50 protein-coding genes are annotated in these 44,283 nt (G+C 36.6%); 34 read left to right on the forward strand and 16 right to left on the reverse strand.

Annotated features, from left to right (window positions below):
* The first annotated feature begins 53 nt into the window (after positions 1 to 53).
* Positions 54 to 296, forward strand: coding sequence for a DUF2552 family protein (locus CN326_RS19625; protein WP_098310654.1), 243 nt, complete (start codon positions 54 to 56; stop codon positions 294 to 296).
* Positions 297 to 583: 287 nt separating this feature from the next.
* The gene (locus CN326_RS19630) at positions 584 to 1,042 is read left to right on the forward strand and encodes a DUF4352 domain-containing protein (protein WP_176524698.1); all 459 of its coding nucleotides are present in this window, start codon (positions 584 to 586) and stop codon (positions 1,040 to 1,042) included.
* Positions 1,043 to 1,139: 97 nt separating this feature from the next.
* Here CN326_RS19630 and CN326_RS19635 read toward each other — a convergent pair whose 3' ends face one another.
* On the reverse strand, positions 1,140 to 2,063 hold the full coding sequence (locus CN326_RS19635; protein WP_098310656.1) for an alpha/beta hydrolase: 924 nt from the start codon (positions 2,061 to 2,063) through the stop codon (positions 1,140 to 1,142).
* A 78-nt stretch (positions 2,064 to 2,141) separates the two neighbouring features.
* On the opposite strand from CN326_RS19635, the gene CN326_RS19640 reads away from it, so the two are divergent.
* From CN326_RS19640 to CN326_RS19650, 3 genes are all read left to right on the forward strand, one after another.
* A complete protein-coding gene (locus CN326_RS19640; RefSeq protein WP_098310657.1) occupies positions 2,142 to 2,633 on the forward strand; it encodes a GNAT family N-acetyltransferase in 492 nt (163 codons plus the stop codon).
* Positions 2,634 to 2,813: 180 nt separating this feature from the next.
* Positions 2,814 to 3,980: a cation:proton antiporter gene (locus CN326_RS19645; RefSeq protein ID WP_098310658.1), complete on the forward strand. Its 1,167-nt coding sequence runs from the start codon at positions 2,814 to 2,816 to the stop codon at positions 3,978 to 3,980.
* Positions 3,981 to 4,094: 114 nt separating this feature from the next.
* Positions 4,095 to 5,039 carry a LacI family DNA-binding transcriptional regulator gene (locus tag CN326_RS19650; RefSeq protein WP_098310659.1) on the forward strand — a complete coding sequence of 315 codons (945 nt, stop codon included), beginning with the start codon at positions 4,095 to 4,097 and terminating at the stop codon, positions 5,037 to 5,039.
* Positions 5,040 to 5,122: 83 nt separating this feature from the next.
* Here CN326_RS19650 and CN326_RS19655 read toward each other — a convergent pair whose 3' ends face one another.
* Positions 5,123 to 6,124, reverse strand: a complete 1,002-nt coding sequence (locus CN326_RS19655; protein WP_098310660.1) for an alpha/beta fold hydrolase — start codon at positions 6,122 to 6,124, stop codon at positions 5,123 to 5,125.
* 182 nt (positions 6,125 to 6,306) lie between these two features.
* On the opposite strand from CN326_RS19655, the gene CN326_RS19660 reads away from it, so the two are divergent.
* Positions 6,307 to 6,762: a ribbon-helix-helix domain-containing protein gene (locus tag CN326_RS19660; RefSeq protein ID WP_098310661.1), complete on the forward strand. Its 456-nt coding sequence runs from the start codon at positions 6,307 to 6,309 to the stop codon at positions 6,760 to 6,762.
* A 114-nt stretch (positions 6,763 to 6,876) separates the two neighbouring features.
* Here CN326_RS19660 and CN326_RS19665 read toward each other — a convergent pair whose 3' ends face one another.
* A complete protein-coding gene (locus tag CN326_RS19665; protein WP_098310662.1) occupies positions 6,877 to 8,466 on the reverse strand; it encodes a bifunctional metallophosphatase/5'-nucleotidase in 1,590 nt (529 codons plus the stop codon).
* Positions 8,467 to 8,761: 295 nt separating this feature from the next.
* Between CN326_RS19665 and CN326_RS19670 the strand changes: the two genes are divergently transcribed.
* The gene (locus tag CN326_RS19670) at positions 8,762 to 9,022 is read left to right on the forward strand and encodes a DUF3886 domain-containing protein (RefSeq protein ID WP_098310663.1); all 261 of its coding nucleotides are present in this window, start codon (positions 8,762 to 8,764) and stop codon (positions 9,020 to 9,022) included.
* Positions 9,023 to 9,099: 77 nt separating this feature from the next.
* On the opposite strand, the gene CN326_RS19675 is transcribed toward CN326_RS19670, so the two are convergent.
* Both CN326_RS19675 and CN326_RS19680 read right to left on the reverse strand, forming a co-directional pair.
* Positions 9,100 to 10,065 carry a quinone oxidoreductase family protein gene (locus CN326_RS19675; protein WP_098310664.1) on the reverse strand — a complete coding sequence of 322 codons (966 nt, stop codon included), beginning with the start codon at positions 10,063 to 10,065 and terminating at the stop codon, positions 9,100 to 9,102.
* 169 nt (positions 10,066 to 10,234) lie between these two features.
* Positions 10,235 to 11,686, reverse strand: coding sequence for an RNA-guided endonuclease InsQ/TnpB family protein (locus CN326_RS19680; protein ID WP_098310665.1), 1,452 nt, complete (start codon positions 11,684 to 11,686; stop codon positions 10,235 to 10,237).
* A 484-nt stretch (positions 11,687 to 12,170) separates the two neighbouring features.
* Between CN326_RS19680 and CN326_RS19690 the strand changes: the two genes are divergently transcribed.
* Positions 12,171 to 12,998: an aldo/keto reductase gene (locus CN326_RS19690; RefSeq protein ID WP_098310667.1), complete on the forward strand. Its 828-nt coding sequence runs from the start codon at positions 12,171 to 12,173 to the stop codon at positions 12,996 to 12,998.
* Positions 12,999 to 13,027: 29 nt separating this feature from the next.
* On the opposite strand, the gene CN326_RS19695 is transcribed toward CN326_RS19690, so the two are convergent.
* The gene (locus tag CN326_RS19695) at positions 13,028 to 13,942 is read right to left on the reverse strand and encodes an aldo/keto reductase (protein WP_098310668.1); all 915 of its coding nucleotides are present in this window, start codon (positions 13,940 to 13,942) and stop codon (positions 13,028 to 13,030) included.
* Between the two features lie 53 nt (positions 13,943 to 13,995).
* On the reverse strand, positions 13,996 to 14,124 hold the full coding sequence (mciZ, locus tag CN326_RS19700) for a Z-ring formation inhibitor MciZ (protein WP_098310669.1): 129 nt from the start codon (positions 14,122 to 14,124) through the stop codon (positions 13,996 to 13,998).
* 74 nt (positions 14,125 to 14,198) lie between these two features.
* Between mciZ and CN326_RS19705 the strand changes: the two genes are divergently transcribed.
* The gene (locus tag CN326_RS19705; protein ID WP_098310670.1) at positions 14,199 to 14,738 is read left to right on the forward strand and encodes an NUDIX hydrolase; all 540 of its coding nucleotides are present in this window, start codon (positions 14,199 to 14,201) and stop codon (positions 14,736 to 14,738) included.
* Positions 14,739 to 14,805: 67 nt separating this feature from the next.
* On the opposite strand, the gene CN326_RS19710 is transcribed toward CN326_RS19705, so the two are convergent.
* Positions 14,806 to 15,357, reverse strand: a complete 552-nt coding sequence (locus CN326_RS19710) for a GNAT family N-acetyltransferase (protein WP_098310671.1) — start codon at positions 15,355 to 15,357, stop codon at positions 14,806 to 14,808.
* Between the two features lie 124 nt (positions 15,358 to 15,481).
* Here CN326_RS19710 and spoIIM point away from each other — a divergent pair, with 124 nt between their 5' ends.
* The 9 genes from spoIIM to corA all read left to right on the forward strand — a co-directional run bounded on the left by spoIIM (position 15,482) and on the right by corA (position 23,680).
* Positions 15,482 to 16,132 carry a stage II sporulation protein M gene (gene spoIIM, locus CN326_RS19715; RefSeq protein WP_098310672.1) on the forward strand — a complete coding sequence of 217 codons (651 nt, stop codon included), beginning with the start codon at positions 15,482 to 15,484 and terminating at the stop codon, positions 16,130 to 16,132.
* Between the two features lie 107 nt (positions 16,133 to 16,239).
* Positions 16,240 to 16,695, forward strand: coding sequence for a ferric iron uptake transcriptional regulator (gene fur / locus CN326_RS19720; protein WP_098310673.1), 456 nt, complete (start codon positions 16,240 to 16,242; stop codon positions 16,693 to 16,695).
* A 159-nt stretch (positions 16,696 to 16,854) separates the two neighbouring features.
* Positions 16,855 to 17,085 carry a YqzK family protein gene (locus tag CN326_RS19725; RefSeq protein WP_098310674.1) on the forward strand — a complete coding sequence of 77 codons (231 nt, stop codon included), beginning with the start codon at positions 16,855 to 16,857 and terminating at the stop codon, positions 17,083 to 17,085.
* A gap of 6 nt (positions 17,086 to 17,091) precedes the next feature.
* On the forward strand, positions 17,092 to 17,982 hold the full coding sequence (xerD, locus tag CN326_RS19730; RefSeq protein ID WP_098310675.1) for a site-specific tyrosine recombinase XerD: 891 nt from the start codon (positions 17,092 to 17,094) through the stop codon (positions 17,980 to 17,982).
* A gap of 287 nt (positions 17,983 to 18,269) precedes the next feature.
* Positions 18,270 to 19,007 (forward strand): FixH family protein, encoded by a 738-nt coding sequence (locus CN326_RS19735; RefSeq protein WP_176524700.1) that lies wholly within the window; start codon positions 18,270 to 18,272, stop codon positions 19,005 to 19,007.
* 302 nt (positions 19,008 to 19,309) lie between these two features.
* Complete coding sequence (deoB, locus tag CN326_RS19740; protein ID WP_098310677.1) at positions 19,310 to 20,494, forward strand: phosphopentomutase; 1,185 nt, start codon at positions 19,310 to 19,312, stop codon at positions 20,492 to 20,494.
* Between the two features lie 12 nt (positions 20,495 to 20,506).
* Complete coding sequence (locus tag CN326_RS19745) at positions 20,507 to 21,328, forward strand: purine-nucleoside phosphorylase (protein WP_098310678.1); 822 nt, start codon at positions 20,507 to 20,509, stop codon at positions 21,326 to 21,328.
* 7 nt (positions 21,329 to 21,335) lie between these two features.
* Complete coding sequence (locus CN326_RS19750; protein ID WP_098310679.1) at positions 21,336 to 22,640, forward strand: pyrimidine-nucleoside phosphorylase; 1,305 nt, start codon at positions 21,336 to 21,338, stop codon at positions 22,638 to 22,640.
* A gap of 77 nt (positions 22,641 to 22,717) precedes the next feature.
* A complete protein-coding gene (gene corA / locus CN326_RS19755) occupies positions 22,718 to 23,680 on the forward strand; it encodes a magnesium/cobalt transporter CorA (protein ID WP_141525086.1) in 963 nt (320 codons plus the stop codon).
* A gap of 34 nt (positions 23,681 to 23,714) precedes the next feature.
* Here corA and CN326_RS19760 read toward each other — a convergent pair whose 3' ends face one another.
* Positions 23,715 to 25,004 (reverse strand): NCS2 family permease, encoded by a 1,290-nt coding sequence (locus CN326_RS19760; protein ID WP_098310680.1) that lies wholly within the window; start codon positions 25,002 to 25,004, stop codon positions 23,715 to 23,717.
* 134 nt (positions 25,005 to 25,138) lie between these two features.
* Positions 25,139 to 25,798, reverse strand: coding sequence for an SIMPL domain-containing protein (locus CN326_RS19765; protein ID WP_098310681.1), 660 nt, complete (start codon positions 25,796 to 25,798; stop codon positions 25,139 to 25,141).
* 161 nt (positions 25,799 to 25,959) lie between these two features.
* On the opposite strand from CN326_RS19765, the gene CN326_RS19770 reads away from it, so the two are divergent.
* Positions 25,960 to 26,379 (forward strand): MarR family winged helix-turn-helix transcriptional regulator, encoded by a 420-nt coding sequence (locus tag CN326_RS19770; RefSeq protein WP_141525087.1) that lies wholly within the window; start codon positions 25,960 to 25,962, stop codon positions 26,377 to 26,379.
* Between the two features lie 123 nt (positions 26,380 to 26,502).
* Positions 26,503 to 27,048 (forward strand): hypothetical protein, encoded by a 546-nt coding sequence (locus tag CN326_RS19775; protein ID WP_098310683.1) that lies wholly within the window; start codon positions 26,503 to 26,505, stop codon positions 27,046 to 27,048.
* Between the two features lie 183 nt (positions 27,049 to 27,231).
* On the opposite strand, the gene CN326_RS19780 is transcribed toward CN326_RS19775, so the two are convergent.
* The 5 genes from CN326_RS19780 to CN326_RS19800 form a co-directional block, all read right to left on the reverse strand.
* Positions 27,232 to 29,007, reverse strand: a complete 1,776-nt coding sequence (locus tag CN326_RS19780) for an adenine deaminase C-terminal domain-containing protein (protein ID WP_098310684.1) — start codon at positions 29,005 to 29,007, stop codon at positions 27,232 to 27,234.
* A gap of 325 nt (positions 29,008 to 29,332) precedes the next feature.
* Positions 29,333 to 30,400: an ABC transporter permease gene (locus tag CN326_RS19785; RefSeq protein ID WP_098310685.1), complete on the reverse strand. Its 1,068-nt coding sequence runs from the start codon at positions 30,398 to 30,400 to the stop codon at positions 29,333 to 29,335.
* 50 nt (positions 30,401 to 30,450) lie between these two features.
* A complete protein-coding gene (locus CN326_RS19790) occupies positions 30,451 to 31,536 on the reverse strand; it encodes an ABC transporter permease subunit (protein ID WP_098310686.1) in 1,086 nt (361 codons plus the stop codon).
* A complete protein-coding gene (locus CN326_RS19795) occupies positions 31,526 to 32,407 on the reverse strand; it encodes an ABC transporter ATP-binding protein (RefSeq protein ID WP_098310687.1) in 882 nt (293 codons plus the stop codon). Before CN326_RS19795 ends, CN326_RS19790 begins: the two co-directional genes overlap by 11 nt.
* The gene (locus CN326_RS19800) at positions 32,373 to 32,792 is read right to left on the reverse strand and encodes a GntR family transcriptional regulator (RefSeq protein ID WP_141525088.1); all 420 of its coding nucleotides are present in this window, start codon (positions 32,790 to 32,792) and stop codon (positions 32,373 to 32,375) included. Before CN326_RS19800 ends, CN326_RS19795 begins: the two co-directional genes overlap by 35 nt.
* A gap of 165 nt (positions 32,793 to 32,957) precedes the next feature.
* Between CN326_RS19800 and CN326_RS19805 the strand changes: the two genes are divergently transcribed.
* The 12 genes from CN326_RS19805 (at position 32,958) to CN326_RS19860 (ending at position 41,893) form a co-directional block, all read left to right on the forward strand.
* Entirely contained in the window at positions 32,958 to 34,136 is a 1,179-nt protein-coding gene (locus CN326_RS19805; RefSeq protein WP_098310689.1) for a D-alanyl-D-alanine carboxypeptidase family protein, read from the forward strand.
* A 193-nt stretch (positions 34,137 to 34,329) separates the two neighbouring features.
* Positions 34,330 to 34,680 (forward strand): anti-sigma F factor antagonist, encoded by a 351-nt coding sequence (gene spoIIAA, locus CN326_RS19810; protein WP_098310690.1) that lies wholly within the window; start codon positions 34,330 to 34,332, stop codon positions 34,678 to 34,680.
* Positions 34,681 to 35,121, forward strand: a complete 441-nt coding sequence (gene spoIIAB / locus CN326_RS19815; RefSeq protein ID WP_098310691.1) for an anti-sigma F factor — start codon at positions 34,681 to 34,683, stop codon at positions 35,119 to 35,121.
* Between the two features lie 12 nt (positions 35,122 to 35,133).
* Positions 35,134 to 35,898 carry an RNA polymerase sporulation sigma factor SigF gene (gene sigF, locus CN326_RS19820; protein ID WP_098310692.1) on the forward strand — a complete coding sequence of 255 codons (765 nt, stop codon included), beginning with the start codon at positions 35,134 to 35,136 and terminating at the stop codon, positions 35,896 to 35,898.
* 92 nt (positions 35,899 to 35,990) lie between these two features.
* Positions 35,991 to 36,611 carry a stage V sporulation protein AA gene (locus CN326_RS19825; protein ID WP_098310693.1) on the forward strand — a complete coding sequence of 207 codons (621 nt, stop codon included), beginning with the start codon at positions 35,991 to 35,993 and terminating at the stop codon, positions 36,609 to 36,611.
* Complete coding sequence (locus tag CN326_RS19830) at positions 36,604 to 37,020, forward strand: stage V sporulation protein AB (RefSeq protein WP_098310694.1); 417 nt, start codon at positions 36,604 to 36,606, stop codon at positions 37,018 to 37,020. Before CN326_RS19825 ends, CN326_RS19830 begins: the two co-directional genes overlap by 8 nt.
* A gap of 11 nt (positions 37,021 to 37,031) precedes the next feature.
* The gene (spoVAC, locus tag CN326_RS19835) at positions 37,032 to 37,493 is read left to right on the forward strand and encodes a stage V sporulation protein AC (protein WP_098310695.1); all 462 of its coding nucleotides are present in this window, start codon (positions 37,032 to 37,034) and stop codon (positions 37,491 to 37,493) included.
* Positions 37,494 to 37,597: 104 nt separating this feature from the next.
* Complete coding sequence (gene spoVAD, locus CN326_RS19840; RefSeq protein ID WP_098310696.1) at positions 37,598 to 38,611, forward strand: stage V sporulation protein AD; 1,014 nt, start codon at positions 37,598 to 37,600, stop codon at positions 38,609 to 38,611.
* A 3-nt stretch (positions 38,612 to 38,614) separates the two neighbouring features.
* A complete protein-coding gene (gene spoVAE, locus CN326_RS19845; RefSeq protein ID WP_098310697.1) occupies positions 38,615 to 38,965 on the forward strand; it encodes a stage V sporulation protein AE in 351 nt (116 codons plus the stop codon).
* A 5-nt stretch (positions 38,966 to 38,970) separates the two neighbouring features.
* Positions 38,971 to 39,549, forward strand: a complete 579-nt coding sequence (spoVAEA, locus tag CN326_RS19850; protein WP_098310698.1) for a stage V sporulation protein SpoVABEA — start codon at positions 38,971 to 38,973, stop codon at positions 39,547 to 39,549.
* Complete coding sequence (locus CN326_RS19855) at positions 39,527 to 40,996, forward strand: spore germination protein (protein ID WP_098310699.1); 1,470 nt, start codon at positions 39,527 to 39,529, stop codon at positions 40,994 to 40,996. The genes spoVAEA and CN326_RS19855 overlap by 23 nt, the downstream gene beginning before the upstream one ends.
* Before the next feature lie 111 nt (positions 40,997 to 41,107).
* Complete coding sequence (locus CN326_RS19860; RefSeq protein WP_098310700.1) at positions 41,108 to 41,893, forward strand: Cof-type HAD-IIB family hydrolase; 786 nt, start codon at positions 41,108 to 41,110, stop codon at positions 41,891 to 41,893.
* 27 nt (positions 41,894 to 41,920) lie between these two features.
* Here the strand turns inward: CN326_RS19860 and CN326_RS19865 are convergent, their stop codons facing one another.
* On the reverse strand, positions 41,921 to 42,787 hold the full coding sequence (locus CN326_RS19865) for a DUF1002 domain-containing protein (protein ID WP_098310701.1): 867 nt from the start codon (positions 42,785 to 42,787) through the stop codon (positions 41,921 to 41,923).
* Between the two features lie 421 nt (positions 42,788 to 43,208).
* Between CN326_RS19865 and CN326_RS19870 the strand changes: the two genes are divergently transcribed.
* Together CN326_RS19870 and CN326_RS19875 are read left to right on the forward strand one after the other, a co-directional pair.
* Entirely contained in the window at positions 43,209 to 43,607 is a 399-nt protein-coding gene (locus CN326_RS19870) for an NUDIX domain-containing protein (RefSeq protein ID WP_098310702.1), read from the forward strand.
* Between the two features lie 89 nt (positions 43,608 to 43,696).
* Entirely contained in the window at positions 43,697 to 44,134 is a 438-nt protein-coding gene (locus CN326_RS19875) for a peptidylprolyl isomerase (protein WP_098310703.1), read from the forward strand.
* The last annotated feature ends 149 nt before the right edge of the window (positions 44,135 to 44,283 follow it).

Consider the following 44,283-nt stretch of genomic DNA (forward strand, 5'->3'; position numbering starts at 1 on the left):
TAGAAATGATATAATAAGTGATATACTGAAAAAATATTAAGGTGAACATAAACATGAACAAACAATTACGTACATTACAAAACATTGCAAAAGAGCGAACGTGGGTATCATTTTTAAACAATAATCATCCATACAGCTTACTTCATTGGTCGATTGCTGGTGTGCAGCAAGAAGTGAAGGATGTATGGTTATTACAAGATGAAGTAACATTTCAAACAACAGAATTCCCATCGCTTGATGAAGCGGTAAAATGGATTTCTGAAAATATGGATCAAGTTACAGACGTATTGGCGTAACATAATCTTGCTATTAGTAGGTACTTGATATAATAAGACTTCTGTTGTTGGTTGAAATAGGAAAAAGGCTAATTCATTAAGGGATGAATTAGCCTTTTTTGTATAATTTTACAGGTTTTATCCCGCATTAACGGGCAGTAATACCTTCACCTCAAGATTCAAAGAAGAGCGAAGAAGATAGGTGGGGGATAAAGCCTGATGGAAGCTTCACTTTATTCCATATGTATAAAAACGTACAATGTGTACATCATACAATCGATAGAAACAGCAAAAGAAGGTGGAAGTTGTTGCGGAAACGATTGAGCATAATAAGTATCATCATATGTTTTTGTATTGCCGGATGTAATAGAGAGGAACATGTTAATAAATCAAGTGTCAAAGGGGTTTTATCCGCCGATCAAATCGAATTTGATATTAAAAATATAAGCCGTGTAGCGCATTATGATGTGTGGACTGCGAAACAAAACCACACGCTTCTTGTTATAAACTTTTCTTTAAAAAACAATAGAAACAAAAGTATTGTTGTTAAACCTGCTCAGTTTAATGTTATTTCAACGACTGGAAAAATATACGGGGTCGTTCAAACGAAAAGGAATCCAAGTATATTGCATGATAGAAGGCTAAAATCATACGATTCATTGCAAACGAGCATTATATTTGAAATGCCTAAAGAAGAGATGGAATCTGAATTGTTGTTTGCTCCTGATTTTGCTAAAGATGAACCGATTGTTCTTTCGTTAAAATAAAGTGAAATTTCCATCAGTGGGAGTTTTTTTCCTCCACTGATGGAAAGCTCTCATCAATCGGGTTCTTACTGTCCAAAAGGAGCAGGAAAAAACAGGCTTATGCAAGCCTGTTTTTTGTTTCGTTTACGTATGTTGTTAAAAATTGATCAATTGCCGATTCATATTCTTCTTTATTTTCTGCATAAGAACAAGCGTGAGCGCCTTTTTCTGCAATAAAGAGTTCTTTTGCGCCTTCTTTTGCTTCATGCAATGCTTGTGTCATTTTACATAAAATGTATTCATCGTCTTTACTGTGGATGAACAATACAGGATTTTTAATGTTTTTCACACAATCAATAGGAGAAACTTCCTGAATTGTATAACCATCGCGCACTTTTAAAAATGCATTAGCGAGTGGTAAAAGAGGCCATTTTGGTAGATGAAACTCAGCCTTTAAACGGTAATGAAGCTGTTCGTAAAAATCAGAGAATGGACAGTCGGCAATGTAAAAGTCAGCACCGTCCTCGACCATACCTGCATATTGTAATAATGTTGCTGCTCCCATGGATTCACCATGAATACCAAGTGTAATATTTGAACCGAATCGTTGTTTGAGCCAATCCACTACCGTCTTTAAATCGTGTTTCTCGTAATAGCCGTAACTTGTTGTTTTGCCTCCTGTTTGGCCGTGGCGGCGATGATCATAAATAAACACGTTGAATCCTCTGTTTAAAAATAAATTTGCATACTTTATAGAATTCATTTTATTGACGGTGACGCCGTGGCAAAAAATCATGAACTTATTTGAATTGTTAACAGGAATATAGTAGCCATGAATGTTATAACCAAATTGCGAAGAGAGGTATACTTCTTCTTTCTGTAGAGCTTCAAAATCCTCCAAGCGAAAATGCTGTTTTGTTTCACGTTCTAAAATTTCTTCTTCTGTTTTTTTCTTTAAATACATGACTGCATTTGTGAAGAAAATGCCAATCCCAATAAGAGTACCCAATATCGTTAGTAATGCTGTCCAAAACGCTTTCATACTCCATCCTCCAAGCTACAATACATATGATACAATTATATTGTATCATAACAATCTGTAAAGGTGAGAGAAGTGAGTATGATGAGAATTCAAAATATAACAGCAGAGATGCGAGAAGAAATTGGTCAATTTATGCAAGAAAATTGGGGCAGTACTGTAATGGTTTCAAGAGGACATATCCATCAATTAGATCGATTACCAGGGTTTCTTGTAGTGGAAAATAACGAAATAATAGGAATTATCACATATTATATCATTGATAAAAATTGTGAAATTGTATCACTTGATAGTTTCAAAGAAAAAAGAGGGATTGGTACACAGCTTGTAGAGTGTGTAATAGATGCGGCAAAGAAACAATTTTGTGAAAAAATTTGGCTTATCACGACAAATGATAATGTAAATGCGATGCGATTTTACCAGAAACGAGGATTTACTATGACAAATCTATACATAGATGCTGTACAAGAAGCTCGTAAGTTGAAACGAGAAATTCCGATTATTGGCTATGAGGGAATTCCAATCTTACATGAAATTGAGTTTGAAAAAAAAATATGTCAAATTAAAAGTTAGATAAGCTAAAATATATGCTCTTATTTTATAAATAGGAAGTTTTTTTATTATAGGAATTTATTAGGAGAAAATGAATGTGATAATTACATGAATGTGCTAATTTGATAATTTCACAGACTAGTATACATCATATATAATTATAATGATTCTAATGATTAGGATGAGAAAAGGAGAGATGAGATGATATTTTTCTTTCAATTAGCAGTAATTTTGCTAAGTACAAAGCTTGCGGGTGACTTAAGTGTCAGGCTAGGGCAACCGTCTGTACTTGGAAAACTTATTGTTGGTATTGTGATTGGTCCAGCAGTATTGGGATTAATTGATAATACAGATTTACTGAAGCAATTAAGTGAAGTCGGGGTTATTCTCCTCATGTTTATGGCTGGTTTAGAAACGGATTTAAAGGAACTAAATGAAAATCGCAATTCTTCTTTAGCAGTAGCAGTGGGTGGAATTATTATGCCGTTTCTAGGTGGCTATGTTGCCGGTCTGATTATGGGAATGGAGCAAGCAAATGCAGTTTTTTTAGGCTTACTTCTTTGTGCAACTAGCGTTAGTATCTCTGTGCAAACGCTTCGGGATTTAGGGAAAATGAAAACGCGCGAAAGTACAACAATGCTTGGCGCAGCTGTGTTTGATGATATCCTTGTTGTTATTTTGCTTGCTTTTGCCATGAGTTTCTTAGGTGCAGGTGATGTGAATCTAACAATGATTATTTTGAAAAAGGTTGTCTTCTTTGCAGCAATTATCCTAATCGGATGGAAAGGTGTTCCAATGATTATGCGCTGGCTTTCTCCGCTTCGTGTGTCAGAATCTATTATTAGCGCAGCCCTTATTATTTGTTTCTCCTTCGCTTATTTTGGAGAATTACTAGGAATAGCGGGAATTATCGGAGCGTTTGCGGCAGGGATTGCTATCTCCCAAACAGATTATAAACATGAAGTTGAGAAGAAAGTTGAACCAATTGCCTATGCAATGTTTGTTCCTATTTTCTTTGTAAGTATTGGGATGAATATTACGTTTGCAGGACTTGGAGATAAAGTTTGGTTTATTGCCATTTTAACAGTAATTGCTGTGTTAACGAAATTGATTGGTTGCGGTCTTGGAGCACGTATGACAGGTTTTGATTTACAGTCTTCTACAATCATTGGATCTGGAATGGTTTCACGTGGCGAAGTAGCCTTGATTATTGCAGGACAAGGTTTGGCTTCAGGATTATTAGCGCAAGATTACTTTACAGCGATTGTTATTGTTGTTATTTTGACAACGATGATTACACCGCCGATGTTAAAGAAAACATTTGCGATAAAAGACAAGCAATTGAAAGAGGAAAGAAGTGCAATGTAAGCACTTCTTTTTTTATGTAACAATTTTCAGAAATATATAACAATAACCTTGACGTAGGCTTTATTTTGTTTTACGGTGAGGTTGTAAACTATTTCCATGTTAAGGGGTGAAGATGTGGCAACGATACGCGATGTTGCAAAGTTGGCAGGAGTTTCAGTCGCAACAGTTTCACGAGTATTAAATGAAAAAGGGTATGTACATGAAGATACGGTAAAACAAGTGAAGAAAGCAATTGAAGAGTTGCAATATAGACCAAATGCGGTGGCCAAGGCGCTATTTAAAAAATCTTCTACGATGATTGCTCTGCTTGTACCTGACTTACAAGACCCGGCATCCTTACCATTACTTACAGTTATTGAAGAAGAAGCTTACAAAGAAGGATATCAAATTATTATATGCAATATGAAACATAAGCGTGGTTACATGGATGTATTGGAACAAAATAATATTGCAGGTGTTATTATGACACGTGATGTATATGAAAGCTTGCAAAAAGAAATAGTATCAGTTCCGTTTGTAATTGTAGATTCGGTTGAGGGGTTTTCTTTACATTATTATAATGCGGCGATACAAGCTGTTTCTGTTCTAGAAGAGAAAGGATGTCAGTTTCTTGCCTATATTCATGAAGATACAAATAATGAAGCGATGGAAGAATATTTCACTGGTTTTTTAGACGCGGTTTGGGAGAAGAAGATATCTTACCGAGTTATAGAAACGTATAGGGAAGAGATAGATTCAGAACAAATAGCTGTGGAGGTATTACAAAAATATCCATACATAGATGGTATCATTACTTGTAGCGATATTGTAGGGATTGGCTTTATTCGTGCTGCACAAAAGCTTTATATCTCCATTCCAAAACATTTACAAGTTATTGGTTTAAATGGAATTGTACAAGGGGAGTGGTCTACGCCAGCTTTAACGACAATTGCTCAGCCGATAACAAGTATAGGAGCACTTGCTATTCATAAGTTAATTGCAAAAATAAAAAAGGTGGAATATAACCAAGAGGTAGCTGATTTGGATTTCGTTCTAATTGAGAGAGAATCAACAAAGTAAAAGGTGCGTGAGAACACGCGCCTTTTTTTCTATTTTGTTACTCGTAGGGCCGTAGGAGTCTGATTGATGAAATTTTCACTTAATCAAGGGTGTAGTAAGAAGTGCTCTTGTTTAATATCAAGTAACATTGTTGCAAAACGTGTATGTTCTTCAAAATTTGGAGAATGAGCTGAGTTCGGAAACCAAATCATTTTTTTTATAGGTGCGTTAAGAACATCGCAATATTGTTGTACAAGTGCATAAGGCGTTTGATAGTCATAGCGTCCAGAACAAAAATAGACAGGAAATGAAACGCTCGGCACTTGTGAAAAGAAATCAATCGTTAACATCTCTTTCCATAATTCCCCAGACTTCATATTTCCGCTAAAAAATTTAATCCAATCTATCCATGTGTATTCAGGGGATAGAAACCCTTTTCGAATGAAAGAAAAGAATGTCCCATTTTGAATAGCTCCACCAAAGATACCGAGCCATTTCCTTTGGATAAGTAGTCTCCTTTTATCTAGAAATGGAGGCTTTCCAAGCTTTTTTAAAGAAGCAAGTGCACGGGTATGTCCGCGCTGCTTTGCGGATCGAATTAAATGTTCAAAAAGCAGTTTCTCATTTTGCTTCATATGCACAATTTGGCCCACTCCGATATATGCTTCGATGTATTGAGGAGATTGCTGTGCAGCAAATAATCCAATGATGCTGCCCCAAGAGTGTCCAAGAAGAAATAATTTCCTTTTTTGAAACCTTTTTAGAAGATAATCGATTATTTTATGTGTATCTAAAACGTATTGCTCAATTGTTAGCGATTCTTTGAAATCTCGCCATGAAAAGGATTTTCCTGCTCCGCGCTGATCCCAGTTGACAACAATAAAATGTTTCTCAAGTTCTGTTTGAAAATGGCGTGCAAATCCAATTTGAGCCATTCCTGGTCCACCGTGTAAGCATAATAGAAGAGGTTGATTGAGATCTTGCCCACGAATGAGTAACGATTGTTTTCGATTATTTATAAGAACATTTTCAATTGTAGCAATACTATTTGAGATGTGTTTTTTATTTTTATCGTAAAAAGAGGGGGTGCTGCTGCGGATGAACATGAGGACGACCTCCTTTTGATTGCGATATATTGAACAGTGATGTTTTTTTCATCATATACTAAATATACTAATAAGAAATTATTGTATCATAACATAATAACTTTATCCCGCATTAACAAGCAGTAAGTTCCCAGTGATGGAAGTTTCACGTTAGCCTATGTTTAATAGAGAGGAGGGAGGAGGTGGAAATTGGTGAAATTATTGATCGTTTAAATAATCATGAATCGATAGCAATTGTTGCGAAACGACTGGAAATGAGTCCATATACACTATCAAAAAAATTACGATTACTCGGATATGGATATGATAATGAGCAGAAAAAAAGGGTATTTATTGGAGAAGGGGAGGAGCCTCGTCATTTACAATTAAAAGAAGCTGTAAGTCTACAGCAGGAAAAAATAGATTATCAGCGCCTCATTTATGAGCAATTGCAACATATTTATGAGTTGTTGCAAAAACGCGAATATGGAATACGTATCACGTCTGTGGAGCAAGAAGAGAAAAAAAAACGTACATTTTCTCTTTCTAAACAAGTACTAGAACAATTAGATTGTCTTTCTGTTAGAAATGGTGTGCATAAGTCTAAACTTGTAGAAATTGCACTGAAAGAATATTTAGAAAGATATCGTGAAAGATAATAAAAGCGGGATTTCCCGCTTTTATCCTACTATTTGCAGGCAGTAAGATTTAAAAGAAGAACTGCCTGTAGAAGCTTGATTTCTTCCACTCATGAAAATTGTATGTTATAACGGCTAATTTATTTTTTGAACACGCCCTTCAATTTTTGCTTCGATCGGTGATTTTGCCTGCTTCACATAATCTACTAATGCATCTAAATCATTCGGTCCTGTTTCTGTATTTGTTCCATTTTTAAAGGAAACAAAACCGTCTCCACCAGAAGCTAAAAAGGCATTCGCTACGACAGTATATGTTTGCGAGTCAACAAGAGCTTCGCCGTTTGATAAACGTACATCAATTACTTTTTCACCATCTGCTTTGTTAGCGTCCCATTTGTACGTGATACCAGAGATTTGGAGCATACGTGTTTTATCTTTTTGCCATTGCTGATTTAAAATGTCCCGAATATCTTTTCCAGTCAATGTTGATTTTATTAATTGGTTGCCAAAAGGTTGAATGCCATATAGTTCTCCCCATGTAATATCTCCTGCATCTAAATCGTTGCGAATACCGCCAGGATTCATAAGAGCAATTTGTCCGTTCATCGCACTGCGCTGTGCATCTGCAATTAAGTTACCAAGTGTTGACTCTCCAGCAGGTGATTCTTTTCTGTCTAAAGCAGTTGCAGCTTTACCGACAACTTCATTTACAAGTGGAGCGACTTTTTCAGCATACTGCTCGACTTTTTTCTTAATTTGTGGATCAGGTTGAATGCCATCGTGAAATGTTGTAACAATCTCAGCCTTTTTCTCTACAATATCTTTTGTTTTCTTATCAATTTTTAAGTCAACGTCTGCGAAAGCTGTACCGTACGAATAAGCTTGTACAAGAAGTTTTCCATTTACAGTTCCATTTACATATGCATGGTTATGGCCGCCAAAAATGACATCGACTTCTGGATCGGTATTTTGAGCTAAACGAACGAGATCACCATCTGTAATTCCTTTATCATCCGTTGTACCAGGATTGTGTGCTAATACAACAATTGCTTTTACACCTAATCGTTTTAATTGTTGTGCAGACTTGTTAATTGCCTCTACTTCATCTGTGAACTTTACGTTTTCAACCATTTTAGGCATAACGATGCTTGGTGTTTCTGTTGTGACGACACCAATAAAGCCGACTGGAACTCCTTGTACCATTTTTACTGTAAATGGCGGTAAAAATAAACGACCAGTTGTTTTGTTGTAAACATTGGCTGCAACGTAAGGGAACTGAGCACCTTTAAAGTTGCCAGTCTTTTCATGATAGCCACCATAAATAAGGCGACGCATTTCGTCTACACCTTCATCAAATTCATGGTTTCCAATTGTTCCAACATCAAAGCCAAGGTCGTTGAAAATATCAATTGTTGGTTCATCTTGTAATAAAGCAGAAATTGGTGGACTTGCTCCAACTGCGTCTCCGGCATGAACAAGTAGCGTATTTTTGTTCTGTTTTTCGCGGTCTCGCAAGTATGCAGCTAAGTAATCGACCCCACCGGCTTCCTTATTGTTTATTTTTTTTACTGTGTTTAATTGACCGTGGAAGTCATTAATGCCTAGCATTTGAACATCAATGTAACGATTTTCTTGTGTTGGTGTAGAAGTGGGCTGTGCTGCAAATACGCTTGAAAATGTGACTGTACTTAAAACAGCAACTGCCGGTATAATTTTTTTCCACATGTTTTTTGTTTCTCCCCTTTATATAAATCTGACATCATACGACATCATTTTAATAGATTATAAGAAAACAATCTATATAAAATTCTATATTTTAAGAAAATTTATAAAACAAAATCTCTTTATTTTTATATAGAAAATAAATCATTAATTATGGATGATTAACTGTTTTGCATTTTCATGTGGAATTGGAGCTGGGATTCGGGCAACTTAATAGAGATGCAGATACAGCTCTTGTGGTTGCTGGTAAATTGCACTTTCTACTATAATAAAGAAAAAAGTAAAAGGTGATTTAATTATGGCAAAGAAAAAGCAAAAGCAAGCACAGAAACAAACAGGGATGAAGATGGAAAAAGAAACAGTAACAATTGGAGATCAATTAAACGAAGCATTAATGAAGCAGCTGAAAAGTAAACAAAAAGAGCTAAAAGAGCAAGAAGAGCAGAAAAAAGAAATAGAGTTAGAGAGAAAGCGTAAAGAACAGCGTGAGCGCGAAAAAAATAAATCATTTGAAGAATTATTAAGTGAAAGTAGTTTGTCATGGAAAGATTTTAAATAAGAAACGAATATAAAGGAGAATAGATGAAGAAAAAATAACGTGCCATATATATGCGGCACGTTATTTTTATAATAATTTTATGGAAGTAATAAAATTTTCCCTGTACTTTTTCTACTTTCTAAATAATGATGTGCTTTTGCTCCTTCGTTTAAGGAAAATGTAGTTGGTTTGGATAACTTGATTTTTCCTTGTTGAATCCATGTGAATAGTTCTTTAGAACGAAGAACACGCTCTTTATGAGAAGTGAGTACATTCCATAGATCACCGCCGGTTAACGTCTTAGATGTATCCATAAGCATGCGCGGGTCTACAGGCGCTGGATCGCCTCCTGCCATTCCGTAAAAAACAACGGTTCCTCCAATACGTGTTGCTTCAAAGCTATCCATCAACGTAGAACCAACAGATTCATATACGACATCTACACCTTTTCCGTTAGTCGCATGCATGACTTTCTGTTTCCAGTCATCCTCATACAAAAAGGTCCAGTCTGCGCCAACTTCTTCGGCAGCTTTTGCTTTTTGCATAGAAGAGGTAAGGGCAATCACTTTACCGCCTAATAATTTGATAATTTGTACAAGAAGTTGTCCTACACCACCGGCAGCAGCGTGTACGAGTACAATGTCTCCTTGCTTTACTGCATAGCTATCGCGAGTTAAGTAGTGAGCTGTTAAACCTTGCAGTAAAATAGAAGCAGCTGTTTCATATGAAATATGATTAGGAAGTGGAATTGCTTTCTCTATTGGAACTGCTACAAGCTCTGCATTTGCATATGGAACATCTGCAAATGCAATAGAATCTCCTTGCTTTATGGTCGTAATATTATTTCCTACCATTTCTACAATTCCAGCGCCTTCGTAACCTAAAATATATGGTGGTTGACCAGCGAGGTGATAATTTCCTTTTCTTCTGTAAACATCGGCAAAATTTAAGCCAATTGCTTTCATTTTTACAAGAATGTCATTAGGTCCGATAACAGGATTAGGGATTTCTTTATATTGTAATACTTCTGGTTCTCCAAATGTGTTAAATACAAGAGCTTTCATCTTTTTCCCTCTACTTTGTGTATTTTGTTTTACGCTTACACTGTAAGATAAAAGGATGAAGAAAGCAAGAAATTGCTCTTTGAAAAAAGGGAGAAAAGGTTGTTCATATGAAAACTCCCGCCACTTATCTCCTCCGGATCTTGAAGTGGGGGTTTCTCGTGTATCATCTTCAGGAGGTGCTTAACACGAGTGGAGTTGACACAGCTGCCTGATGGCACAACCCCTCTATTCCATCGGCGAACGCCTTTGGAACTGCTTTTTTTAAGATGTTATAGGAACCATTTACATCTGCATTCAATAGTTTGTTCTCTTTCGTACAATACAAGCCACGTTTGATACGTTTTCCACTGAATACAGGGATGTCTTCCTCACCGTAAGTGGGGATATCATCATTGTCTAGAAAGGATGCCTTGCTTGTATACGATTCTTCCACGACTTGTACAGTAATACCCTGTCGATGCGCCTTATATGTGATCATTTCAATGAGTAGATTATGTGGGATATGGCAGAACGATTGATTTTGTTTTTTTCCCATATCACTGTTTTGTTTCCATAATGTATTTTTCCCTATCACAATCATAGAGATCCCATGTTGAACTGCGAAATGAACAATGTGGTAACTGATTTTGTGAAAAAAGTCTTTGATTTTGAGAAACCGTTTTTCATGAAGCCTCTCTAAACGGTTTGATGTGTGTGGTCCTTCTTTTGGTTCTTTTCCTTGACGAAGAATCCCTAGTAAATGAGCCTTTTGTTTGTTGTAGTATTGATTGATGCTTTTGATTACATTGCCCTTTACTAACACAGGTATGGTTCCTGTATTCGTTGTGATAGTTGCAATGTTATTAATACCTAAATCAATACTCATATAACAAGTATTGTCGACATGCTTAGGCGCTAGCTCAGAGTGTTCGGTCACAATTTCAACTTTAAACTTCCCGTAAGCTGGGGAAACGCGTACCTCTTTTAGATTTTCGATATGCCCGAACAATTTACCGATATTTAACTTTATACTTGTTTTTGGAAAACGAATGTACTTATCTTGGAGTTTACATACTTGATTCGTGAATACAACTTCTCTCATAGATGATTTGATATAGTTTGGAATGCGAGGTCTGCCAGTAAAAGTGAAAGGATGTTTTTTGTATTTTTTCATGGAATCAAAAAATGAATTCCAGTTTTGGTAAAGCTTTCTCATAACTGCTTGATTCACTTGTGATGGTAGTTTTATATAGTCTTGTTGCTTCATTGTTTTAAACAAACAATCTAGGAAGTTATAGGGTAGGAATGATTTCTCTTTTGTCGGTAATGTAAACAAGTTACATTTCATTTCTTTTTGTTCTTTAACAGGTTTTTCTTTCTGTTTTTGTACGCGTTTTTGATACGCACGAAGTTGATTTTCATTCATAGTTTCAATATACGTTTGTAATGTATGGAGAACTTCTTGTTGAAGTGGCTGTAATGGTTTCTCAGTACGTAAGGCCGTATACGCTTGGCGAATATAGAAATTTGTTGTATTGTAGAGATTTTTTGCATTTTGACACATCTCCATGAAGTAAGCGTGCAATTTGCGACCTTTCTTAATCCAAATTTGATAGGTTGCATATTCTTTTTCTTTCGTCATGATTTTCACCTCCTTCTTTTCTTCATGATACTACAAAACAGCCAAAAAGAACATACATTCGCCATGTTGCGGAAATATTTTTACAAATGCAATGGCAATTCATCTCCACCTTAAACTGGGCTATGCCCTGCACGTTTTGAAGATGGAGTTTTCTTTCCAATTTTCCGATAAAATGAAACAACAATATATAAATCCATTTTAATTTTTTAACATATAAGCCGCTGCTATGTAGAAGAAAACATGACCTGCACTTGCTTTCTCCCTTTGTTTTCATTCTTGCATGTGGCAGGAAAAGGCTCTGACCGCTTTTATGCATGGTCAAATGCTCTTGCCACCTAAAAAGAAATAGTTATTTAAGTCGGTTTTCAATTTGTATTTATATACTTTCTTCTAGTTTCTTAACATAACAAGATTATGTAAACAAATCGCTTTTTTTGACTTTTTATTTTTTTCTTGTTGAAATGGAGTAAAGGAGGAGTTTTTTATGCATATTCCAACAACAACACTTCATAACGGTGTGAAAATGCCAATGCTAGGCTTAGGAGTATATAAAGCAAAAGAAGGGGAGGAAGTAAAGCGAGCGGTACAGACTGCGCTAGAAATCGGATACCGTGCGATTGATACGGCTACTATTTATGAAAATGAAAGCGGTGTCGGAGAAGCGATTCGTGAATTTGGAATTGCTCGTGAAGAGCTTTTTATTACAACGAAAGTATGGAACGATGAACAAGGATATGAAACGACGCTTAAAGCATTCGAAACAAGTTTAAAGAAGTTACAGATGGATTACGTGGATTTATATTTAATCCATTGGCCGATACGTGGAAAGTATGTGGATACATATCGCGCTCTTGAAAAATTATATGAAGAAGGAAAAGTACGTGCGATTGGTGTGTCAAATTTCCATACTCATCATTTAAAACATTTATTAGAGAATTGTCATGTTAAACCAATGGTGAATCAAGTCGAGCTTCATCCAATGTTAGCACAATTTGAACTTCGCAATTTTTGTCAGCAAGAACAAATTCAAATGGAGGCATGGAGTCCGCTTATGCGAGGTGGGGAGGTATTTGAACATCCGGTTATCCAAGAGATTGCTAAAAAATATGAGAAAACACCTGCTCAAGTTATTTTGCGCTGGGATATTCAAAGTGGAATTGTAACAATTCCAAAATCTGTTACACCATCTCGCATTGCAGAGAATTTTCATGTTTTCGATTTTTCATTAACGGAAGAAGAAGTGCAACAAATTGATAAACTAGATTGTAATAAGCGTTCAGGAACAAATCCAGAGAAATACGATACGATGTAAAAAAGCTACCGATTTTTCGGTAGCTTTTTTCATCGATGAGATTCATATGTATCTAATTTCGCAATTGCTTGAATGTGTGTGTATTGTTCGTCTGTCAATGAATTTGTAGTGCCGGCTTTTATGTTCTCGCGTAATTGGTCAATTGAGCTTGCACCTGGAATGAGAGCTGCAATTGTCGGAGTATGTAGGCAATATTGAAGCGCGGTTTCTGTTAGAGAACGCTCATTTGTTATTTCTTTCACACGAGATACGATGTGTTTTACTTCATCGTGATTGTAAGAGAGAGAGTCTTTTTCTTTCACTTTAGCTAATTTCTGTGCATTGTTACTAGTTAATAAGCCTTTTGCGAGTGGACCCCGGGCAATGACGCTAATATTGTGTTCTTGTAAGAATGGGAACCATTCTTCTGGGCGGCGATTTAATATGTTATATTCCATTAAAACACTTACGATATTAGAACGCTCTGCATATTGGCGAATGACATTAGGACGGATGGAAGAAATCCCGTAATGACGAATGATTCCTTCTTGTTTTAGTTCTTCAAATGTTTCAATGACTTCGTCGATATTATCTTCAATTGTTCCGCCATGTAGCTGATATAAATCGATATAATCCGTTTTTAATCGGCGCAGGCTTTCTTTTATTTCCTCTTTTATATATGCCTTAGAAGGGTCCCAAGTCCAACCGTTTTTTTCTTCTGTCCAGCGGTTCCCAACTTTTGTAGCAAGTACAACTTGCTCTCGTTTTCCTTGTAACGCTTTTCCGATAAATTCTTCATTTAATCCATAATTGTATAAATCGGCCGTATCTAAAAAATTAATACCTAAATCTAACGCTTCATGAATGATTTGAATGGCTTCTGTTTCATTTGTTCCAAGTGACATACATCCAAGTCCAATTTCACTTACATATAAATCTGAATTTCCTAATTTACGTGTTTTCATCATTACCCTCCTTACTTTTATTGTACGAAAGCGTAAGGAGTTTCACAAACACTTTACCTTTGTGTATTTGTAATCCAGTCATGAACAGTTTTATAACGTTGTTCATATTGTTTTAGCATATAACGAATTTCCCAGGCTTTTCCGACTAACGTTACTCGATTTGGTAAAATATACACTTTCATTTTCGTTTCGCTCCTTTCAATGTGATAGAATGTATGAAGAAAGACTAGGAAATAGAACAGGGAGATGAAGTCTTATGAGTAATCTTGAAGAAAGAACGATTGCGACTGAGCCTATTTTTGATGGAAGAGTGATTAAAGTTCGTGTTGATGAAGTAGTATTGCCAAATGGTGAGACGAGTAAACGTGAAATTGTGAAGCATCCTGGTGCGGTAGCGATTATCGCAATTACAGATGACGAGAAAATTGTGTTAGTTGAACAGTATCGCAAAGCGATGGAAAAAGCGCTTGTAGAAATTCCTGCTGGAAAGTTAGAGCAGGGAGAACAACCTGAAGCAACAGCAATTCGTGAATTAGAGGAAGAAACAGGGTACATATGTGATAACATGAAGCTCATCACGTCATTCTACACATCACCAGGGTTTGCAGATGAAATTGTATATGTATATGAAGCGACTGGTTTGAAGAAGAAGGAAGACAAAGCAGATCTTGATGAGGATGAGTTTGTTGAGTTAATGGAAGTATCATTAGAAGAAGCGCTGCAATTAATAAAAGAGCAACGTATTCATGATGCAAAGACAATGTTTGCAATTCAATATTTACAATTGAAAAAATAAACACTCGCTTTATGCGAGTGTTTATTTTTGTGAAATTTGAAGATGACTAGCTGTAGCGTCTCGATATTTATTGTATTTTTGCATATACACATGTATCACGTAAACTACCATCAGGAGCAAGGAAGTCATTTTCTAGCGTACCTTCTAGAATAAACTCTAGGCGCTCTGCTACTAATCGTGCATTTGTATTATTGGCATCACAGCGAATTTCAAGTCGCTTCGCTCTGAGTTTATCGAACGCGAATTGAATGGCTCCTTTTAATGCTTCTGTCATATACCCCTGTTTTGTGTAAGAGCTATGAAGCCAGAAGCTAATAGAAAACTTTGGAATATCCCAGTTTTCTGGGTGAAGTGTGAGTGCACCGATGAATGTACCTGTTGTTTTATCATATAGATGAAACGGCAATGTTTCTCGAAGTAAAAATTTCCCATGGGCGGCTCTAACTGCTGCTTCTGCCGTTTCTTCAGTTTCATGCGTAATAGACATCCATGGCTGTAGATCCTCTAAAGAAGTTTGAATTGCTTCATAAACTTCTGTACCATCGCCAGGGAACGGTTTACGTACCTGCAGGCGCTCGGTCTGAAATAATGTTGGAAAATCTAATAATAGTTGTTTCAAAAGAAATCCCTCCTATTCTCTACCTTTAAGTTTAGCAAAGTGGCGTGGAATTTCAATGATAATTCGTCATACTTTTTTCTTTCTATCATACATTCTAGTAAGAGGAAGAACGGGGGGACGTAATATGCTAAGGAAATCGTCTTGGCAAGATCGTGTAACATATCATGTACAGGAACACGCCTCATTATATGTATTTGTAGCTGTCCTTTTATTAATGGGGGTTATTTTTGGGGCGATCCTTGTGAATAGTTTACAAATAAGTCAAAAACAAGATTTGTATTTTTATTTAAGTCGTTTTTTTGGACAAGTTTCCAAAGGGCAATTTGCAAATGCAGGTGAGATGTTTCGCGAAAGCTACTTATCGCAACTGAAATATATTGGTTTTATTTGGATTTTAGGTATTTCCATTATTGGTTTGCCTCTTATTTTTATTTTATTATTTTTAAAAGGAGTGGTTGTTGGATTTACAGTAGGTTTCTTAGTAAGTCAACTTGGTTGGAACGGCTTATTATTAGCATTTGTGGCTGTACTTCCACAAAATTTAATTATTATCCCAACATTTCTTATTATGACGACGATCGCCGCTAGCTTTTCCTTGCGCATGATTCGTCATCAATTTATTCGAAAAGTAAATGAGCCTCTATTACCACTTTTTATCCGCTATACTTGCTTTTTTCTTATTATCGGTGCAGCGCTAGCGATTGCTTCAGGGATTGAAGCTTATGCATCGCCAAATTTTATGAAACAAGTCATGGAGACTATTAACAAAAAATAATTATACTTTGATAATTATTATCAAGTAATTTTGATTATTTTTCTTTTGACAGTTTCCCTTCTTCTGATATAATGGGGTAAGAGTGGCGAGGGAGGGAGTAGTACCGAATGGAAGAAAGAATTGATCGAATTAAAAAGCAATTGCATGCAGCGAGTTATAAGTTAACACCACAACGTGAAGCTACGGTTCGCGTACTGCTAGAAAATGAAGAAGACCATTTAAGCGCGGAAGATGTTTACCTCCTTGTAAAAGAAAAGTCGCCAGAGATCGGACTTGCAACCGTCTATCGGACTTTGGAATTATTATCCGAGTTAAAGATTGTCGACAAGATTAATTTCGGTGACGGTGTTTCGCGCTATGACTTAAGACAAGAAGGTGCATCACGTTTTCATCATCATTTAATTTGTACAGAATGTGGTGCAGTAGAAGAAATTCAAGAAGATTTACTTTGTGAAGTAGAAAAAAGAGTAGAAAATGAGTGGCGCTTTAAAGTCAAAGACCATCGTTTAACGTTCCATGGTATTTGTGAGAAGTGTCAAGAAAAATTAACAGAAGAAAGTTAACCTTTTCCTATTTAGTTAGGAAAAGGTTTTTTTTGCAAATGGGTAAGACTCCCCGCCTTAAGATTTTAGAGAGAGAAGTGCGGGAGTTTTCATAATTAGGTATAAATGATGAAAAGCTTGGCATATGTTGTAATAACATAAATTTTGGAGGAATTCACAATGCGCCGAGCAATTAAAGTTCTTTTTGATGGTATGAAAGTATTTTTATTGTTTATTAGTTGTACCATTTTGTTTTATTTCGCTATACTATGGATAAATGAAGAATATGAAAGTTATCATCGTTATGAAAAGCCTAAAGAAGAAACGGTAGAAAAAGTATCTGGAACAGAGGAGCCCGCGAAAGATGCTTTCGTCAACAGAATGATTTTTTTCTATGAAAATGGGGAGTAGAGAAGATTGGAAGATCAATTACAAGACTTTATTCATTATATGGTTGTTGAAAAAGGATTAGCTCAAAATACAGTTGTATCATATGAGCGTGATCTAAAAAGTTATACGAAGTATTTACAAAAAGTAGAACAAATTACATCTTTTCATGATGTAGCGCGCATGCATATTGTGAACTTTTTACATCATCTAAAAGATAATGGGAAATCTTCGAAAACGATGGCACGTCACATTGCATCTGTACGGTCGTTTCATCAATTTTTATTGCGTGAACGTGTTGTGGAACATGACCCGTCTGTACATATTGAAACACCTCAAGGTGAGCGGAAATTACCGAAAGTGTTATCGATTAATGAGGTAGAAGCACTATTGCAAATACCGAAAAGAACGAGTGCATTTGGGATTCGTGATAAGGCTATGTTAGAGTTATTATATGCAACAGGGTTACGTGTTTCTGAATTAATTGAATTAAACTTATCAGATGTACATTTAACAATGGGCTTTGTTCGTTGCGTCGGAAAGGGAAATAAAGAGAGAATTATCCCTCTCGGTAGTTTAGCGACAGAAGCGATTCAGTATTATATTGAAAAAGGAAGACCGGAACTCTTAGGAAAGAAAATGGCCGAAGCACTCTTTTTAAATCATCATGGAAACCGTTTATCTCGCCAAGGGTTTTGGAAGATTTTAAAAAGGCTTGCACAAGAAGCAAATATTCAAAAAGAACTTACACCGCATACATTGCGTCATTCCTTTGCAACGCACTTATTAGAGAATGGAGCAGATTTAAGGGCGGTACAAGAAATGCTTGGCCATGCTGATATTTCGACAACACAAATTTATACACATGTTTCAAAAGCTAGATTAAAAGATGTATATAAACAGTTTCATCCAAGGGCATGAGTGTTCATGCCCTTTTACTTATTATAAAGCGAAACTTCCATCAGTGGGGGGCATTCCTCACTGATAGTTAGTTGAACCAATAGGGCACATGCCAGCAGTTATTCCCCACCTACCTTCCTCGCTTCTCTTTTAATCTTGAGGTGGGGGGTCTTGCTGCCCAAAAATAGCGGGGTAAAATGAAAGCACTTCACAAAAACTTCACAAACATTTCGTACATTGTTTTCAGCAGAAGGCTAGAATATGAACGTATATTTCCTCTATACTAAAATAGGAAGAAGGAGGAAGTTATGATGAAAAAACTTTTAATTACATTATTTATCACAATGCTAGCGTTAGCTGGTTGTAATACGAAATCGGACGAGACAACGAAAAAGAATAAGTCGCTTGAAGAAGTAAAGGTAGAAGTGAAGACAAATCCTGAAGCTTTAAAGCCGAATGAAAAAGCAGAAGTACAAGCAACTGTTACACAAGGTAAAGAAAAAGTAACAGATGCAGATGTAAAGTTTGAAATTTGGAAAGATGGCGAAGAGAAAAAAGAGATGCTAGACGCGAAGAATAAAGGTAACGGTGTTTATGCAATCGATAAAACATTCCCATCTGATGGTGTTTATCATATTATCGCACATACAAATGCACGTGATATGCATGTGATGCCAGAAGTAAAAGTGGCTGTTGGAAATGCAAAAGTTGAGGATACAAAAAAAGAAACAGATGGTCATCATGACGATCATGCTCATGGTGATACAATGATTCATCTGATGGCAGATGGTGTGAAAGCAAATACAGAATCTACAATGAAAGCACATGTAAAACAAAAAGAAGAAGCATTAACTGGTGCGGAAGTTCAACTTGAAATTTGGAAAGACGGTGCAGAAAAGCATGAGTTTATTCCAGCAAAAGAAGATAACAAAGGCGAGTATACAAGTACTTATACATTTAAAGAAGCAGGAACATATAAAGTGAAGGTTCATGTGCGAAAAGGTGATCTTCATGATCATAAAGAAGAAACAGTTGAAGTGAAATAAAGTGAAACTTCCATTAGTGGATGTCTTACTGTCCGCGAATAACGGGATAAAAAACGGCTCTTTTAAAGAGCTGTTTTTTTATGTCGAGAAACATATATCGGTTTCATTAGCGGTTCTAGGTAGAATATATTACAATGAAAATGTGAAAAAAAAACGAAATGTGATAAAAATTTCTTAAAAAGAAAGCGTGAACATGTTATGATATCAGCATGAGATGTCTGACATCTGACTTAGAAGAAAAGGGAAGTTTTTACATCGATTTGAACATACTACATAAGTAGCATATATAGGAGGTTACAGTTGTGAATAAATATAAACGTATTTTTCTTATCGTAATGGACTCCGTAGGAATTGGAGAAGCACCAGATGCTGAGAAATATGGCGATAAAGGTTCTGACACACTTGGCCATATTGCAGAGCATATGAACGGATTACAAATGCCAAACATGATGAAATTAGGTCTTGGTAACATCCGTGAAATGAAAGGGATTGCAAAAGCAGAGAAGCCACTTGCATATTATACAAAAATGCAAGAAAAATCTATGGGAAAAGATACAATGACAGGTCATTGGGAAATTATGGGTTTGTACATTGATACACCGTTTCAAGTATTCCCAGAAGGGTTCCCGAAAGAATTACTTGATGAGTTAGAAGCGAAAACAGGACGTAAAATTATTGGGAATAAACCAGCTTCTGGAACGGGAATTTTGGATGAACTTGGACAGGAACATATGGAAACCGGTGCATTAATTGTGTACACGTCTGCTGATAGCGTATTGCAAATTGCTGCTCATGAAGAAGTTGTACCGCTTGAAGAACTATATAACATTTGTAAAATTGCACGTGAGTTAACACTTGATGAAAAATATATGGTAGGTCGTGTGATTGCTCGTCCATTCGTTGGGGAGCCAGGAAACTTCACACGTACGCCAAACCGTCATGATTACGCACTAAAACCATTTGGTCGTACGGTAATGAATGAATTAAAAGATAGTGACTACGATGTTATCGCAATTGGTAAAATCTCTGATATTTATGATGGAGAGGGTGTAACACAATCTCTTCGCACAAAATCTAACATGGATGGTATGGATAAGCTTGCAGATACAGCGAGTATGGACTTTACAGGTTTAAGCTTTGTAAATCTTGTTGACTTTGATGCACTATTCGGTCATCGTCGTGATCCTCAAGGTTATGGAGATGCACTGCAAGAATATGATGCACGTCTTCCTGAAGTACTTGAGAAGTTAAAAGAAGACGACTTGTTAATTATTACAGCTGACCATGGTAATGACCCAATTCACCACGGTACAGACCATACACGTGAATATGTACCATTATTAGCATATAGTCCAAGCATGAAAGATGGCGGAAAAGAATTACCACTTCGTCAAACATTTGCTGATATCGGTGCCACAGTTGCAGAAAACTTCGGTGTAACAATGCCGAAATATGGAAAAAGCTTTTTGAACGAGCTAGATAAATAGGAGGAACATCAAATGAATCGTGAGTTAATTTCAAAATCTGCTTCATACTTAAAAGGAAAATTTCAAGAAACACCAACAGTAGGGTTAATCCTTGGTTCAGGTCTAGGTGTATTAGCTGATGAAATCGAAAATGCAGTAGCTGTACCGTACAGTGAAATTCCTGAGTTTCCTGTATCTACTGTAGAAGGTCATGCTGGTCAACTTGTATTTGGTACACTTCAAGGTGTTACAGTTGTAGCAATGCAAGGTCGTTTCCATTACTATGAAGGATACGATATGCAAAAAGTAACATTCCCAGTTCGTGTTATGAAAGAGTTAGGAGTAGAAGCAGTTATCGTTACAAATGCTGCTGGCGGTGTAAATACATCATTTGAGCCAGGCGATTTAATGTTAATTTCAGACCATATTAACTTTATGGGCCATAATCCATTAATCGGACCAAATGATTCTGAGATAGGTGTACGTTTCCCTGATATGTCTGAAGCATACAGTAAAGACCTTCGTAAAATGGCAAAACAAGTTGCTGCTGATTTAAATATTAAAGTACAAGAAGGCGTATATGTTGCGATGACAGGTCCTGTATATGAGACACCTGCAGAAATTCGTATGATTCGTACAATTGGCGGTGATGCAGTCGGAATGTCAACTGTCCCAGAAGTTATTGTCGCTGGTCATGCCGGTATGAAAGTACTTGGTATTTCTTGTATTTCAAATATGGCAGCTGGAATTTTAGATCAGCCGCTTCATCATGATGAAGTAATTGAAACAACAGAGCGTGTAAAAGCAAACTTCTTAGCACTTGTAAAAGCAATTGTAAAACAAATGAAGGGGTGAGTTCACAATGAGAATGGTGGACCTAATTGCAAAAAAACGTGATGGCAAAGCATTAACGACAGAAGAAATTAATTTTATCATTGAAGGCTACACAAATGGTGATATTCCAGATTACCAAATGAGTTCACTTGCAATGGCAATTTTCTTTCAAGATATGAATGAGCAGGAACGTGCTGATTTAACGATGGCAATGGTAAATAGCGGCGATACAATTGATTTATCAGCAATCGAAGGAGTAAAAGTAGATAAACACTCAACTGGTGGTGTTGGTGATACAACTACGCTTGTGTTGGGCCCATTAGTTGCTGCTTTAGGTGTACCGGTTGCGAAAATGTCTGGTCGTGGTCTTGGGCATACAGGTGGTACAATTGATAAATTAGAAGCAGTTCCAGGATTTCATGTAGAAATTGAAAATGAGGAATTTATTCGTCTTGTAAATGAAAATAAAATTGCTGTTATTGGTCAAAGCGGAAACTTAACACCCGCTGACAAAAAGTTATATGCACTTCGTGACGTGACAGCAACGGTAAACTCTATTCCGTTAATTGCAAGTTCTATTATGAGTAAAAAAATTGCTGCTGGTGCGGATGCAATCGTTCTTGATGTTAAAACAGGTGCGGGTGCATTTATGAAAACGGACGAGGATGCGAAGCAATTAGCTGCAGCGATGGTTCGCATCGGTAACAATGTAGGACGTAAAACGATGGCTGTTATTTCTGATATGAGTCAGCCGCTTGGTGAGGCAATCGGTAACGCTTTAGAAGTGAAAGAAGCGATTGATACATTGCAAGGAAAAGGGCCAAAAGATTTAGAAGAGCTATGTTTAACGCTTGGAAGTCAAATGGTATATCTTGCTGGACAAGCTTCTTCTTTAGAAGATGCGCGTGAAAAGCTCATCGAAGTCATGAACAATGGAAAAGCATTAGAATCATTTAAAACGTTCTTAGCAGCACAAGGCGGTGACGCTTCAGTTGTAGATGATCCTTCTAAATTGCCGCAAGCACAATATAAGATTGAAGTAGAGGCAAAAGAAGATGGATTTGTATCTGAAATTGTTGCAGATGAAATTGGTACAGCAGCAATGCTTTTAGGAGCAGGTCGTGCAACGAAAGAATCTGAAATCGATTTAGCAGTTGGACTTATGCTTCGTAAAAAAGTGGGCGATAGCGTGAAAAAAGGTGAAGCGCTTGTAACAATTTACGCGAATCGTGAGAATGTAGAAGACGTAAAACAAAAAATTTACGATAACATGAAGGTATCTGCAGAGCATGTAGATGCACCGAAGTTAGTACACGGTATCGTAGAAAAATAAAGTGACAATTTGTTCACGAATTGTGAGATAAAAAAGCTAAGGAGTTTGCTCCTTGGCTTTTTTTGCATATAATAATAATGGGTGAAAATATGATAAGAATTTGTGCAGTAACAAAAGAAAATGAAGTATTATATGATTTGTCATTAGAAGAAACAAAGCGAGAAGATATTGTGTGGTTTTGGCTAGATTTATGTAAACCGACGAAAGAAGAGTATACATATATTTTACAAGACTATTTCAAATTCCATCCCCTTGCGATTGAAGATTGTTTAGAATATGTACAGAGGCCAAAGGTTGACTTTTATGAAGGGTATCACTTTTTAGTTCTTCATGCTTTTAGTGAAGATGGATTAGAGCCGCATGAAATTGATTTGTTCGTTAGTGATCATTTTGTTGTATCCTTTCACTTTTCGCACAATAAGGCGATTGAACGAGCATGGAATAAACTTGGGGAAAGACAACGTATAAAGAGAAGCACTCTTCATGTGACGCATACAATTATTGATCAAATTGTCGATGATTATTTTGCTCCAGTATATTATATTGAAGATCATTTAAATGCAATTGATGATAATTTAACAGGAGATACAACAAGTACTGTATTAGAAGAGGTATTTGATATTCGTAATGATTTATCAAAATTACGAAGAACAATTGTACCGATGCGCGATTTATTGTATCGTATTTTAAATTCAACGCGTTTTCATGGAGTGAATGATCATGAAATTTATTTTAAAGATATTTATGATCACTTGTTAAAGCTGTCTGAGATGATTGAAACAAGCCGAGAGCTAACAGCTGATATTCGGGATAGTTACTTTTCCCTAAACTCTCATCATATGAATAATATTATGAAAACATTAACGGTTTTTTCAACCATTTTTATGCCATTAACATTTATTGTTGGTGTATATGGAATGAACTTTGACAATATGCCAGAGTTAAAGTGGGAGTATGGTTATTATATTTGTTTAGCCATAATGGCTCTTATTGGTGGTGGCATGATGGTATGGTTTTATAAGAAGGGCTGGTTTAAATAATAAAAAAACGCCGGGAATTCCCGGCGTTTTTTATTTAGCCAATGACAGGTAACACAAACATGAGTAAGAAGAGACATGTGATAATATAAAGAGGTTTTGCAACTTCTTTATGCTTACCGAGTGCTACTTTTAAGATTGGATATGCAATGAATCCAAAAGCAATACCATCAGCGATGCTATATGTGAGCGGAATCATAACGATAATTAAAAACGCTGGAAATCCTTCTGAAAAATCGTTCAGAGGAATTTGTTGAATGTTTGTAATCATTAAACCGCCAATAATAATTAAGATTGGAGCGATTGCACTATCTGGAATTAACTTTACAAACGGCAAAGCAAACAATGAGGCAAAGAATAAACCACCAGTGACGATAGACGTCAGACCTGTCTTACCACCCGCTGTAATACCAGCAGCACTTTCTATTGTAGAAACAGTTGGACTTGTGCCAAATAGACCACATGTTATCGCTGAAATTGCATTTGCTTGATAAGCGCGAGGGAATTTACGCTGATCTTCTAATAAACCGTGCAAAAGTCCCATGTTTTCAAAAATGAGTACCATACTCAATGAGAACGTTGCAATTAAAAATGGTAAAGAAGTCAGTTTCCCAAACGACATTGCACCAAAAACATCACCATAGTTAGCAAATGAAAATGAACTATTGCCAACTTGACTTGTATCAACAATACCAAATAACCAGGAAATTCCGGTTCCAATTGCAATGGTCCATAAAAAGTTTCCACGTACATTACGAATAAACAAAACTAATGCAACAATAAGCGTAAGCAGTGTAGCTAGAACAACTGGACTACTTAATTTTCCTAATGCAACAGCAGTGTTTGAATTCGCAACGACAAGACCACCTTTTTGTAAGCCGATAAATGCTAAAAATAGCCCGATACCGACAGTAATCGCTTCTTTTAACGACTGTGGAATTGCACTGGAAAGTGTACGAGCAATAGGTGTAAACGCGGCAATTGTAAAAATAATACCAGCGATAAAGACAGCTGCTAATGCTTCTTGCCAAGTTAAACCAAGCGTATGCACAGCTGTGTACGTGAAAAACGCATTTACCCCCATACCTGGTACAAGGATTACTGGTGCATTTGCCCAAAATGCCATCAATAGACATCCGACAAATGAACTGAATACAGTTGCTAAAATTCCTGCTTCAAGAGGAATACCAGCATCTGATAAAATAGATGCATTCACAATCATAATATAAACAATCGTGAAAAATGATGTTACACCAGCAAGTACTTCTTGTTTTGGTGATGTGTGATGTAGGTCTAATTTAAATGTTTTTTCAAGGATTCCTTTCATGTTAAACCTTCTTTTTCATATCCCTCTCCCACCCGTGATATCCCTATATAGGACTCACCGTCTATTATTATAACAAAACAAAGAGTTTTTACAATAAAAAAATGAGAACGTTTTCTTTTTTACTAGATGTACAATTAAATATAGGTGAAAATAGCACGGACAGTCGAAATGATTTCCAATTCTCCTGATTGAATAGGAGGAGCACCGCTATGGACAGCGGAATAAGCAACAAATTCCCGCGGCATATGAGAGGACTCTTCAACGACAGAAATGGGAATGGGATTTACATTTAGATTATATGTACTAGCAATCGTCCTTGCTTTTTCTTGGGCATTTTGCACAGCGAGTACTAATGCTTGTTTGTAATAAGCATTAGGCTCTGAAACGCGAAATACAAGTCCTTTGGCGACATTTGCCCCGTTTGCTACAGCTGCTTCATATACTTCCCCTGCTTTTTGTACATTCAACACAATAATTTCATATAAATGCTCAACTTGATAACCGCGTAACACAGCCTTTTCGTTCACGTATTCATATTGTGGTGTAATGGTGTAGGAAAGCGTTTTGATATTTTGCTCTGTAATTCCAAGTTGTTTCAAAGAATCAAGTAATTTAGCAGAAAGAGCAGCATTTTCTTCTTGTGCTTGCTTTACATTTGTACCTTCAGTACGAACACCAATTGTTAACACGACAACATCAGGTTTTGCTTTTACGACACCTTCACCTTGTACAGTAACAGTTGCTTCTTTACCATTACGTAACTCATGTAAATATGGGGGCATTCCAATTTGCATAACTGTTCACCTTCCTTTCTCTATTTATATGAAAGAAGTGAGTCCACTTTTTCCTTAAATTTAGAAATATAGTGGGAAATCTAAGTAGAAAGAAAATATATACAATTAAGGTATTCATGCATTATAATATGTGTAAATATTATAAAAAAGGGTCGAGAACAGTGAACGAAAAACGAGAAGCACTTATTTTAGACTTATCTATCTCCTTTCGGAAAATGATTCGTTTATTACAAAATGATATTAATGAACTCTTTTCTGAACATATGCCATGGAATGAGTTTTCTGTACTGCGTGCATTATATTGGAAAAGTCCGCAAATGGCATCGCAAATTGCAAGTGAAGTGAATGTTACATCGAGTCATATTACAGCGGTTACAGATCGTCTTGTTCGTAAGGGGCTTGTAACGAGAAAGCGCTCTGATTCAGACAGGCGCATTGTTTATTTAGAAATTACGGATACCGGGAAAGATGTTGCCGAAAAGCTTGAAAATGTTCGAAAAGAATATTATAGAGAGAAGTTCCAGGACTGGAGCGATCAAGAAATTGAAATGGTACTAGAGCTCTTTGGCAGAGTTCTATAAAAAATAGAAAAGCAATTTTTGCTTTTCTATTTTTTATGGCTTCATCATACTACAGAACGGATGCGCTGCATAAAAACAGACCTACATTCCTATACTTTACCTATATGGAATAGGAGGCAGACTATGAAACGTATTGTTTCTTTTGGAATTATCGGTATATGTTTACTATGTTACAGTATAGAGATAAGTGCAGCGTCTCCAAATCAAATTGTACAAAAAGAACTAGAATATATCTCAAATCATAAGCCTGTTTTATACTCACAATTATGGATGCGCTCGATGCAAACTTCTGTTTTGTTTCATCATAGTGATAGCATTCATCATCAAGATACTTTACATAATATAAAACATTCTTCCCTCGTAAAAGTAAAACAAATTTCACTGGCTAAAGCTTCTGTTTATATTCCGCGGGTTTCTCAGTATGTGTCAAAATTTGGGGAAGAAAATGTACAAGTGTACTATTTAGCTGTGCAGTATGACGTGAAAAAAGAAAATCCATACCAACTAAATGGAATAAATTACTTTTTACAAGTATTTGTACAAGAGTATGGGGACTGGAAAATTGCTGAAAGTGTTGTCGCACCGACAGATCAAATCGTGACAAACGATGATGGATTTGGGACAGACGAAGAGAAGGCATATAGCGAAAGACGAAAGAATGCAAAATAGCCTCCTGACTAGGAGGCTATTTTCACGTTGTTTATCTCGCTATTTGCGGGCAGTAAGACCCCCACTTTAAGATTGAGAGAGAAGCGAAGAAGATAGATGGGGAATAACTGCCCGTAAAAGCCAGATTGGTTTAACTAACCATCAGTAGGGGATGAAAAACCCCCAACTGATGGAAGTTTCACTTTATCTTACAAAATAGTCACCCTTTATTTTCTTAACCGAAGACACAACCGCATTCTCTTTAATAGAATATACTCCTTCAGCTGTTAAGCGTACAGCCGGTAGATGGGTCGATGTTAAAAAGAACATTGTATATAATGGATCGATATGTTGATGTCCTCTCTCCTTCAGAAGTTGCACAAGCCCCGTCGTTTTTACAATCAGTTCATGCATAGGCAACTTGCTCATTTTCCCTCCAAGTGGCAATTCCAAATTGAATAAGGTTTCCTCGCCTTCCATTAATATGGTACCGCCCCCTTGATCGAGCAGTTGGTTTACAGCTTTCACCATGATCTCTTTGTTTTGCCCTATAACAACGATATCTTGAGATGCTGTGTAGGTTGTCGCTACAGCATCTAGGTGATTGGCAAATCCTTTTAATATACTGTTAGTAACCCATTTTCCCTTTTGATCAATAAGACTGACATAACAATATCCTTCTCTAGCTTCTAACTCAATAATGCCTTGTTTTAGCGGCAATGCTTCTGGAATGGATTTTGTAATAACCGCATTAAGCATTTCTATTACAGGGACTTCCGGATGTTCAGCGGTCATATCCAGCCATTCCGGCTGAACGCGCCATTCTATGTGCATGGGTTCAAATTGCAATTGTCGCCAATCACATGCAGGAAACGGCTTCAAGAGCTGCCCGTTTGTCACAACCAGCTGTCCGTTTGCTATAACCTTGACAGGGGAAGGTTTGCTTATATCCTCGAGAAATAGAATATCTGCGACTCGTCCCGGAGCGATTCCACCGATTTCTTGATCCAATCCATAATATGTTGCGGGATTCAAAGTGGCCATCCGATAAGCGGCATGGAAAGGAACACCATTATCGAGAGAAATCTTAATAAGATAGTCCATCAATCCATGTTGAAGAAACGGAGGCATAGAGCCATCTGTTGTTAACATAAGCCTTGAAGCGGAAGAAAAATCAAAGTTGAGCTCTTGTAAATCTTTGATTAGGCCCGGCAAATCAGGACGTATAGAGGAGTGACGCAAAGCTGCATACATACCTAAACGAAGCCTTCTGATTACTTCCTCTCCAGTGATAGCTTCATGACAAGCCGTAACACCGAGTGCTGCCAAAGCATTTAAGGTTTCACTGGAAGCTCCTGGGTTATGCCCCTCAATTCTTTTGCCCAGCCTCCGTGCTTCTGCTATTCCTTCAAGTATTGTTTCATCACCAGCTAAGGCAGCAGGCCAAGCAGTTAATTCGCCAGCTTGTATAACCCGCTTATGACCAAGTAAACTGACCAAGCGCTCAGTCGTGAATTTTGCTAACATATCCGGGTGGTTGCTTTGTGGATCCATCCTTGCCCACCAATAATTTTTAACAGGCAAATGGCTACTGTAGTCCATTAAATATTCAAAATCTTTCTGATCTGTATTTAAATAAAATATTAGATTATCATTCACTAAAGTCGTTGTACCTAAGCTTAAAGCGAATTCTCCAAATGATGTAAGATTATAATACTGATACGGATGTGCATGAGGTTCGATGTATCCTGGAACTAATGTAAAACTGGACGCATCTATAATTTGCGTTTTCTCATCAATTTGCGGTTTCTGCATTCCTACATAAGCAATACGATCTTCATACAAAACGATATCTTTTCTTTCCAACTCTCCTGTGTATACATTAAGCACAATTCCTCCTGTAATCCAAACTGTTGCTGGATGCTTACCCCTAGATACTTCTATAAGTTTCCACAATGTATCCTTTTCAATGGATCTCATGTAAGTCTCCCCCTTATCTGCTTTTTCCACGCTCAGAATTATTTCAGTTCACGTTAAAATATCTAAAAATTCAGTTTATACCTTTTGTATTTTACTATAAAGGGGGATCACATTGTAGACTATCTTTCCTTCTTCTGTTTTTTTTGTAGGTTAAATCTATGCTAGAACCGCGCAGCAAACGAAGTGTGACTCACTTTTTCAGGTTCTGTTCTACATAGTACATATGAAAACTCCTCTTTCAATTGTAAAGAGGAGGGGAGAAAGGCAAGTGTATAGTGATAAGATTGTTTTTCGACACGTTGAAAATAGCCTCCTGACTAGGAGGCTATTTTGCATATAAAGAAAGTTTATGCTTTAACATTCGCTGTAAAATGAAATATGTCAGAATACCAAATCCTATAAAATACATATAGTGAAGCGGGATAGATTTACTGCCATCAGTGAAAATTTCACTGCCAAGAAGTCCGAAACAAATAGAAGTGCATGTTAAGAAATAGACATGCAGTTTTTGGTATAGCAGTATTTTTCCATTGTGTTCATTTGGTGAACGTGCATATAAGTAGGTTCCTAATGGAAGACAAATAATCATATAAATTGCAGGACTTAGTAGTGTCCAAGCAGACGGAATATGGTGATAAGTAGGTCCTGCATGTATAGTTCCGTCTTCATTTTTTATAGCTTCTCTATGTGGATCATAGTCGTAGCTAATAGTGAGATGAGCAAGGGGAGCTATAATACTTGTGTTTTCTGTATACAGTGAACTTTTATTATAAGCATTATTATATTTTTGTTGTGATAAATCAACATGCAATGCAAAGAAAGGAAACGCAAGCTGAAAAATATAGAGGGGGAAAACCACTATAATATAACTTAGCGCACTCTGCGGGACAATATTTCCTGTAATCGTTCCGATAAAGAGAGCTAATGTGTACACTGCAATCAATGTAACAATCGTATACACGAAGTATAGGTGAAACAACGTAAATGATTGATACTGAGCATGTATCGTAGTTTTGTAGACGATATACATAAGAAACCAACTTACGCTAAGTGCACTTACGATATGAACCGTACCGAATAACCATTTTGATAAAAACAGGTGGGAGCGTTTAAATGGCATAGACCAAAGAAAATCGATCGATTGATTATGACGTTCCCATCCTATTAATATAGTAGCCAATCCAATTAATAGTAGAGCAGGAAAAAATGTAGGACTGTCTCCGCTCAAATGATATGAATAATAAGTATCCGTAGTGTCGTGCAAGTACTTAGCTTCGTGCTGTGCATTTGTATAATATTCATATGGTAAGAGATACAACGTACTTAGCCAAAATAACATAATGACATATTTACCTTGCTTCCAGTTTTGCATCCATAACGGTTTATGAAACATGTAATTCACCTCAATTTATACGTATATTCTTTTTGATTAAAATGGTATCGTTACTTTCCACCGAAAGAAAATTTCCATTTAAGTAGATATGTAAAAACGAAGTAGCTGACAATGCTGGCTATGAAAAAACCGACGTAATAAGAAAGGAATGCATCTCTTCCTCCGAGTAATCTACCCCCAAATAAAGCAAAACAAAGAACAGTACAACCAACAAACCATTTCTGTAACTGTGGAAACAATAGTATTTTTCCGTTTTGTTCGTTTGGAGCACGTGTGTAAAGAAAAGTTGCGATTGGTAAAAAGATAATGATATAAGCAAATGGCGTCAGTAATTTCCACGCAGATGGAACAGATGTCGTTTCCTTTGGATCGTCTTGCGGCAATGTGGAAATTTCATTTCCGTGCTCATCGAACTTCGCGATAGGATGGTAATTAAAATGAATGTTGAAAGACTCTAACGGTGCAACGATACTTACATGTTGTAAGTATTCATGAGTTTTACGCTCTATTTCTCCTAATGCTTCTACTGAATCTCTCGTATGAGTATATACAAATCCGGATATTAACAATACTAAACCGTATGGTAGAAATAATAGAATTGCAGTTAAGCTACTTTGTGAGAAAATATTTCCGGTAATGGTACCGATAAATAAAGTGAATGTATAGGTTGCAATGAGTACAATCATAGCGTATAAAAAGTAAGTGTGGAATGGAGTAAATATTTGATACTGATCGTGAAACGATACGTTCTTTATTCCATACATACTTATCCAACAAATGATATTTACTGTAATAATGTTCAACACGCCAAATAACCATTTTGTTAAAAAGATATCTTTTCTTTTAAAAGGCATAGAGAAAAGAAAATCAGTTGATTGATTATTTCGTTCCCATCCAATCAAGACGCAAGCAAGTGCAATGAGAATGATACCTTGTAAGAAGATGGTGTCAAATGTATTAAAAGAATAGGAATAATAATAAACATAATCATCAAATTTCATTTTAGACCGGCTAAGCTCTGATTGAGCAGCACTATAATATTCATAAGGTAACAAATATAAACTACTTAACCAAAACAATAGAACAATATATTTCCCTTGTTTATACGTTCGCATCCATAACGCTTTATGAAACATGTGATCCCTCCTCAAAAGCCGTAACAAATACATCCTCAAGTGACATTGGTAATTCTTCTAATAAGAGCGGCTGCTCTTTATGAAATTTTTCTAACGTAGCTGCTACGTTGCCTTCGATTAAGACGGTATATACTTTTCCTGTTTGGTTTAATACTTTCACATTACATAAATTCACTAGCTTTTGTGGTAGTGAGCGTTCGTAAGCTACTTGAATTTTTGCATAGCGTGATTTTGTATCTTCTAAAGCTGTGATAGATGCAATTGTATGATCTTTTAAAATGATGACTGTGTCTGCGATTTTTTCGACTTCATCTAGGTGATGTGTAGAAATGAGAATGGTAATTTCTCGCTCTGCCACTTCTTCGATTAAAAACTGAAGAATCTGTCTTTTTACGATAGGATCAAGTCCATTTGTCGGCTCATCTAAAATTATATATTCTACTCCAGTAGAAAAAGCTAAAATCATTGCTAGCAAAGCTTTCATTCCACGAGAGTAGCTGCGAATACGTTTCTCTGGTAAGTTAAAGCGCTCTAGTAGTTTATAAAAATAGTCTTCATTGAAATTATGATAAACTGCCTTATAAAATTTTACGATTTCTTTTACTGTATATCCGCTTAATACGTTTGTAGAGTCTGGGACATATACAACCGTTTGTTTCACTTCAGGATGTTTGTGCACGTCTATTTCGTTATATGTAACAGTTCCTTCATCTGGATTTAATATTCCAACAAGTGTTCGCAATAGTGTTGTTTTTCCAGCTCCGTTTCTCCCAAGTAATCCGACGATGCTTCCTTTTTTTAAAGTAAATGAAATATCTTCTAATATTATTTGATTATCAATTGTTTTCTTTACGTTTGTCACCTTCAGCATGAGTATTTCCCCCTAATTCTTTATAGTATGAATCAATCCAATCATGAATTTTTTCTTTTGAAATACCGAGATATGAAGCTTCTAGTAATAATTGATGAAATTGTTTTTCCACCATAGCAATTTTCCTTTCATCTTGTGTTGGAGTAATCGATTGGCATACAAATGTTCCTTTGCCGCGCAGCGTTTCAATAATTCCTTGTCGTTCTAACTCTTGATACGCTTTACTCACTGTATTTGGATTTATCACGAGTGAAGAGGCAAGTTCCCGAACAGAAGGGAGTTTATCATTTGGTGCGAGCATTGCTTTTAAAACTAGTTCCTTTACGTTGTGAACAATTTGTTCCCATATCGGAGTGTTGCTTCTTGGATCAAGTTGAATGTGCAAGAGCAATGCCTCCTTCCTGATGAATTTTTAAGTGTACTATTAAACGTAATACACTTAATACAATATATAGCATACTTTTGTTTGTCAATGCTATTTTTAGAAAAAGATGGTATAAAAACCCTTCATCTGGAAAAGATAGGTGTGATATAGAATGGAGGGTTAGTCATGAAGCGATTGATTGGAATACTGGTTTGTTTCATGTTATTGCTTTCCGCTGTTCCAATTGGTTTTGCGCAGTCTGAGAAAAAAGAAGCAGAAACAAAACCAAAGCTAGCGGAACAAGCATCGTCAGCGATTGTTATTGAACAGGATACGGGAAAAGTTTTATTTGAAAAAAATCCAAATGAAAAGTTGCCACCTGCTAGTATGACAAAAATTATGACCATGCTACTCATTATGGAGCAAATTGAAAAAGGAAAGCTAACACTGAAAGATAAAGTGAGAACGAGTGAACATGCAGCTTCTATGGGCGGATCACAAATTTTCCTGGAGCCTGGTGAAGAAATGACAGTCAATGAAATGTTAAAAGGCATTGCAATTGCATCTGGAAATGATGCATCAGTTGCAGTTGCTGAACACATTGCTGGGTCAGAAGAAGGATTTGTAGACATGATGAATAGAAAAGCAAAAGATTTAGGACTTAAAAATACTCATTTTCAAAATCCAACAGGCCTTCCAGCCAAGAACCATTATTCAACAGCATATGATATGGCAGTTATGGCAAAGGAATTAATGAAATATCCGTTAATTCGTAAATATACAGGTAAATATGAAGATTATTTACGAGAAGATACGGATAAGAAATTTTGGCTTGTAAATACAAATAAGCTTGTTCGTTTCTATCCAGGTGTTGATGGCGTGAAAACAGGCTTTACAACAGAGGCAAAATATTGTTTAACAGCATCTGCAGAACGAAATGGCATGCGCGTTATTTCTGTTGTCATGGGATCTCCAACATCAAAAGAACGGAATGCGGAAGTAACGAAGCTTCTTGATTATGCATTTAGTCAATATATGACGAAAAAAATGTATACAAGAGGCGAAAAAATTCAGACGGTAAAAGTAGGAAAAGGGAAAAAAGAAACAGTCGACTTAGTTGCGTCTGACAATGTTTCTCTACTAATGAAAAAGGGAGAAACGATGAAAAATATCAAAAAAGAAGTAGTGGCTGAGGAAAAAGTGAAAGCTCCAATTAAAAAAGGAGATGCTTTAGGTACACTTGTCATAAAAAAAGATAATCAAGTATTACTCAAACAGACAATTGTTGCGAAAGAGGATGTCGCAGCAGCAAGCTGGTGGGAGTTATTTAAACGAAGTTTTGGGATGTTTTCGACATCGAAATAGCGGCAATTTTGTTGCCGCTTTCTTTTGTTGAGTTTGTTGTTATTTCAATGGTAAGAGATGTTGCTAGAAGGTTCATTTTATGACGAAATAGTACTTCTTTTGTCAGGTGGAAGGATTCTACATTTATTTTAGAGAAAAACTTCTTATATGTTTTGCGTGTATACGCGAATTTTGAATGTAAGGAGGAAATAGGGTGAGTCTTTCCATTCATTTAGAAGTAAAGCGTGACGTCTTATGTGTTCGTTTAGCAGGCGAACTGGATCATCATGCTGCCGAAGAGTTGCGAGCGAAAGTCACTGATATGATTGAGACGCATCATGTTCATCATATTATTTTAAACTTAGAGCAATTAGCATTTATGGATAGCTCTGGTCTTGGTGTTGTGTTAGGAAGATATAAACATGTCAAAAGCTTAGGCGGAGAAATGGTTGTATGTGCAATTTCTCCTGCTGTAAAGCGCTTGTTTGAGATGTCAGGGCTATTTAAAATTATTCGTTTAGAAGAAAATGAAGCGCATGCGCTCGCGACATTGGGGGTGGCGTAGATGAGAAATGAAATGAACCTTCAATTTTCAGCATTAAGTCAAAATGAATCGTTTGCTCGGGTTACGGTTGCGGCTTTTATTGCACAGCTCGATCCAACGATGGAAGAGTTAACTGAAGTGAAAACAGTTGTGTCTGAGGCGGTAACAAATGCTATTATTCATGGGTATGAAGGGCATGCAGATGGCATTGTGTATATTACGGTTATTTTGGAAGATGACATGGTAAAGTTAACGATTCGTGATGAAGGGATTGGAATTCTAGATTTAGATGAAGCAAGGCAACCCCTTTTTACAACAAAACCCGAATTAGAGCGTTCCGGAATGGGATTTACCATTATGGAAAATTTTATGGACGAAGTAGAGGTTATTTCTAATGAATCTTTCGGGACAACGATCCATTTGACGAAGTATCTATCAAAAAGTAACGCTCTATGCAATTAAGGAGAATTGCCTATGGACATAGAGGTCAGAAGTGAAAAAGGAAAAGGAAAAGGGCAGTTAAAGGATCACGAGTTAAAAGAATTAATTCAAAGAAGTCAAGATGGTGATCAAGGAGCGAGAGATTTAATTATACAAAATAATATGAGACTTGTTTGGTCGGTTGTACAACGTTTTTTAAATCGTGGTTATGAGCCGGAAGACTTGTTTCAAATTGGTTGTATTGGTTTGCTAAAATCTGTCGACAAATTTGATTTATCTTTTGATGTAAAGTTCTCAACATATGCGGTCCCAATGATTATTGGAGAAATTCAACGTTTCTTACGTGATGATGGGACAGTGAAAGTAAGTCGTTCTTTAAAGGAAACTGGAAATAAAATTCGCAAAATGAAAGATGAATTATCAAAAGAGTATGGCCGTGCACCGACAGTTACTGAAATAGCAGAGGCGCTAGAGTTAACGCCAGAAGAAGTTGTAATGGCGCAAGAAGCAAGCCGTACGCCATCATCCATACATGAAACGGTGTATGAAAATGATGGTGATCCTATTACCATTTTAGATCAAATTGCGGATCGTTCTGAAACGAAGTGGTTTGATAAGATTGCTTTAAAAGAAGCGATTCGTGAATTAGATGAACGTGAACGACTGATTGTGTATTTACGGTATTATAAAGATCAAACGCAATCGGAAGTAGCGGAGCGCTTAGGAATTTCTCAAGTACAAGTGTCACGGCTAGAAAAGAAAATATTAAAGCAAATGAAGGACCGAATAGGCGAATAGTCTATTCGTTTTTTTATTTCAAAAAAAGTTGTATTAGAAAATTTTCCAATATCCATACTACAACTACGAGGAATAGTTAAGAGGTGATTGGAGTGGAGCAAACGATATATGTAAAGATGAGAAGTCGCCTGCAAGTGTCGCCTGCTTATGAGATTAAAGTTGGTGATGTTGCACAAGTAGTTGGAGATTCAGACATTGTAGACGAAATAAAACGACAGGCTGTATACAAAATTACAAAGAAAGATAAAACGCATGTGGTAATTGATGTGATGAAAGTCATTCAGCGCATTCAACAGTATTCTAGCAGCTTACAAATTAATTTGCTTGGTTCAGCACAAACTATTGTTGAAATCGTATATGAGAAAAAACGAGTAAATCCATTTTTTTTTGGAATGGTTTGGCTATTACTATTTGTGGGAGCTGCCCTTGCAATTATTTATTTTCATGAAGACGTTAGTATGCAGCAAGTACATCAACGCTTGTATTACATGATTACAGGAGAAAACAATAAAAAGCCACTTTTATTTCAAATCCCATATTCGTTAGGACTTGGACTTGGAATGATTCTTTTTTTTAATCATGTTTTTCAAAAACGCATTAATGAGGAACCGAGCCCATTAGAAGTTGAAATGTTCCAATACCAGCAATCTCTCGATCAATATGTGATGATGAATGAAAATAAAGAAATGATAAAGAAAATCCCAAATGATTGAATATATCGGGGTAATCTTTATTGGATTTGCTGGTGGAATTGCTGTTGGAGGAGGATACGTTGCATTTTTAACTGTATTAGGTGTGATTCCAAGGCTTGCTCAGTTAACAAAAAGTGGTCATCGTGTTCAATATTATGAATGGGCTGTTGTGAGCGGTGCATTAAGCGGCGCATGGTGCAGTTTACGCGATATCACATTGGTGGCTTCACCGTATTGGCTTTTGCTCCTTGGATTGTTATGTGGCACATTTATTGGAATGCTTGCCGCTGCCTTAACAGAAGTGCTGAATGTACTTCCGATATTGGCAAAACGTGTTGGGGTTGATGGGAAAATTGTTATTCTTCTTATCGCACTTGTTCTTGGTAAGGTGGTAGGTTCTTTATTTCATTGGATTTATTTTGTGAAATAGGAGGTATGTAAATGACACCGCGAAAATTGAAAGATGATTATACAAATAACGTGAAAAAGTATCAATCAAAACCTAACTATGTTATGAATTGCGTCAAGGCTTTTGTTGTGGGAGGGCTTATTTGTATATTAGGTGAAGCTTTGATGAAGATGTATATACACTATTTTGATTTTACGGAGAAAAATGCGGGAAATCCAGCAATCACAACATTAATATTATTGTCGGCCATTTCAACGGGGATTGGTGTATATGATAAACTTGGACAATTTGCAGGGGCAGGATCAGCAATCCCGGTTACTGGATTTGCAAATTCAATGGTGAGTGCAGCAATGGAACACCGCAGTGAAGGGATTGTTCTTGGGATTGCCACTAATATGTTCAAGATTGCTGGAAGTGTAATTGTATTTGGCGTTGTTGGAGCGTATGTTGTAGGTCTCATTCGGTATACATGGAAGCTGTTTATCTCGCCCTAATGGCAGTAATCTCTCACCTTAAGATTCAGAGAAAACGAAGAGGATAGGTGAGATGGGAAATCACTAAGGGAAGTTTCACTTTTTGTAAGTAAAGGAGAAGACAGATGAGATTAACTGGGAAACAAACGTGGGTATTTCAAAATGATGTATATGTGAATGCGACAGGAACGGCTGTTGGGCCGGAAGAAGCGGAGGGACCGCTTGGAGATAGTTTTGATATTACATATGATGATTTGCATTGTGGAGAAGAGAATTGGGAGCTAGCAGAAAGACGATTAATGAGAGATTCAATTCAACAAGTATTGCGAAAAGAAAAACTGCAAGCATCTGATATCGATTTTTTTTTAGCTGGAGATTTATTAAATCAAACGGTTACAGCAAATTATGTTGCTAGAGAACTGTCGATTCCATTTCTAGGAATGTTTGGAGCATGTTCAACTTCTATGGAGACTCTAGCTGTTGGCGCTGCATTTATTGATGGTGGATTTGCAAATCGCGTATTAGCAACAGTTAGTAGTCATAATGCCACTGCTGAAAGGCAATTTCGTTATCCAACAGAGTACGGAGGACAAAAACCAACTACAGCGACGTTTACTGTTACAGGAGCTGGTACAGCTTTAATTAGTCGTGAAAGAAGTTCAATTAAAGTAACATCAGCAACCATTGGAAAAGTTCAAGATTTAGGCATAACAGATCCGTTTGATATGGGATCTGCTATGGCGCCTGCTGCAGCCCATACAATTCAACAGCATTTTGAAGATTTAAAAAGAAGTGCTGCAGATTATGACTTAATTGTGACGGGTGATTTATCTGCGGTCGGAACACCAATTACGCGGCAACTTTTGTTAGATGAAGGTTATGACATAGGTAATGTCTATAATGATTGCGGTTTAATGATTTATAGAGACGACCAGCAAGTATTTGCAGGGGGAAGTGGCTGTGCCTGCTCTGCAGTTGTGACATATGGACATTTAATGAAAGAAATGAGAAAGGGGAATTTACAACGGATTTTTGTTGTAGCAACAGGTGCCTTGTTAAATCCGATTATGATTCAACAAAAAGAAACGATTCCAACGATTGCACACGGTATCGTATTTGAAAGAATAAAAGGGGTGTAATATGTGGAATTTATATATGCGTTTGTAGTTGGAGGTGCAATCTGTGTTATTGGACAACTACTGTTAGATTTTACAAAATTAACACCTGCACATGTTATGGCAATCTTCGTAGTAGCTGGCGCTATTTTAGATGGATTTGGAATTTATGATAAATTAATTCAGTTTGCTGGAGCAGGAGCGACTGTTCCTATTACAAGTTTTGGTCATTCTTTATTACATGGTGCGATGGAAGCTGCAGAAAAGCATGGTTATCTTGGGATTGGAATGGGTATGTTTAAGTTAACATCTGTTGGAATTTCAGCAGCAATTTTATTTGCATTTTTAGCAGCACTTATTTTTAAACCGAAAGGATAAACAAGATGAGAAGAAGGGTTATTTTGGTGACAGACGGAGATGAATATGCACAGCGAACAATCGAGTTACTGACAAAGGAGTTTGGGGGACGATGTATTTCGGCATCACAAAGTAATCCAACGAAATTAACAGGGAGAAAGATTGTTGAGCTTATCATGCAAACACCACATGACCCAGTTTTTGTTATGTTTGATGATAGTGGATATATTGGAGAAGGTTCAGGAGAAAAAGCACTAAAATATGTAGCAACGAATAAACAAATTGACGTGCTTGGCGTGTTAGCTGTCGCTTCTAATACGCATCATTGGGAATGGGCCCGCGTTGATGTAAGCATCGATCGAGAAGGACGGTTAACTGAATATGGTGTTGATAAGTTTGGGTTAGCGGATGTTGAAATAGGAAGGATTAACGGTGATACCGTTTACTGTTTAGATGAACTACATGTCCCCATTATTGTTGGAATTGGAGATATTGGAAAAATGTACGGAAATGATGACTGGAAGCGTGGATCACCTATTACAAAAAAAGCAATTCAAGTAATTTTAGAAAGGAGTGGGTTTTATGACCAACAAACAAAAGACTAGTATACCAATTTCTTCATTTTTAAGCGATAATGAAAATTATTTAAAACAAACAGTTGGACTTGGTGTCACGTTTGATGTAGGGATTCGAAAATTTCGTATTTTAGATAAAGAAATTGGTGTTCTGTTTGTGAACGGTTTGTGCGATACGAACTATATTATACATATTTTGGAGGAGGTTGTTGATACAAATGAAATACAAAGGTATGAAGATACCTTAAAGTTGTTAGAAAATCGTCTTATTCATCAGCAAGTAAGTAAAATAAAGACGATGGAAGATGTAATATTTCAAGTTTTATCAGGTTTAATCGTTATTTTTGTTGAGGGAGAAACAGAAGCATTTGTAATAGATGTTCGTAGTTATCCAGGACGAACTCCGACAGAGCCGGATACAGAGAAAGTTGTTAGAGGGGCCCGCGATGGATTTGTTGAAAATATTATTGTGAATACAGGTCTTATTCGGCGGCGTATTCGTGATCCTCGCTTGCGGCATGAGATGATACGGGTAGGCGAGCGGTCACAAACGGATATTTGTATCGCATATGTACAAGATATTGCGAATCCAGACTTAGTGAAAATAATAAAGCAAGAATTAGAAAATATTCAAATCGATGGTATAACGATGGCTGATAAAACCATTGAGGAGTTTCTTGTCAAACAAGGATACAATCCTTTTCCGCTTATTCGATATACAGAAAGACCAGACGTCGCTGCGAATCATTTGCTAGAAGGACATGTTTTACTATTGACAGATACTTCCCCTAGCGCAATTATTACACCAACAACATATTTTCATCATGTACAGCATGCTGAGGAGTTTCGTCAAAATCCTGCTGTCGGAACGTTTTTACGTTGGACTCGATTTCTCGGAATATTATTTTCACTGTTCTTATTACCACTTTGGCTTGCGTTTGTACTTGATCCTACTTTATTGCCAGAAAAACTTGCGTTTATTGGACCGAATAAAACGACAAATTTACCAATTTTCTTGCAAATTATTTTAGCGGAAGTAGGATTGGAATTTTTGCGACTAGCATCTATCCATACACCAACACCACTGTCATCAGCAGCCGGGTTAATTTCAGCTGTATTAATTGGTCAAGTGGCAATAGATGTCGGTTTATTTGTACCAGAAGTTATTTTATATACTGCCATTTCTATGATTGGATCATTTGCAACACCAAGTTATGAATTAGGATTAGGGAATAAGATTGCTAAATTATTCCTCATCATATGTACAGCTATATTTCGGGATACAGGATTTGTTATTGGAATGACATTGTTAATTTTATTTTTAGCATCGATTAAAAGTTTGCAAACACCGTACCTTTGGCCATTTCTTCCATTTGATTGGGGCGCATTGGTGAAAGTTTTGATTCGGCCGTCTATTTCTAGTTTGAAAGTGCGTCCAAGTATAGTTCATCCACAAAATATAAAACGACAAAAATGAGCAAAAGGAAACTTCTGCTCATTTTTATTATAAATTTATATGTTTTTAACAAAAACATAACATTTCTTTTGTACACTAGAAGTACATATGTTGTATGGAAGGGGAGATTACATGATTAAGTTATTTGTGAGCGATTTAGATGATACACTCGTTTATAATGTGAACCGGATTCGTCGAGATGATGAAAAAGCATTATGCTGGCTAGCAGAGAAAGGAACGGATATTTGTTTTGCTTCTGGCCGTTTTACTCATCGTATTCACGATGCTGTGAAGCAATTCGCTTTCCCTTATTATACAACAGGGTTAAATGGTGCGGTCTTATTAACGAAAGAAGGGGAAATGCTCCACGAATCGACTTTTAATCGTGAGATTGCCCGGGAAATATATAAATATATACATGAAAAAGAGATGGCGGATATTGTATGTGCGAAGGAGCATCGATATACGAAAAAGAAAAATGAGCATCATCGTATGTTTGAAGAATATATTCAAGTGAAAATCGCAGAAGTGGAGACATTAGATGAAGAGTTTGGACAAACTATTCATCCCGCAAAATTATTTGTATATGGAGAAGAAGCAAAAATTACAATGTTAGATGAAGAGCTGCGAAACAAGTTTCAAGGCAAAGCAGAAGTAGTGATTTCGGGAAAGAGATATGTGGATATTATGCCAGTTGGAATTAGTAAAGGAAGTGCACTGCAACTTTTAATGGAACACTTACAAGTAGAAGCGCATGAAGTAGCGTGTATCGGGGATTCCTTTAATGATATTTCAATGTTTTCTGTGACGCCGCATTCTTTTACACTGCATCATGCTCATCCATATGTGAAAGAAAAAGCGAGTCATGTTGTTCGTTCTGTAGAAGAAGCAATTATGCAACTCCCGTTATTAGCATAAAAAAAGCTCGTCATTGACGAGCTTTTTTTAATTAAATAGTGATTTAATAAAGTCAATAAAGCTAGAGAATACACCTTTTAGACTATCTAAAAAGCCCTGACCTTCGTCGGAACTTAGAAACGATGAAACATGGTCTTTCGCTTTATTTAATTGGTTACTAACTTGATCCCAATCGATATTTAGGTTTTTCATTTTGTCAAAGAGTGCTACTAAATTATTGAGTTGTTCATCAGTTAATGTAATTCCAAGTTGATCTGCAACCTTTTTAATGAGTGAACGTAAATCTTCTGTTGTTTTTGGTTGCTCTTTTGCTATTTCTTCTTTAACGTTTGCAACAAGTTGTACAGCTTTATCATTCCCGATTTCGTCACCAAGTTTTGCGGTTTGAACCATTTCTTCGTTTGCAACTTTTTTTACTTCTTCTGGAATTTCTTTTTTCGATGTTGTTTCGTAAGCCTTCATTAAACCTGTTAAAGCTGCAGTTCCTGACACTTTAAATGGTGCTGTTATGTATATATTCGCATCTTTTACACCTGCTGTAATTAATGCGTTTGTATACATTGCATCTGTTACCCAATTAATATTATGCGCTTGTACAACAAGACCAGATCCTTTTTTGGTATACGTAATCATAGAAGAAGAAATTGCTTTTGTGCCGATTTGTGCGTTTGGTACAACTCCATCTAAATATTTATGTTCTTCCGCATTTGATACTGTAATAATTTGCGCATCTTTTGGCGCTTTCATTTCTTCAAGAAGCTGTTGTTTTTGCTGCTCTGTTAAATTTTCTCCTAATGTAACAATAGACTCTCCCTCAATCACGTCTGCGTATGAAGCTGTTGGAATTAAAAAGACCATCATAGCTAATAGCAGCGCTAATAGTTTCGTTTTCACGAAAAATCGCTCCCTTTCTCTTTCTGAAATTTTCGGGCAACAAAGTAATTATAGTATATTTTCTGTATTTGTCATCCGTCTTCAGAATGATTTCTGGAAGAAATAGCAGGATTGTCGGATTTTATCCCGCTATTCGTGTGCAGTAAGCCCTTGCTGATAGAGGTTTCGCTTTATTAAGAAGGTATTGGTGTTGAAATAGAGAAGTATATTTTTAACATATTATTTATTTGGAAGGAAGAGATAGAGCGCGACCTTTGTTGAGGGCGGAAGCGTTGATTTTTAATCGTGATAGGATAAGTAGATTGATTCAATGTGATACAAACGAAGAGTTTTATCCCGCACTAACGGGCAGTAAGACTCCCATCTCAAGATTCAGAGAAGGCAAAGAAGATGTGGGAGATAACTGCCCGTAAGAGCCCGAATGGTTCAACTAACCATCAGTGGGGGATGNNTGGAAGTTTCACTTTATCGTTTGCCTGGTGGGTCGATTGAGTTTGGAGAAAGTGCTGCAGCGGCAATTGAAAGAGAGTTTGTGGAAGAATATGATTTACAAGTAACAGCAGAGCATTTTGCAGCTGTAAATGAACATATTTTTGAGGCTGATAATCAAAAATATCATCATTGTACGTTATTGTATTGGTGTACTGTTAAAGAAGATGAGCAGGCAGTAAGATGGCATAAAGAGCATTCTGACATTATGTTAAAGTGGAAAGAAATTAGTAAATTGAAAGCAACGCCAATATATCCAGAAGGGGTTATGAAAATTATTGAACAGAATAAAAATGAACCTGTGCATTGGCTTGAGGAAGTAACATACTAAATTTAACAAGGTTTTTGCAATAATATTTTTGTTTATTACAGTGATTGTGGTAATATAAGGCTGAGATTGTTGAAAGGAGCTTATTATACATGAAAACTTTAGGATACATATTAATGGAAAACGGTGAAAAGATCGAATTAGAATTTTTCCCAGAAGAAGCACCAAAAACAGTAGATAACTTTAAAAAACTAGCAAATGAAGGTTTTTATAATGGGGTTACTTTCCACAGAGTAATTCCTGGTTTTGTAAGCCAAGGTGGCGATCCAACAGGAACAGGAGCAGGCGGTCCTGGCTACAGCATTCCTTGTGAAACAGATGGCAACCCTCATAAACACGGTGTAGGCGCACTTTCTATGGCACATGCAGGAAGAAATACTGGAGGAAGCCAGTTCTTTGTTGTACATGAACCACAACCGCATTTAGACGGTGTTCACACTGTATTCGGTAAGGCAACAAGTGGTATTGAGACAGTATTAAATATGCGTCAAGGCGATGTTATGAAAGAAGTTAAGGTTTGGGAAGAGTAAAATGTGAAAAGAGAGCAAAATGCTCTCTTTTTTTATTTAAAAAAGAATTTGTAAGTGAAGAGCAGTAAAAGATATATATATAGGAGAATTTACGTATCTTTTATTCCATTATTTGCAGGCAGCAAACATCCACCTCAAGATTCTGAGAA

This window comes from Bacillus sp. AFS018417 (assembly GCF_002560985.1).
GTDB classification, from domain to species: Bacteria; Bacillota; Bacilli; order Bacillales; family Bacillaceae_G; genus Bacillus_A; species Bacillus_A rhizoplanae.

What these genes read in the sequence shown, in the direction of transcription:
- CN326_RS19830 (WP_098310694.1), top strand. Translation starts at nt 36,604, where the DNA reads ATGATTGAATATATCGGGGTAATCTTTATTGGATTTGCTGGTGGAATT.
- spoVAC (WP_098310695.1), top strand. Translation starts at nt 37,032, where the DNA reads ATGACACCGCGAAAATTGAAAGATGATTATACAAATAACGTGAAAAAG.
- CN326_RS19860 (WP_098310700.1), top strand. Translation starts at nt 41,108, where the DNA reads ATGATTAAGTTATTTGTGAGCGATTTAGATGATACACTCGTTTATAAT.
- CN326_RS19760 (WP_098310680.1), bottom strand. Translation starts at nt 25,004, where the DNA reads ATGAAAGGAATCCTTGAAAAAACATTTAAATTAGACCTACATCACACA.
- CN326_RS19670 (WP_098310663.1), top strand. Translation starts at nt 8,762, where the DNA reads ATGGCAAAGAAAAAGCAAAAGCAAGCACAGAAACAAACAGGGATGAAG.
- CN326_RS19695 (WP_098310668.1), bottom strand. Translation starts at nt 13,942, where the DNA reads ATGAAAACACGTAAATTAGGAAATTCAGATTTATATGTAAGTGAAATT.
- mciZ (WP_098310669.1), bottom strand. Translation starts at nt 14,124, where the DNA reads ATGAAAGTGTATATTTTACCAAATCGAGTAACGTTAGTCGGAAAAGCC.
- CN326_RS19805 (WP_098310689.1), top strand. Translation starts at nt 32,958, where the DNA reads ATGAAGCGATTGATTGGAATACTGGTTTGTTTCATGTTATTGCTTTCC.
- CN326_RS19635 (WP_098310656.1), bottom strand. Translation starts at nt 2,063, where the DNA reads ATGAAAGCGTTTTGGACAGCATTACTAACGATATTGGGTACTCTTATT.
- CN326_RS19645 (WP_098310658.1), top strand. Translation starts at nt 2,814, where the DNA reads ATGATATTTTTCTTTCAATTAGCAGTAATTTTGCTAAGTACAAAGCTT.
- CN326_RS19705 (WP_098310670.1), top strand. Translation starts at nt 14,199, where the DNA reads ATGAGTAATCTTGAAGAAAGAACGATTGCGACTGAGCCTATTTTTGAT.
- CN326_RS19680 (WP_098310665.1), bottom strand. Translation starts at nt 11,686, where the DNA reads ATGACGAAAGAAAAAGAATATGCAACCTATCAAATTTGGATTAAGAAA.
- CN326_RS19775 (WP_098310683.1), top strand. Translation starts at nt 26,503, where the DNA reads ATGAAACGTATTGTTTCTTTTGGAATTATCGGTATATGTTTACTATGT.
- CN326_RS19675 (WP_098310664.1), bottom strand. Translation starts at nt 10,065, where the DNA reads ATGAAAGCTCTTGTATTTAACACATTTGGAGAACCAGAAGTATTACAA.
- CN326_RS19640 (WP_098310657.1), top strand. Translation starts at nt 2,142, where the DNA reads ATGATGAGAATTCAAAATATAACAGCAGAGATGCGAGAAGAAATTGGT.
- CN326_RS19875 (WP_098310703.1), top strand. Translation starts at nt 43,697, where the DNA reads ATGAAAACTTTAGGATACATATTAATGGAAAACGGTGAAAAGATCGAA.
- CN326_RS19795 (WP_098310687.1), bottom strand. Translation starts at nt 32,407, where the DNA reads ATGCTGAAGGTGACAAACGTAAAGAAAACAATTGATAATCAAATAATA.
- CN326_RS19655 (WP_098310660.1), bottom strand. Translation starts at nt 6,124, where the DNA reads ATGTTCATCCGCAGCAGCACCCCCTCTTTTTACGATAAAAATAAAAAA.
- CN326_RS19785 (WP_098310685.1), bottom strand. Translation starts at nt 30,400, where the DNA reads ATGTTTCATAAACCGTTATGGATGCAAAACTGGAAGCAAGGTAAATAT.
- spoVAD (WP_098310696.1), top strand. Translation starts at nt 37,598, where the DNA reads ATGAGATTAACTGGGAAACAAACGTGGGTATTTCAAAATGATGTATAT.
- CN326_RS19690 (WP_098310667.1), top strand. Translation starts at nt 12,171, where the DNA reads ATGCATATTCCAACAACAACACTTCATAACGGTGTGAAAATGCCAATG.
- CN326_RS19745 (WP_098310678.1), top strand. Translation starts at nt 20,507, where the DNA reads ATGAATCGTGAGTTAATTTCAAAATCTGCTTCATACTTAAAAGGAAAA.
- spoVAEA (WP_098310698.1), top strand. Translation starts at nt 38,971, where the DNA reads ATGAGAAGAAGGGTTATTTTGGTGACAGACGGAGATGAATATGCACAG.
- sigF (WP_098310692.1), top strand. Translation starts at nt 35,134, where the DNA reads ATGGACATAGAGGTCAGAAGTGAAAAAGGAAAAGGAAAAGGGCAGTTA.
- CN326_RS19780 (WP_098310684.1), bottom strand. Translation starts at nt 29,007, where the DNA reads ATGAGATCCATTGAAAAGGATACATTGTGGAAACTTATAGAAGTATCT.
- spoIIM (WP_098310672.1), top strand. Translation starts at nt 15,482, where the DNA reads ATGCTAAGGAAATCGTCTTGGCAAGATCGTGTAACATATCATGTACAG.
- fur (WP_098310673.1), top strand. Translation starts at nt 16,240, where the DNA reads ATGGAAGAAAGAATTGATCGAATTAAAAAGCAATTGCATGCAGCGAGT.
- CN326_RS19855 (WP_098310699.1), top strand. Translation starts at nt 39,527, where the DNA reads ATGACCAACAAACAAAAGACTAGTATACCAATTTCTTCATTTTTAAGC.
- corA (WP_141525086.1), top strand. Translation starts at nt 22,718, where the DNA reads ATGGGTGAAAATATGATAAGAATTTGTGCAGTAACAAAAGAAAATGAA.
- CN326_RS19750 (WP_098310679.1), top strand. Translation starts at nt 21,336, where the DNA reads ATGAGAATGGTGGACCTAATTGCAAAAAAACGTGATGGCAAAGCATTA.
- CN326_RS19735 (WP_176524700.1), top strand. Translation starts at nt 18,270, where the DNA reads ATGATGAAAAAACTTTTAATTACATTATTTATCACAATGCTAGCGTTA.
- spoIIAB (WP_098310691.1), top strand. Translation starts at nt 34,681, where the DNA reads ATGAGAAATGAAATGAACCTTCAATTTTCAGCATTAAGTCAAAATGAA.
- CN326_RS19725 (WP_098310674.1), top strand. Translation starts at nt 16,855, where the DNA reads ATGCGCCGAGCAATTAAAGTTCTTTTTGATGGTATGAAAGTATTTTTA.
- CN326_RS19765 (WP_098310681.1), bottom strand. Translation starts at nt 25,798, where the DNA reads ATGCAAATTGGAATGCCCCCATATTTACATGAGTTACGTAATGGTAAA.
- CN326_RS19790 (WP_098310686.1), bottom strand. Translation starts at nt 31,536, where the DNA reads ATGTTTCATAAAGCGTTATGGATGCGAACGTATAAACAAGGGAAATAT.
- CN326_RS19625 (WP_098310654.1), top strand. Translation starts at nt 54, where the DNA reads ATGAACAAACAATTACGTACATTACAAAACATTGCAAAAGAGCGAACG.
- CN326_RS19665 (WP_098310662.1), bottom strand. Translation starts at nt 8,466, where the DNA reads ATGTGGAAAAAAATTATACCGGCAGTTGCTGTTTTAAGTACAGTCACA.